A 46038-nucleotide genomic window follows, 5' to 3' on the forward strand; every position below is an offset into this window, starting at 1 on the left:
ATGTATTTGCGGAAATGAATGAAATGTTGGATGAGATTGCCCGGCATTACCCGATCGTCCAAGGCGCTCACAAGCATGAGCTTGCCAGGAAGTGGCGTCTTCTGCGGCAAATGAGCGACAGCATGATTGAAGAGTGGCTTAATTTTGAGGAGAAGATGGGGGTCTTGCGCCAGAGCGGTATTAATTTGGAAGAGAAATACGAGTTGGACTATCCGGAAATGAGCGTCGAGGCCTTTGTAAAAGGACAGGGTTATTACAAGCTGCTGATGTTCCCCCAGTCCCTGAAGCAATTTCAGGCTGTGCTGGAGGAGTATCCGGAAAGTTTGATCGGCCGCACTTATTTGGCGATGTGCCATCTACATTTGGAACAAAGCGATGAGGCAGTGGATTATTTTGAAGAAGTTCTCAAGGCTGCGGCTAATAAGCGGCTGCGCTCCATTATATACAATGCGCTCGGTTGCATCGAGGCGAAACGGGGAGTCCGCAGCAAAGCAAGGGAGTATTTCACCCTGGCTTATCATAGCGATCCCACCTTGCCGGAGCCGTTAGCAAATTGGGAAGCCTGTCTACACAGCACAGGAAAGCTTCAATATGGCACCCAGCTTACATCGCTGCTGTAGGCTGGAGCCGACTTTCAGAAGCGATGCGGGATTCCGTTATTTTGCGGCGCATCGCTTCTTTTGTATTTATCTGTATTAATTTTCAAAACGTCCATCTTCTGTTATGCTGTTAAGAGAAATAGAGACTGGAACGAAAGGGACCATGGAACAAAAAATGAAATATGCTGTACTTGACTTTGAGACAACAGGCAATCAGTCCTCAGATGAGATCATTCAAGTTGGACTTGCCATTATAGATCATAATTTGGCCGTATCCCAGGTATATCATTCATTTATCAAGCCGACGATACCGATTCCTCCATTTATTACGGGGTTAACGGGGATTACCAAGGATGACGTCAAAGATGCACCGGACCTGGATGAAGTCATGATGGAAATGGTCCCCCTTCTGAACGATGTTGTGCTCGTGGGGCACAACGTGGCTTTCGATTTTAACTTTTTGCAAAGCGCATTGGACAAGACGGGATATCTTCCATTTACGGGACGCATTCTGGACACGATGGATTTCTTGAAAATATTCTATCCTTCGCTCAGCTCTTATCAGTTAGGCCTCGTTGCCGCCGAGTTCGGCGTTGAACATGATCGGCCCCATCAAGCTGACAGCGATGCGCTGGCCACGGCTTATGTGTTCTTGAAATGCTTGGAAGAAATGGCCGGTCTGCCGCTGCTGACCATACAGCGGTTGGCTGACTTGTTCGCGGGAGAGGACAATGATTTGGGCTGGTTCTTTGATGCGGCATTGCAGGAAAGAGAGCTTCAGGGCGAGCAGGACACGGACGGATTTGCTTACTACCGTCAATATGCGCTGCAAATCGAGGATTGGATGGATATCGTTCCGGCCAGAGATCATATGGTTGACAACCCGCTAGAAAACATCAGCTTCGAGCAGTTTATGGAGCAGGTGAGAGAACGGCTGCGCGCTAATCTGCCTCAGTATGAGGAGCGTGAAGCGCAGAATATGATGCTTGAGGAAGTGATGCGGGCATTCGATGAAGATAAGCACCTCCTTGTGGAAGCGGGTACGGGTACGGGAAAATCGCTCGGCTACTTATTGCCAGCTATATATCATGGTGTTAAGCATAATGAGAAGGTTATGGTAAGCACGCACACGATCAACCTGCAGGAGCAGCTTCGAGAACGCGATGTCCCGCTGCTGACGGAGGCCGTGCCTTTTCCTTTTCGCGCTGCGGTGTTTAAGGGAAGGAATCATTATTTGTGTCTGCGCAAATTTGAACATAAAATAAGTAGAAAAGACTTTGCATCTCCCAAAGAAGAAGTGATGATCGCGGCGCAAATGGTCGTATGGCTTACGCAAACCGAGACAGGGGATGATGAGGAGCTTAATCTTGGCAATCGCGGCGGAGATTTCTGGGAGACCGTGGCCAGCGATTCCGATTCATGCCTCGGCCGCTCCTGCCCTTGGTTTAGGAAATGCTACTACCACAGAGCCAAACATGAAGCAGGCGTAGCCGATGTCGTGATTACGAACCATTCGAAGCTGTTTACGGACATCCAGGCGGGGCATCAGCTCCTGCCGGGCTATGAGCGGCTCGTCATCGATGAAGCGCATCATTTGGAAGATGTCGCAGGCAAGCATCTTGGCCTTCACATGAAATACTTCACGGTTGTGCATACACTGACCCGTTTGTTCAAGGATAGTAAGACTGGGCAATTGCCTAATCTGAGAATTTTGCTGCAGAATGCGCCAAGTGAAAAATCGACGGACTGGTGCGGCGTCATCGATGGCATTTATCCGGCGCTTGTAGACGTGAGAGAGAGCTGGGATAAGCTCAGCGAGATGTTATTCTCCTTGATGCCTGAACGCAGCGACGCGGCTCCGGGCGATCCCGGACAGTTCGTCCTCCGTCTGCTCCCGCATAAGAAGCCGAAGGATTGGGATACGCTCTGCACGCTTGAGAATCATATTTACGTCTTGCTTGGCGATGTTGTCCGCAAGGGTGAACGGCTGATGAACGATATCCGGGAAGAGCAGGAGGATTATGGGGCGGACAGCTTGCTGACCGATATTAGCGGTCTGTTCAAGGATTTGGCGACGGAGCGGGAGGCGATTCGCTCGTTCATGAAGCTGGATGACGAGGAAACCGTGTATTGGATCGAGGGGAATGGAAATTATCGCAGCCGCTCCCTGCAGATTTATGCGGTACCGATCGATGTCAGTGAACAGCTCCAAAATTACTTCTTCGACAAAAAGAAGAGCGTGGTCATGACCTCGGCTACTTTGTCCGTTGATAAGTCGTTCCAGTATATGATTGATCAACTGGGGCTCCGGGAGGCCGCCGATACGGATCGGCTGCTTACGTCGATGCTTCCTTCCCCGTTCAATTACCGGAATCAGGCTCTGCTTGTAATTCCGCGGGATTTTCCGAGCGTAAAGGGAAGTGTGGGTGACGAGCATTTTGTAAGCATGCTGGTGCAGTCGCTGGCAGACACGGCAGTGGCCACGCGCGGACGCATGCTGGTGCTGTTTACGTCTTACCGGATGCTGCGGCAGGTCTATGATCCCCTTAAGGAGCAATTATCCTCTGAGGGAATTACGGTCATTGGCCAAGGCATGGACAGCGGCAGCCGCACGAAGCTGACTCGCAGATTCCAGGGCCAGGAAGCCTCCGTATTGCTCGGTACGAGCAGCTTCTGGGAAGGTGTCGACATTCCCGGGGAGGCGCTGACAAGCCTGGCGATCGTCCGCTTGCCCTTCCAGCCGCCGAATCATCCGCTCGTCGAGGCGAAGAGCGAACGGCTGCAGAAGGAGAAGAAGAATCCGTTTATGAAGCTGTCCGTACCGCAGGCCGTTATCCGCTTCAAACAGGGATTTGGACGTTTAGTGCGCTCTTCACGGGATCGCGGCATAGTTGTTGTGTACGATACACGCATCTTGGAATCCTACTACGGAAAGTATTTCTTATATTCACTGCCTGGGCCAAAAATGGAACATATGCCGACCGAGCAAATGGTACCGAGAATTTCCGAGTGGCTTGACGTTGACGAGGTCCAGGACGTAAAGGAGCAATAACTGTTATTCATATCGCGCCATTATAAGGGGAGAAAAGCTATGAAATCAGAAAAAATTTCCGATGCGGTAGTACGCAGATTACCCGTATATTTGCGTTTCCTTAATGAGCTGAGCCTTCGTGAAGTACCGACGGTGTCCTCTCAGGAATTAGGCCAGAAACTTGACCTAAATCCTGCGCAAATTCGTAAAGACCTTGCTTATTTTGGGGATTTTGGCCGCAAAGGCATCGGGTACGATGTATCTTATCTCATTGAGAAAATAAGACAAATTCTAAATCTGGATCAACAAATCAACGTAGCTCTCGTCGGAGCTGGTAATTTAGGGCAAGCATTATCGAACTATAATGCATATTTGAAGGATAATATGAAAATCGTGGCGGTATTCGATGCAGCGCCGTCCAAAATCGGCAGCAAAATCAACAACATTGTTGTACAGCCGATTGATGAGCTCGTTGAAACGGTAAGGGCTTTGGGCATTCGAATTGGGATTATTACCGTTCCTCACTTTGAAGCTCAACGGGTTGCCGATCAGCTCGTTGCCGCTGGCATCGGGGCAATTCTTAACTTTGCGCCCACCATTTTGAAGGTTCCGCCAGAGGTGAGAATTCATGCGGCTGACTTCACGACGGATTTGCTAAGTCTAGCTTATTATTTGCATGACGGAAAGGAACTAACTTCTAATGAGTCGTAAATTGTTAATTAAGAACGGCACGTTTGCCGTTTTGGAGCAGGATCAGTCCGTCGTTAGCGGCTTTATGCTCGTCGAGGATGATTTAATTACCTATATCGGGCCTGAACGTCCGGATCACTGTGAAGATGCCGAAGTGCTGGACGGCAAAGGACTCCTGTTTCTACCGGGTTTAATCAATACCCATGGCCATGCGGCTATGTCGCTGCTTCGCGGCTACGGGGATGACATGGTGCTGCAAAAATGGCTGCAGGAGAAAATGTGGCCGATGGAAGCGAAATTTACCGGTAGCGATGTATACTGGGGGACGGCGCTGTCCGTACTGGAAATGATCAAGGGGGGGACAACGACCTTCTTGGATATGTATGACCATATGGATCAGGTTGCACAGGTAACGGAGCAATCGGGTATTCGCGGAGTGCTTATGCGTGGAGCGATCGGCCTATGTCCGCCAGACGTTCAGAAGCAGAAACTGGATGAAGCTGTTGCCTTTGCTCGGAACTGGCACGGAAAGGCCAACGGCCGGATAACGACGATGTTATCGCCGCACGCGCCTTATACTTGCCCGCCGGATTATATCGAGCAGTTCGTGCAAGCAGCGCATGAGCTCGATTTGCCTATGCATACCCATATGTCGGAGACACAGGCTGAGGTAGAGCAAAATGTAGCCGATTACGGGGCAAGGCCGGTAGAGCACTTGCTTAAGTTGGGGATGTTCTCCCGTCCGACCTTGCTTGCGCACGGCGTTCATTTAACGGATGAAGAAATTGAAGTGCTAGCCGCCCACAAAGTAGCCATTTCCCATAACCCGGGAAGCAACTTGAAGTTAGCCAGCGGCGTGGCTCGAGTTCCCGAACTGCTAAAGGCGGGAGTTACGGTTTCCTTGGGGACTGACGGTGCAGCGAGCAATAACAACCTGGATATGTTGGAGGAAATTCGCCTTGCCGCACTGATTCACAAAGGGGTGTCAGGCGACCCAACGGCCGTGCCGGCGCTGGAAGCATTGCGCATGGGCACGGAATATGGCGCGCAATCTTTGTTCCTGAATAATACGGGCAGGCTTGCCGCGGGAATGAAGGCGGATTTTATCGCTCTCAATACTGAGCAGGCGCATTTTATACCTAGAACCGATTATGTGTCTCATGTCGTATATTCTGCCGGACCGAAAGACGTTGAGCACGTATGGGTCGATGGGAAGCAAATCGTGAAGCATCGTGCTTGTCTCACATTGGATGAAGAGCGGATTCGCCACGAAGCTCAAATAGCATTTGAAGGCTTGCTATCTAGATAATCGAAGCAAGCAATCAGCGATTTAAGCTTTATATAGGAAAGGAAGAGAAGGTTGAAGAAGAGAACCAAATGGATCCTGCTCTCTATTCTCATTCTGCTGCTCGTGCTCTTCGGCCTTCATCGTTTCTATGTTTATATTCAGCAGGATACTTGGAGTGAAGAGAAGTCGGCGATTCAGTCGGCTAAACAGCAAACGGGTATCATATCGGTCGACAAGACTTGGAAATCGGTTTGGGACGAGGTTTGCTGGGTCATCCAAGGGAAAAACGAGAATGGCGAGGAGCTGATGGTCTGGCTGCCGGCGAGCGGAGAGGCTCATGAAGAGCTTCTATCCAGCGGAAAGTCGGAGCAGCAAATCAGAAGTATCATCAACGAATCGCTGCCTGGGATCAGAATCGTCAGACTCATGCCTGGCATCTATGAGAACGAATATGTATGGCAACTGTTTTACAAGGAGAAGGAGCATCATTATTACCAATTTTTCCGGTTCAGCGATGGTTCGGCTCTGCCTGATAAATTCACGTTGCCTAATCGCTGATAAGGAAGAGTTTAGAATGACTGTCATGCCAAACTATCCTGTACTTAAGTAGAGGAAAAATAAGAACCTCGCTCGTAAGAGCAGGTTCTTATTTTTTTCTAAAAATTTTAAATATATTCATACTTTGGCTTCGATATTGAATGCACTATATGTTATACTCTTATTTGTAACTTGTGATAGATCGGAGTATATCAATTCATGCAAGTATTTATATATATTAGATAGGAGGAGACCGCGAATGAAATTACGTATTGGACAAACTGTCGCGATCGCAGCAGTCTCTGCCGTATTGTTGTTTGGAGGATGGTTTGGCTATAGTCAATGGGCGATCGAGGCCCCATTCCAGAAGCTGGTCAAGCAATATGAGGGCGTAAATCATGTTCAATTCAATATTACCCCTAAAGAGGTGGGTTTGAAACTTGATCTCGAAGCTGGAACAGATATAGGCGGACTCGTGCGTCATATTGAGAAGGACGGCAGGAAACTGCTGGGCAAACGTTCTTTGAAGCTGGAAGTGACGGATCATTCGACACCGGATTTGGATCAAATTTGGAGCGAAGCACTGTTCTCTGTTGCTCAGGCGATGGAGAATAAACAATATACGGAAATACAGGACACATTGGATCAAATGGAGCGACAGTATGGTGCGCTGCAGGCAACAGCGGCTATGGACGATGACAACGTCTATGTGACTCTAACCGATGGAACTGCGAGCAAATACGTTATTTTACCACGCGTTCCACAAAAATTGGGGGTGTGGCCGAATGCGTAAATGGATGTGGGAAGCCATTGTAGGGTTTGTTCCTGTACTGTTGATTTTTATGGCCTTTATGGGTCTTAATGTAGTTCCGCTTATATTCGGTCTGTTGATGGCAGGCGCTGTATTTGCTGCGCTTAAAATGCGCGGAGGTATCGCGATCGGTGCTGCACAGGAACGAAAGCGGAAGAAGGCGGGCCCTGCGAAGCTTACGTTTGAAGAAATCGGAGGCCAGGAGAGCGCGAAACAAGAGCTGCAGGAAGCGCTGGATTTCATGGTTCGTCATGAGGAAATTAAACAATTTGGGATCAGACCGATCAAAGGGATTCTGCTCACCGGCCCTCCGGGAACAGGTAAGACACTGATGGCTAAAGCAGCTGCCCATTATACGAACTCCGTCTTTGTTGCGGCTTCCGGCAGCGAGTTCGTGGAAATGTACGTCGGGGTCGGGGCAGGACGGATACGCGAATTGTTCAAGGAGGCGCGGACGCGTGCCGCTAAAGAGAACAAGGAGAATGCGATTATTTTTATTGATGAGATCGATGTAATTGGCGGCAAAAGAGAAGGCGGTCAGCAACGCGAATACGACCAAACGCTCAATCAATTGCTAACGGAGATGGATGGCATCTATTCGGCGGAAACGCCGCGCATTCTGCTGATGGCGGCAACGAACCGCAAGGAGATGCTGGATGCAGCATTGCTGCGCCCAGGACGGTTTGACCGCCATATCCAGGTTGATTTGCCGGATAAGAAAGGCCGCATGCATATATTGGAGCTGCATGCCAAGAATAAACCGCTGCAGGAGAGTGTTAGCCTTGAGAAGGTCGCGGAGGAGTCCTTCGGATTCTCGGGGGCGCAGCTGGAAAGCATCATGAATGAGGCGGCGATTTATGCGATGAGAGAGGATAAGCAGGAAATCGAGCAGCGGCATCTATCGATGGCGATCGATAAGGTGATGCTGGGTGAACGGACAGACCGGGAATCCACAGAGGAAGAAAAGCGTCGCGTGGCGATTCATGAGCTCGGTCATGCGATAGCTGCTGAGGTGGTAGCTCCGGGCAGCGTTAATCAGGTTGCGCTTAGTCCGCGCGGAAGAGCGCTTGGCTACGTAAGACATAACCCGCAGGAAGATAAATATTTATATACAAAGGCCTATTTAGAAGGCCAAATTATTATTGCTCTGGCTGGAGCAGCCGCCGAGGAGATCTATTACGGCGAGCGCAGCACCGGTTCCAGCAACGACTTCGAGCAGGCGATCAACATCGTGCATACGATGATGACCTCCGGGCTAACTTCCCTAGGCATCGTCAACATGGAGATGATGACCAAAGAAGTGCTCATGAAGGAGAATTCCGCGATATTGGATGAGCTCGCGGCCAGATCGAAACAGATACTGATCGATCATTCCGCAGTGTTCGACAAGTCGTTGGAAATTCTTTTGCGGGAGGAACGCCTCTCTGGAGAGCAATTTAGATGTCAATTTGGTGACAGTGTCCTTTTACCGGCATAAATCTTGTGCCGGTTATTTTTTTTACTTTTTGTCCGTGCTAAGATATTATTATATGTTGGGTATAAAAAATTGTATTATTCGACATGAAGGGTACAATATTATGTGTAGACGATGAAAGGATGGAGCGAGAGAACCATGAACTTCAAAAGAATAGGTGTCATTGGCGGCGGCACGATGGGTCAGGGCATCAGTGAAATGCTGGCAGCCAAAGGACTCGATGTGCTTCTCGTAGAGGAAACGCCTGAGAAATTAGACCACGCTTATAATATGATAGAAACGAGCTTGGATAAGCAGCTTGAGAAATGGGCCATTACCAAGGCCGAGAAGAAGCTGATTTTGTCCAAAGTCCATAAAGTAACTCATCTTGCCGAACTCGGTACCTGCGATATGGTTATCGAGACCATTTCGGAGGATTTGGATGCCAAAAAAGAGGTGTTTAAGCAACTGGATCATGTCTGCCCGAGCAACATCATTCTAGCTAGCAACACTTCGACGCTCAGCCTGACAGAAATTGCCGGTTCGACAATGTATCCAGAGCGCGTTATTGGCATGCATTTTATTTATCCCGTTTCCAAAATCAACCTTGTGGAGATTATCCGCGGACTTAAAACATCGGATACAACATTTGAAGAAACCAAGCACTTCGTGGAGGAGGTTGTCGATAAACGCGGCATCATGGTGTATGAGTCGCCAGGATTCGTCACTTCCCGCATTATTTGCGTTATGATTAATGAAGCACTGCACGTGCTTGGTGAAGGCGTTGCAACTGCCGAAGATATCGACGATGCCATGCGTGTAGGATATCAGTTCCAATACGGGCCTCTCGAAATGGCCGATCGTTTTGGTTTGGACTCTGTATTGGCCGCATTGGAGCGCATGTTCCGTGAATTCGGCGATCTGAAATATCGCCCTTCCTTCGTATTGAAAAAGATGGTCCGCGCTGGCAGCTTAGGTGTGAAGACGGGCGAAGGATTTTTCAAATACGACAAGGATGGTGACCGGTTATGAAAGTTCTTGTAATTAACGCGGGAAGCTCTTCCCTAAAATACCAACTGTATGACATGACGGATGAATCCGTATTGGCTAAAGGTCTAGTTGAGCGGATTGGCATGGATTCCTCGATTCTTACTCATAAGCCGACAGGCAAAGAAGAGGTAACCGAAGTTAGCGAAATTCTAGAGCATACGACAGCGATTCGTAAGGTGCTGGAGAAGCTGACCGATAAGGAGCACGGCGTGTTGGAATCGGTGGAGGAAATTCAAGCCGTAGGACACCGCGTCGTTCATGGAGGAGAATTCTTTAAGGGCTCTGCTCTCGTCACCGGAGAAGTTAAATCGGAAATTCGCCGCTTGTTTGATCTGGCGCCGCTCCACAATCCGCCTGCGATCATGGGGATTAACGCTGCTGAGAAGAACATGCCGGGCGTTCCTCAGGTCGTAGCTTTCGATACGGCGTTTCATCAAACGATGGAGGAGAAGGTGTATTTATACCCGATCCCTAAAGTATTATATAAGAAGCATCGCGTACGCCGCTACGGAGCCCATGGCACATCCCACGACTACGTGAGCAAGGCTGCAGCTTCCTTCCTGGAGCGTCCGATCGAAGATCTGAAGATCATTACATGCCATATCGGTAACGGTGCCAGCTTGACGGCCGTTCAAGACGGTGTATCGGTCGATACCTCGATGGGGCTAACCCCGCTTGAAGGTCTTATGATGGGGACGCGCAGCGGCGACCTGGATCCTGCAGTCGTCACGTTCGTGATGAACAAGGAGGAACTGTCCCTCAGCGAAGTGAATTCCATGCTTAACAAGCACAGTGGACTATTAGCGATTTCCGGCAGCAGCAGCGACATGCGGGATATTACCGATGGGCTGGAAGCCGGCGAGCCGAACGAGACGCTTGCCTTCGAAATGTATGAGTATCGTTTGCGCAAATACATTGGCTCTTATGCTGCAGCAATGAACGGTGTTGATGTGATTGTATTTACAGCAGGAGTGGGCGAGAACTCGGCGATTGTACGCGAGAAGGTATGCGAGAACCTGACTTATCTGGGCGTTGAAATTGACCCTGAGCTGAACAAGATCCGTTCCGGAGATCCGCGTCGTATTTCCACGCCGAACTCCAAGATAGAGGTGCTTGTCATTCCTACGAACGAGGAACTCGTCATTGCTCGGGATACGCATCGTATCGTTAAAGAAGGGCAATAAAACGCATAAATCAGCACAGATAGAGGAGATGTTCATGCATGGCGAACAAAACGGTGATTCGTCAGGTTAACGAGCATGTCGGTGAAACGGTTGTCATCGGCAGCTGGTTAAACAATAAACGCTCAAGCGGTAAAATTCAATTTCTGCAGCTGCGCGACGGCACGGGCTATATCCAAGCTGTCGTCGTTAAGAGCGAAGTATCCGAAGAGACATGGAATGCGGCCAAAAGCTTGACGCAGGAATCATCACTTTACGTGACAGGCGTCATTCGGGAGGAGCCGCGCAGCCAATCTGGCTACGAAATGACGGTTACGGAACTTGAAATCATTCACTTGACAGAAAATTATCCGATTACACCAAAAGAGCATGGCGTCGATTTTCTGATGGATCATCGCCATTTGTGGCTGCGATCCCAGAAGCAGCGGGCGATCATGGTCATCCGTGCGGAAATTATCAGAGCGATTCAAGAGTTTTTCGATCAGAACAACTTTACGCTCGTAGACCCGCCGATTCTGACCCCTACCTCAGCGGAAGGAACAACGAACCTGTTCCATACGAAATATTTCGATGAGGATGCTTATCTGACTCAAAGCGGTCAGCTCTACATGGAGGCTGCAGCGATGGCGCTGGGCAAGGTGTATTCCTTCGGCCCAACGTTCCGGGCGGAGAAATCCAAGACACGCCGTCACTTGATCGAATTCTGGATGATTGAGCCGGAAATGGCTTTTACCGATCATGAGGAGAGCCTTGTCGTTCAGGAGCAGTTCGTTACGCATGTTGTCCAGTCCGTATTGAAAAATTGTCGAGCCGAGCTAGAGGCGGTAGGCCGCGATATTTCCAAGCTGGAAAGCATCCAGGCTCCATTCCCGCGGATTACTTATGATGAAGCTATCGAGTTTCTGCATAGCAAGGACTTCGATATTCCTTGGGGAGAAGACTTCGGTGCGCCTCATGAGACGGCGATTGCCGAGCAATATGATAAACCAGTGTTTATAACGCATTATCCCGCTGGAATTAAGGCCTTCTATATGAAGCCTGATCCTAATCGTCCAGAGGTCGTGCTTTGCGCGGACATGATCGCTCCTGAAGGCTACGGAGAGATCATTGGCGGTTCGCAGCGGATTGACGATCCGGAGTTGATGGAAGCCCGCTTTAAAGAGCACGAGCTATCGCCGGAAACGTACCAATGGTACCTTGATCTGCGCAAGTATGGTTCAGTCCCGCATTCCGGCTTTGGACTCGGGCTGGAACGGACTGTAGCTTGGATTTGCGGACTCGATCACGTTCGCGAGACGATTCCGTTCCCACGGATGTTGTACCGTCTTTATCCGTAAAAGGACTCTAGCCCGGAAGTCATTCATCGTTATACAATATTAGTACGGGTTGGCAAGAGGATAGGAAAGGTGAGGACGTATGGCATTAACCGAAGGCTGGAAGGTGTGGGCCAAAGGAGTCGCTTATAGTATGGAAACCGGCGTTGTTCATGTGCCGGTTTCTCTGCTGACCCATTACCGGAAACTCGGTTTAAGTGATTCAGAAGTTATGCTTCTTCTGCAATTGGTCGCCTATAAGCAGATGGAGCATAATGATTTTCCTTCGATAGATCAGCTTGAGGAGCGGATGGGAGGAGCGCCTGGAGAGGTCTCCTCCGTCATCCAGCGTCTGATGAAGGATCACTTCATCAGCATTGATGTTGAGCTTGATGAGCGAACTGGCATCCAATTTGAAAGCTATAACCTGACGGGGATGTATGAACGTCTTGCCCATTGCATTGCTGAAGAACGCGCAGCAATGCGGCAGCGCACAAGTCAACGGGAGCGTGAGAATGCTGCTGCTCAGCAGGAGGTAAACGAGCGGAATTTATTCGTCATTTTTGAGAAGGAATTCGCGAGACCCCTGTCACCGATGGAATGCGAGACGATTTCCGGCTGGGTAGATCAGGACGGATATCCAGAGGAGCTTATTTTGCTCGCATTAAAAGAAGCCGTCTTTGCTGGTAAGGTGCATTTTCGCTATATCGATCGAATTTTGCTAGAATGGAGCCGCAACCGTGTACAGACGGTTGAGGATGCGAAGGCATATGCTCAGAAATTCCGGAGCATGGGGCGCTAGGCTCCTTATGCTGTCTAATATGTTTCAAGCAAAGAACCTCTTCTTAAGAGAGTGGCAACGAGTTGTTTTCAGAGCTGCCAAATCTCTCCAAGGAGAGGTTTTTCTTTCTCACTCACTATGAAATATGTTATGTTTTAATTGCTTCACTAGGACATATAGACCATATTAATTCAGTGTATGTATTTAGAAGATCGGGAGGAAAATGTCATGAAAGGCTGGATCATATACAAGAATGCATCCAATGAAGTGAAGCCCGAAACATTTGAACTGATGCGTCTGCTGCAAGAGGCAGGGAAGCACAATATGGAAGTGCGTGTTTTTTCTCCGGAGCAGTTCGAGCTCGTCGTAACCCGTGATGACCGCAAGAGCGTGATGGTCGACGGTGAAGTGCTGCAATTACCGGATTTTGTGCTGCCGCGCATGGGGGCTGGAACGAATTATTTCGGTCTCGCGTTGATCCGGCATCTGGAAAGATTGGGTGTAAAAACATTTAATTCTTCGCAGAGCATCGAGACTGTAAAAGATAAAATGTACACTCTGCAAATCTTAGCGGAACACAATCTACCGGTTCCAAAGACAATGCTTATTCGTTCAAAGGTCGATGTGGAGCTTGTGGACAAGCATTTAGGATTTCCTGTAGTCGTGAAGACCATTTCCGGCTCTCAGGGCTGCGGGGTGTTCTTAGCTGAGACCAAGAATAAGTTTATCGATTTGCTCGAAATGATCAGTGCATATAAAGAGGACGCTACGATGATTCTGCAGGAGTTCGTCGAGACGAGCAGGGGGAAAGATCTGCGGGTGCTTACGATCGGAGGACGAGCAGTAGCCGCGATGAAACGTCATTCCGGCAGCGACAGCTTTAAGGCGAATTTTTCGCGAGGCGGGCTAGTGGAGCCCTATGAAATTACGCCGGAAATCGAGTGGCTGGCGTTGGAAACGTCACGGATACTGAATTTGGATATCGCTGGGATTGATCTTCTATTCGACGGCGACCACTATAAAATATGCGAAGCCAATTCTTCACCAGGTTTTGAAGGATTGGAATCCTGCTGTAATGTGAATATCGCCGAGGAAATCTATAATTTTCTCAGAGTGCGTATTCATCGCTATAACTAGCTTTAAATGGTTAAACGGTTGCTACGCTGCAAGGGCGGGCAAGACCGAATACGAAGTTGATGCAGCAGTGGCATGATAACAATAACATAGCAATACCGAGCGGTTGCATTGCAAGGGGATAAAGACGCTAGCGATTACCGAAATCGTCAGCGTCTTTTTTGCGAATAAGAAGTTTCAAATCTTTTTTTATAAAATATGCAGGGGCTGTGCAAGGCGGCTTCGTCTATATATATGGGAAGGAGGGGAGAGTCATTGAGGAAAAAGCGCTTATTCTAAAAATACAGCAGGGCGATCGCGGAGCATTTCGCGATTTGGTGAAGGAATACGGCACGTATATATACCGGATTGCTTATTCTGTTCTTCATGATGCGAAGGAAGCCGAGGACGCTTCTCAGGAAATATTTTTGCAAATTTACAAATCTCTCCCCGGATATCGCTATGAAGGCTTTAAAACCTGGTTGACGCGCATTGCAATTCATAAATCGATCGATTTGAAGCGGAAGCGGGATCGCCGCAAAGAGGAGCAATGGGATCCTGCGGAAGTATTACATATTGCGCCAGTTCAAGAGGACGTTACTTTACAGAAATTATTGGATGAGGAGCGTAAGGTTCGGCTTCGAATCCGGATCAGGGAGCTGCCTCCAGGGCATCGTGACATTATTACAGCATTTTATTTAGAAGGAAAAAGCTATGACGATATTGCTGCAGAACAGTCTATTGCTGTGAAATCAGTAGAATCGAGGCTGTACCGGGCGAGGTCTTGGATTCGAGAGCATTGGAAGGAGGAGGAATGGCGATGAATGAAAGAGAGCTGCACAAAGATAAAGACAGAGTTGAAGATAAAGATAGAGATGGAGATAGATACGGCGGTAAAGCTGATCGCATTATGGATCAACAATGTATCTGGGACAAATACATCCTTGGTGAGCTGGATGAGCAGCAGACAAAGCACGCCGAGTCATTACTTGTACATGATCTCTGTGCACTCGAAGCATACATGACTGCGCTATCCAGCCTCGAAGAGACGCTACCGGAGCTGCAGGAGGAGGATGCATTCATCGAAGCGTTGATGCTTAAGCTGCCTGCTCCAAGTGAAGTGCAGCAAGCGAAGGGAGAGGTTGAACGGCAAGCTAGCAAACGCCGCATTCGGGAGCACCCGCTGTTCAATTATGTTATTGCAGCATCGATTACATTGTTCCTGTTATCGTTCGGGGTATTCGACAGCATGACCCCAGGCACGCATCATGTCGTACCTCCTTCCTCGGAGCCGCCCTTAAGCAAGCGGATCATGGATAAAACCTCAGACTGGATCGATCAGTTGAAACCATAAAAGTATCTTTGAAAGGATGGGATTATTTTGCCAAATTACCGCAACCGCATGCTAGCGTTCATGTTAAATTTTATTCCCGGCTTGGGCCATTTATATTGGGGACGAAGAGTAAGGGGAGTCCTCTACCCGCTATTCTTCTTTGGAGGATTGCTGCTCGGCTTCCTGCTCGCCGTTGCGAGCAATGAGGGAGAATTTATGCTGGCTGCTGCTATTTGTGCTTTTGCGCTCTGGTGCGTCAGCATGTTGGATTTGACGATTATCCTGCTCCGGGCTCCTGCTGCGGATATGTCAAGCTACCCGTACGAGCCAACGCGTAAAGGCGCAGCGGATGCTGAGCGATTCTATACGATTTTATTATCGTTTGTGCCTGGTCTAGGCCACTTTCAACTTGGTTTGATGCAGCGCGGATTATCTTTTCTGATCAGCTTCTTCGGCTTGATCACGATGATGTTCGTCATCACCGGCTTGACCAATGAGACCGTATTTCTGCTATTTCTCGGCCTGCTGCCGATTATATGGCTGTACTGCATGTTCGATGCCGTCCAACTGGTGCATCGCAAACAGGCTGGAGAGTTGCTGGTTGACCGCACGCTGTTCGACGAATGGGAATCAGGGCGAGGCGAAGGCAAACGCAGCAAAGTGCTGGCCACGCTGCTATCCGCTTTTCCCGGAGCAGGGCAGATGTATTTGGGAATGCAGAAACGCGGACTCCAGCTTATGGTATTGTTTCTAGGCAGCTTCTATATTATCGATGTGTTGCGGCTGTCGCTGTTTCTATTTATCGTACCAGTTATTTGGTTCTACAGCTTTTTTGACGGGCTGCAAGCGACTAGCCGGTATGATCATCTTCCTATGGAGGATCGCCCGCTGTTTGACTGGAAGGGGGATAATCAGAACTGGATTGGTTTGATTTTGCTGCTGCTGGGCATTTATTACGTTACGATGAGCTTAATCGTTCCCGTATTCGATCGTTTCCTTCCGGAATTCCGAATCGAGTATTTCATTAGCACGTATTTGCGCCCGGTTATTGTATCCTTGTTGCTCATAGGGGGCGGAATCAAGCTGCTATCGAGAAGCAGGAACAAAGGCAGCCGCTATGAGGATTATTAATTTGATCGAAGGTATCGGGGGCTCTGCATTTATGGCAGAGCTTCTTTTTCGCATCAAGGGGCTCTTTTTTGCTAAGATAGAGAAGGGTTAACAAGCAACGGATGATTTCCGTTTAGAATAAAGGAGAACGATCATGTTCAAAGTTTTCATCGTAGAGGATGATCAGGGACTGGTCAAATTGCTGGAAGCATATTTGCATAAGTTCGATTATGACACCTTAGCAGTAACCGATTTCGATAGCATTAAAACGCAGTTTCAGCAGTTTGCGCCTCATTTAGTGCTGCTGGACGTAAATTTACCGAAATACGACGGGTATTACTGGTGCCGTCAAATTCGTAATCTGTCGACCTGCCCGATCCTATTCCTGTCTGCCCGGGATGGCAAGATGGATCAGGTGATGGCGCTGGAAAACGGGGCAGATGATTATATAACAAAACCTTTTGATTATGATATTGTTTTGGCTAAAATAAATAGCCAGCTTCGCCGAGCCTATGGGACATATGCAGCAGTGCCTGCTGATCGTCCTGTGGATATCCATGGTCTCCGCCTGGATCGGGAACGACTCTGCTTACTGCTGGATGAAGCCAAGATCGAGCTTAGTCATACGGAGATGAAAATCATGGACGAGTTGATGATGAAGGCGGAACAGGTAGTCAGCCGGGATCGCCTGCTGGAGAAAATATGGGATGATCAGGTCTTCGTAGATGATAATACGTTGAACGTGTACGTTACCCGAGTGCGGAAGAAACTGTCTGTATTAGGCGTCGAGGATGCGCTGCAGACGGTGCGCGGGCAGGGCTATCGGCTTGTTCCTAGTTGGGGAGAGCGGCGATGAAACTGTTTTTAAGGGAACAGCGGCCTGTCATCATAATCTATTTCGTGCAATTGATTGTAGTGACCTTTGTATATTGGCTGGACGGTTATCGAAATGCCGCGGTCAGCTTGTATGCCATGCTGCTGAGCAGCTGTCTGCTGGCGGGATATCTCGCATTCCGCTACTTAACCCATCGCAGCTTCTATCGGAGGATGGAGCAGCCTGCTGCATCGATTGGCGATTTTACCGATATAAAACCTGTATCCCCTTTGGCAGAAGGATTGCATCGTCTATTGAAATCGCAATATCGCCATTATTTGTCTGAACTGAATGAGCAGACAGAGAAAGTCGAGAGTCATATTCATTTTATCAACCAGTGGGTACACCAAATGAAGACGCCGATTTCTGTCATTCATTTGATGATCCAGCAGGAGAGCGATCCGCGCTCAATGGCGATAGCTGATGAATTGGACAGACTTAGAAAAGGACTGGATATGGTGTTGTACACCGCTCGCCTTGATCTTTTCGAGCATGATATTTACGTCGAGACGCTTGAGCTTGAGACGGTGATACGCAGGGTGGCATCCGCGCAGAAACGCCTGTTCATTCGCGGTAAGGTCTTCCCCGTCATTCGCATGGAGCGGCAGTTGTCCGTTGTCTCTGATGAGAAATGGTTGGACTTTGTATTGACCCAGCTGATCACGAATGCCGTCCGTTATACGACGAAGGAGAACGGCAAGCTGTTTTTTCGAGCTGATCAAGACGCTGGACGAATCTACCTAGAAATAGAGGATGAAGGTATAGGCATTCCCGACAGTGATCTGCCGCGCGTATTCGATGCTTATTTTACGGGAGAGAACGGCAGGAAATTTCAAGAATCCACGGGGATGGGCATGTACCTCGTCAAAGAAATATGTCATAAGCTTGGACATGAAATAGAACTTGAATCGACCGAGGGAAAAGGAACGGTCGTACGGATTTTATTCTAGTTTCATGTGCCATAAACAGCAAGCTTACAGAGTTGTAAGGGAAGTGTAAGGTAACGATGTGGCTTTCAAATGCTAAAGAATCGTATACTGTTAGCATCCCTACACCCCTATCAGACAGGAGATATGGACATATGCCGGTGCTAGAGGTAAGTGCATTATCCAAAATTTATGAAGGAAAAATATCGACCAGAGCGCTCCAGGGCGTCTCCTTTCAGATGGAACGCGGGGAGTTCGTCGGTGTAATGGGACCATCCGGCAGCGGCAAGACGACATTGCTGAATGTGATTGCCACGATTGATGAACCGACCTCGGGAAAAGTGATGATCGAGGGACGGGAACCCCATCGGATGAGCGATGATGAAGCTGCATTGTTCCGCCGCCGGGAGCTGGGCTTTATTTTTCAACAATACAATCTGCTGGATACTCTGACGATCGAGGAGAACATCGTGCTCCCCTTAACGTTGGACGGCACGCCTGTGCGAGAAATGGAGAGCAGAGCCGCTGCGATCGCGCAGAGGTTAGAGATCAGCGAATTGCTGGATAAGTATACGTACGAGGTATCGGGCGGAGAGATGCAGAAGACAGCCATTGCCCGCGCGATGATTCATCGGCCATCGTTAATCCTTGCTGATGAGCCGACAGGGAATTTGGACTCCAAATCTTCCCGAGAAGTGATGAAGGCTTTCTCCTCCATGAACCAAGAGGAGCAGGCGACGATTTTTATGGTTACGCACGATGCTGTAGCGGCCAGCTACTGCCATCGGGTCATTTTCATTAAGGATGGAAAATTTTATAACGAGATTTATCGGGGCAGCAATCGGCAGATTTTTTTTCAGAAAATCATTGACATGCTATCGCTGCTCGGAGGGGATACACATGACCTTTCGACAATTCGCCTTTAACCATGTGCTGCGCAACAAACGAACTTATGCCGCTTACTATTTGAGCAGTTCGTTTTCTGTAATGATATTTTTCCTGTGCGCCTTGTTTTTATTTCATCCCGGCATTCAGGAGAACATGATTTACGATCAGGCGGTTGAGGCGCTGCAGGTCGCGGAAGGCACGGTTTATTTTTTTTCGTTTTTTTTCGTGATCTACTCAGTGGGCTCGTTTTTGCAATCACGGAAGAGAGAGCTGGGGATTTTACGGCTTCACGGCATGACTAGAAAGCAGCTTAATCGGATGCTGTTCCTGGAGAATATGGCTATTGGCGGTGCGTCCATGGTAACCGGGCTCGTTGCCGGATTAATCACGGCTAAATTGTTCCTAATGGCTGGGGCGAATATGCTGGGTATTGATCACCTGAAATTCCATATTTCATGGATTGCCGTGCTGTTGACGCTGGCCGCGTTTGCTGTGTTGTTTCTGCTCATCTCGATCTGTACTTCAGGATTGATTGGTAATAATAAGCTCATTGAACTATTCCAGTCCGGCCAACGATCAGCCAAACTACCAAGGAAGTCGCTGGTGTTGTCGAGCTTGGCCATCGGCCTTTTGCTGCTCAGCTATTACTTGGCAGCAACCTCGACTGCGGCAACCGTTGTTATGCGCATGGTGCCTGTTACTTTAATGACGGTCATTGGGACATACCTTTTGTATACGTATTTCAGCGTTTATCTCGTGGAGACCGTGAGGAGCCGGCGCAAGCTGTTTTGGCGGAGGACGAATATCGTAACGGTGTCCGCGCTGGCTCATCGGATGAAGAAGAATGCGCAGATGCTGTTTCTCGTCACGATTATTTCAACCGTTACGTTTTGTGCGATTGGGGTATTCGCTTCGATTCATCGATTGTCTTACGAGTTCAAGCAGGATTATCTTGCGGCGGTCGGCTATGTATCGAAGGCAAACAATTCGGCCGAGAGAGTTCATTTGCAAGAGATTACAGCCGAGCTGACAGCTCGCGGATTATCATATGAACAGGTCAGTCTGCCGATAAAAATCGTTGATGTATTAGAAGGGGCGAACGGAAAGAGGAAGCTCCAGCGCATGCCGCTGATCGCTTATTCGGATTACGAGCGTTTGATCACTGCAGCGGGGATTCCAATCGAAGATAAGCCGTTGTCAGGTCAGAGGGCGCTTATTATGCTGGGATCGCAGCGCGAAAGACCTTTGCTGAAGGAACGGCAGCTTGCCTCTTATACAATACCGGGTACAGAGCTTGGCCTCGCGGAAACAGGAATTACGAGTCATGTGCCGATCCCGGAATATTTAATCCTGGAGCTTGGTGGCAGCATGGGGGGGAAATTCAGCGGTCTCGTCGTTAGCGATGAATGGATGAAACAGCTCCCGGCTGACGTGCAAGAGGATCGATATTATGGGTATTATTTGGATAGTCTTGAGCAGAGTGAAGGAATCGGCAGCGCTTTGACCCAAAATGGCAAGGTGACCTATGAAGCGGAAGAGCCTTATGCGATGACGGTAAGCGGAACGTTGTTTGCCGTTCAGACCAGCATTTACAGCACGATGCTGTTTATTGCGCTGCTGGTTGGTACCGTGTTTTTCATCGCGGCGGGAAGCTTCTTATATTTCAGGCTGTACGCGGATTTGGAGTATGACCGCAGGCAGTATGCGACCATGTCCAAGATTGGCGTGACGCGGAAGGAAATCAATACGATGGTTACCCGGCAGATCAGCCTGCTCTTCTTTGTGCCCATCGGATTGGCGATGATTCACAGCCTATTTGCCTTTGTCGCTCTGCAAAGCTATTTTAATTTCTCCATTGCGGTGGAGGCTGGTTTTATTCTTGTCAGCTTTTTTATTGTGCAGGTCGTGTACTTTTCTTTCATTCGCAGAAGGTATTTGCGGAACGTAAGAAAAGCTATTTTATGAAAACCACGTGGAGGTATATATGGAGAACTGGATTGCAGAGTTTATGGAGCAGTTCGGGTACATAGGCATATTTCTGCTCATCGCGCTAGAAAATGTGTTTCCGCCTATTCCTTCAGAGGTCATCCTGACGTTCGGCGGCTTTATGACGACTTATACGAATATGACGGTAGTCGGCGTCATTATTGCCGCAACACTAGGCTCAGTGCTGGGTGCCGTTATATTGTACGGGGCAGGCTACATTCTCAATGTGGATCGCTTGGAAGCGATCATTGACAAGTGGGGCAAATATCTTCGGCTCAAGAAGGAGGATATTCGCAAAGCGGATGCTTGGTTTGATAAATACGGCTATTGGACCGTTCTGTTCTGCCGCATGATTCCGCTGATTCGCAGCCTGATCTCGATTCCCGCCGGCATGGCCAAGATGAAATTCGGTCTGTTCCTGCTCTTTACTACGATCGGTACGCTGATATGGAATATTATTTTGGTTTCTGTAGGTGCGGCAGTGGGTGGCTCCTGGGAGAAGATCGTTGAGTTCATGGATGTGTATTCGAATATAGCTTATGCTGTTATCGGAGCAGGCATTGTCATTTTCCTGATATGGTTCATCCGCAGGTGGAAGAAGGCTTCTTGAAAATTGGGGCAAAACCATCTATTCTATTAGAAGAGTTTTTTATGCTGGCTTGCTAATATTAGTTTGATGAATGCGCACGCATTTGGCATTCCTCCAGCACATCGGAGAAGAGGGGAAGTAGAAGCATGCTATTTTTGGATATTATTAAAGCGATTATTCTAGGTTTAGTAGAAGGGGTTACCGAATTTGCGCCCGTTTCCTCGACAGGACATATGATTATCGTTGACGATATGTGGCTTAACACCGAGCAGATCTTGTCCTCCAAATATGCGGCGAATACTTTCAAGGTCGTAATCCAGCTCGGTTCTATACTGGCCGTTTTGGTTGTATTCAAGGATCGGATCCTTAATTTGCTTGGGCTGTCGCGGTTCAGCAAGCAAGTAGTCAGCGCAGGGGAGCCGCGACTGAAGCTTGGGCAGGTCATCGTAGGCTTGATTCCGGCCGGGATTCTCGGCGTGCTGTTCGAGGACTATATCGATGAATATTTATTCTCGACATCTACAGTGCTGATCGGCCTTGTACTGGGGGCGATACTGATGATCGCTGCTGATAAATTCGGACCTAAGCAGCCGAAGATTCAATCAGTGGATCAAATGACCTACGGACATGCCCTGGTAGTAGGCTTGATCCAATGTTTATCGATTTGGCCGGGATTCTCTCGTTCAGGGTCCACGATTTCCGGAGGGGTGCTCGCCGGTATGAGCCACCGTGCAGCGGCGGACTTCACGTTCATCATGGCGGTGCCGATCATGTGCGGAGCCAGTGCAATCTCGCTCTACAAAAACTGGGAATACATGACGCTGGATGCTCTTCCGTTCTTCATCGCCGGATTTATTAGTGCCTTCGTATTCGCTTTGCTGTCGATCCGTTTTTTCTTGAAGCTGATCAACCGCATCAAGCTGATGCCATTTGCGATTTACCGCATCTTGTTAGCAATTGTAATTTGGGTTGTGTTCTTCTAATTGGTGGATTGTATTTTTCTAAATGGAAGATTAGGAGGGGGAGCTATGGAGCTGTCCCTCTTTTTTTGCTTTTTTTGTGCTACTAAATTAAATTGTTCTCGGCTGAATGATGGATTTATTGCTATCTGCACACTAACTGTGTTTGTTGTACTTAAAAATCCACTCTATCGCCGGTAGTAAAATTAACTGGATTCTATGTAACTAGAATGAGGATTAAGGGGATATATCGGCGGGAAGCTATGTTTAGATACACAAAATCCATTTGTTTCGTGAAATCCACTTAATAAATGAGAAGTAGATGCAATAAATCCATTTAGATCTGTCTGAAATAGTAACTCTATTAAGGGGGAATGCCAGGCGAAGTATGTTCATGTTCCAGAGTAGCAGCCCCAATTGAGTCATTGGCTTGCTGCTTCAGCGCTTTGCTGTCGTGTGCCGCGAACATTAAAAAGCAATCCCACGCACAGCAACGAAAGCTGCGCATGGGAATATGGAATTGCTTGTTTGCTATGATCATTCTATCAGGAATGCAAGTAGTTGGAATGACAAGTCTTCCCTATGATGACAAAATTTATTTTAATGCCAACCTGCGATATTCCACTTCAAAAATAAATTCAAACGCCTCTAAATGCCGCTTAGCTTCGAAAGCATTTTTGCCCCATACGTAGATGCCATGATTGCGCAGCAATATGCCTGGAATTTCCGAGTTCAAAGCGCCAGGTACAAGCTTGACGATCGAAGGGATGTCAGCATAATTCGGCAGCACCGGAATTTCAATCGCTGCGTTTTCCTCCCAGATGCCAAGTCCTTTGATCAGCTCGATGCCCTGTACCGGAACAAGCCCCTGATCGCCGTATAGCTCGCTCAGCACATTATTGAATACGGTGTGTACGTGAAAAATGGCACCACAGCCGGTCATGCGATATATTTTGGCATGGATCAGCGTCTCGGCACTCGGCTTAAGCTTTGTCGTTTCACAAGGCTCGCCGGCTGCATCCACGAATAGGAAATCCTCCGGTGTATGGATGGATTTATCTTTGCCGCTGGACGTGACCGCGAAATGGAATGCATCGGGTGAGTAATCTCCAACGCGGATGGAGAGATTGCCGCTTGTTCCGGGGAACCAGCCCCGTGCGGCAAATTGCTCTTTGACCTTCCGCAGCTCGTCCAGCGCGGATTGCTTCTCTTCTAAAGAAATGGCTGTAAAACTCATCTTTTTTATTATTCTCCTTCACGTTGGATAAGATCGTCTCGGATATCATAAAACGTTTCGAACGGCGTATGATTTACCCCGAGCTCCTGACATTTCTCGGTCAAGCGTGCCCGGGAGTAGACACGATCCGCCAGCTTGGCGCCTTCAAAGTCCGTCAGGCTGTCCCCGATCAGGATGCGTTCATAGCGGCTTGTTGGGAATTGTCTCATGACAGTCGTTTTGCACATGCCGCAGTCATTGCTGCAATGCTCATCACAGGGAGTAGGCCATGTAATTGTTATTCCGTCGGTGCTAAAGTCTGCACCGTTACAGTAGATATGCTCCCTTGGTATATTGAATGGCGACAGCAGCGGATGCACAAAGAAGTCAATGCCGCCGCTAGTGACGTAAAACGGGATGTCCCGGTCACGCAAATAGCCTAGAAAGTCTTCGAATCCGGCCCGAATTCCGGCTTGTCCAAGCACAAAATCCGTAACCTCCTGCTTCATGGAGGAGGGGAGCAGGGAGAACATCTGCCCGACTCCCTCACGGATGGAGATGCCATGGGACAATATCTGCTCCATGATCGGTTCATAGCCTTCAGGCTTAAAATGCTTCATAATCGCTACAATATTATCACTCAATGTAATCGTCCCGTCGAAATCGCAGAAGATGACGGGCTGCTTGCGGCTGTTCATTTTCGTCCTCCCCAAATTCCGAGTGCGGCCTTCAATTCCGTTAGGCTCTCCGCAGCCTGCTCCAGCGGCACGCCGTTCAATGAAGCGTCGATTGCTTGCAGGAAGGCCCGGCCGCCGCTGCTGGCTCCCTCTGGATGACCGTGGATGCCGCCCCCGGCATTTACGACGACGTCGGTGCCGAAATCGCTGATGATTTGCGGAACGAGTCCGGGATGGATGCCTGCGGAAGGAACCGGGAAGCTGCTGCGGATCGCAAGCTCTGAAGTTACCAGTTCACGCTGGATGGCCAGATTCTCTTCCCGCGGCATGACGACCGAGCCATAAGGAGACGGGAAGAGCACGAGGTCAGCCCCGGCGACGCGCATGAGCTTTCCAAGCAGCAGCGACGCGCTAATGCCGTAATGCGGAGAAGGGTACAGCGCTCCGGCAAGAGACGGATGCGCGGCAATCGGCACAGAAATATCCGGATCGCTGCTTAGCTCCTGCAGGACGTCAAACCCGTACGGCAGCACGTTGAACAGAAGGGCGGACGCGCCGGCATCGACGGCCCGTAGCGCCTGCTCCTTCAGAGAAGATGTGCGTCCGGTCAGGTTGACCGCATAGAGTAGTTCCTTGCCTGTAATTTGTTTGGCTTCTTCTGCGGCTTCGCGGCAGACGCGTACGCGCTGCTCGATCGGAGTGAGCGGATTTTCGAACAGAATCTCATCGTCCTTGATGAGATCGACGCCGCCCAAGGCCTGAGCCATGAACTGCTCGCGCAGTCCGTCCAGATCGTAACCGATGACGGACTTGAAAATGCTCATCAGCAGCGGGCGATGTGGTACGCCAAGCAGTTCGCGAACTCCTTGGATACCGAATTTCGGCCCGAAATAGGCGCTCATAAAGGTATCGGACAACTGTAGATCGAGCAGCTTGACTTTGCCGTCCATGGAGATCTTGCCGAAAACAGTAATAAGCAGGGCAGGGATGTCGGAAGTGAAGTTGATGTCCGGGTAGGAAATAGATACATCCGCATAACGCTCGCCCGGGGCACCGTTTTGAGAGTCATGCACTTCGATATTCTCGACGCGTCCCAAGTGCGCACGCATCTCGTCCTGCTTGATCTGCGGCAGCTCCGTCCAGGTGCCGACGGTCATGCCGACCGCGATGGATTTGGCTTTTTTGTGGAAATCTGTTTTATCGTCGTAAATACGGTATGTGGCCGTACAGTAGCTCATAACAAGGCCTCCTTTACTGCTTCACCCATTTCTTTGGAGCGTTCGGCGGCACGATGCACAGCCGCCTTAACGGTCGCGTTAAAGCTGCCCGCGTCCAGTGTCTCCAGCGCCGCCTGCGTAGATCCGTTCGGGGAAGTAATATCCGCGCGGAGTTTGGCGGGGTCTTCCCCCGTCTCTTTCATCATGACAGCAGCACCGAGTACAGTTTGTACGGTAAGCTCCCGCGCCTGTTCCGGGGCAAGCCCTCCCTCGATGCCAGCCGCAATCATCGCTTCCATCATGTAGTAGATGTATGCCGGTCCGCTTCCCGATACGCCCGTCAAAATTTCCATCCGCTCCTCAGGAATGATCTGAATCGTGCCCACTGCTTCGAACATCGCCAAGACCTGCTTCGTTTGCTCCTCAGTCACTTCAGCGGAGAAGGAGATGCCGGTCGCTCCAAGCCCAATCGAGCTTGAAGTGTTGGGCATCGTACGGGCAATCGGCGCTTCATATCCAAGCAGCGCTTGAATCGTAGAGATGGATAGGCCCGCAATGACGGATACGATAAGCTGATCCTTGCTCAGCATCGATCCTAGCGCCTTTAGCGCGTGACCGGCATCTTTAGGCTTCATCGCCAGCACGATGACTGATGCGGAGGTAAGATAGGCCTCTTTCTCCGCATCGTTACGTCCTGTCTTGATGTCGTAGGTGTCTTCCAAATAGGCCAGCCGCTCCTGATTGCTACGGTTCAGCATGGAGATGGCTTCCGGCGGGGCTACTTTACGGTGAATTAACCCGCGTACAATAGCTTCGGCCATAGAGCCCGCGCCATAAAAGCAGATCGAAGGATCGTTGTTCATGATGTTCCTCGTCATCCTATAGCCTCCTTAGTTCCGAATCTGTCCGCTGCCTTGAATGATATATTTGCTCGAAGTCAGCGCTGGCAATCCCATCGGGCCTCTGGCATGCAGCTTCTGCGTGCTGATCCCGATTTCGGCTCCGAAGCCGAACTCAAATCCGTCTGTGAAGCGAGTGGACGCATTATGATAAACGGCTGCCGCATCAACGTCCTGCTGGAAGCGTTCCGCATGAGAACCATCCTCGGTCACAATGCATTCAGAATGTTTCGTTCCGAAGCGATTAATGTGCTGAAGAGCTTCATCCAGGTTGTCGACAATTTTAATATTAAGAATATAATCATTGTACTCTGTAGCATAATCCTCTTCAGTCACAGGCTGAGCCCAATCGATTAGGCGACGCGTTTCCTCGCAGCCGCGCAGCTCTACATTAGATTCACGGAGCTTGTCAGCAATATTCCTTAAATGAGGCTGAGCGAAGTTCTTATGAACAAGCAGAGTTTCCATCGCATTACAGACAGAAGGGCGCTGTACCTTGGCGTTGATTGTAATTTCTGCAGCCATGTCCGGATTCGCTGTCGCATCCAAGAATGTGTGGCAAATACCAGCGCCGGTCTCGATGACGGGTACCGTAGAATTGTGGACTACATTTTGAATTAACGAGCTGCCGCCACGCGGAATAATCACATCCAGCAGTCCGTTCAGCTTAAGCATCTCGTCTACGGAGGAGCGATTAGGATCTTCGATGAGTTGAACCGCCTTGCTTGGAATCGCGCTGCCTGACAGCGACTCATGAATGATCTCCACAATTTTTCGGTTGGAGGACAGGGCAGAAGAGCCACCGCGCAGCACGACTGCGTTGCCGGTCTTCAGGCATAATCCGATAGCATCGACAGTTACGTTCGGACGAGCCTCATAAATGATGCCGATCACTCCAAGGGGAACGCGCTTCTTGACGATATGGAGGCCGTTCGGGCGATCGATCGTTTCAATCGTTTCCCCGATCGGATCCGGCAGCTCCACGATTTGACGAAGACCTTCCGCAATACCGGCAATACGCTCCTCGGTCAATGCAAGCCGATCAAGCAAGGAGACGGAAGTTCCGTTCTCCCGGCCGCGTTGCAAATCTTCCTTGTTCGCCTCGATAATGGCTTCGGTATGATCGATTAAAGCCTGGGCGCAGTCCAGCAATGCCTGATTCTTCTGTTCCGTGGTCAGACTATTCAATACATTCGTCGCTTTACCGGCAAGCTCTGCCTTTTGTCTTACTTCGCTCATTCGAATACCTCCTCAAAATAATAAAATTAAATGATTGATTGATCTATAATTTTAGTGAAATCCACTCATCCCGATGAATGACCTCAAGACGATGGATGCCTTCCAACTTCTTAATGACTTCTGTGCTCGCTAATCCCATTATGTCTTCTAATTGCTCGGAATCATAGTTGACAATTCCACGCCCAAGGGTTTCATTGTCCCGGTTCACGACCTCAACGACGTCACCGGCATGAAAATATCCTTGCGCATGCCTTACACCGACGGGCAGAAGGCTGCGTCCTCCGTGGATGAGCGCTTCTTCCGCGCCATCATCAACCGTGAGCGTGCCAAGCGGCGTAGATAGGAATCCAAGCCACTGTTTCTTTCGGGGGAGGGTAGAGGAACGTGTCTCGAAATAGGTTCCGTGGCCCTGGCCCTTTACAATGTCGCGTAACTGACCGGGCAAATTGATTTTTCCGACGAAGACGGGCACGCCGCCGCGGGTAGCGATTTTAGCAGCATCGATCTTAGAGCGCATCCCGCCCGTTCCAACGGAGGAACCAGCACCGCCCGCAATGGCGTATATTTCATCGGTGATTTCGTCGACCCGCTCAATGCGCTTGGCAGCGGGGTTAATGCGCGGATCCTCCGTATATAACCCATCCATATCCGTTAAAATGATCAAATGATCCGCTCGGATCAAATTTGCGACAAGCGCGGATAAGGTGTCATTATCGCCGAATTTCAGCTCATCGACCGAAACGGTGTCATTCTCGTTAATGATCGGCAGTACGTTTCGTCTGAGCAGCTCTTCAACGGCCATACTGGCATTGCCCGTTCGCTTGCGGTTCTGGAAATCCGAGCGGGTCAGCAATATTTGGGCCGAGGCGACATTGTGGACAGACAAGGCTTCGCGATAGTTTTGCATAAGCAGCGCTTGGCCTACAGCGGCTGCAGCCTGCTTCTCATGAAGCAGCTTTGGCCGCTCCGGATAGCCGATTTCTCGGAATCCAGCAGCCACAGCGCCGGAGGTGACGAGCAGAACCTGGCAGCCAAGTGATTGAAGCCCGGCTAATTCAGCTGCGAAGTAGGCGATAGCTTCCCGATTCAATCCTCCTTCTGGCGAGGTCAGCGAACTGCTCCCTATTTTGACAACGATGCGGCGTAGCATGGAGATCACTCCCACAGTTATGATTATAAAAATAAAAAAACTCTCGCCTCTGCAAGCGCAAAGGACGAAAGTTATACTTCCGCGGTACCACCTTTATTGATGATCAAATCTCATCCGACTCAAAGCCCGATAACAGGGGCGCTGTCCGGCTTCTCGGCCGGCCGCTCGGGGATAGGATTCCGCAAGGGCGTTACGGTAAATTCTCGCAGCCAAAGGAATTTACTCTCTGAACGACGCTGGTCTAACGTACTGGTCCCGTCTTCACGTTTAGTCTCATCATAAGAATCAAAAGGAATTACTGATAGAATACCATGCGTGTCAAGGCATTGCAAAGCAAAAGAGTTAGAACAGACCAAGCTTGCCAATACGCTGTACCGCCTCGCGCAGCCGATCCTCGCTGCTGAGCAGCCCGGCTCGGACATAACCTTCACCATGCGGGCCGAAGCCGATGCCCGGCGCAACAGCTACCTTGGCATCGGTTAGCAGCTTTTGGGCGAAGGAAGCAGAGTCCCATCCTTTCGGCACGGGCAGCCATGCAAAGAAGGAGCCGCTTGGCCTTTGCGCCGCCCAGCCGATCTTGTCCAGCTCATCGAACAAGGCATTGCGGCGGGATTCATAAACGGCAACGAGTTCGGCGACGTTGTCCTGAGGGGCAGTCAGAGCTACCTTAGCTGCTTCCTGAATGCCGCCGAACAAGCTGACGTAAATGTGATCCTGCAGCAAATTGATCAGCGAAATGATTTTTTCATTTCCGAGAGCAAAGGCGACGCGCCAGCCTGCCATGTTATAGGTCTTAGACAAGGTGTAATATTCGACGCCTACTTCCTTGGCGCCTTCGGCCTGCAAAAAGCTGACGGGCTTCTTGCCGTCAAAGCCGATAGCTCCGTAAGCGAAATCGCTCGCAACAACGATCTCATTCTCGGCCGCGAATTTGACGGTATCCTCATAGAAGGATAGAGGCGCGGTAGCCGAAGTAGGATTGTTCGGATAATTCAGGAACATCAGCTTTGCTCGCTTGCGGTCGAGGGGAAATATCGCCCCATAATCAGGCAAGTAGGCATTGTCCTCACGCAGCGGCATGAAGGACATTTCGGCTCCGGCAAGGGCCGCCCCCGACCAGTAGTCGGGATATCCAGGATCGGGCACCAGGCATAAATCGCCGGGATTCAGCAGAATCTGGACAATTTGCACAAGACCTGTCTTGCCGCCGAACAAGATGGCAACCTCCCTTTCTGGATCAAGCGACACCCCGTAGTCATCCCGGTAACGCTGACAAACCGCTTCTTTGAGGAAGCTGTAGCCCTGGAACGGGGAATACTTATGATACTGTGGGTTGGCCACCGCCTGCTGAGCGGCGCGTACGATATGATCAGGCGTAGGGCGATCCGGGTTGCCCTGCCCTAGATTGATTACGTCATGGCCTTGCGAAATTTCCCGATTCACGCTTTGGACAAGGGAAGCAAAAAACTGTTTCGGCAGTTTATCCATCACATCCGCGGCATGTATTGGAAAAAGGGAGCTGCCCTGTGATTGATTTTGTCGGCTCATATTCCACACTCCGGTCTATAAAATAACAATATTCATAATTTAACATGATTTATCCAATATGTATAGAATGGATTAAAACCCTGATTCATGCATGGCAGGCCAAAACGGTACTTGCATGGTTAAGGACAGCCGCTTATGATGATACTCAAGTAACTTTAACGGATGAAAGGAGAGTCGGCATGACTCATCAACGAACGTCATGGAATATTGCCATGATCCAGTGTGATATTCATATGGGAAGGCCCGCTGCTAACCGACAAATCGTGGAGCGCTGGATGGAGCAGGCGCTGAAGGCTGATGTTAAGCCGGATTTGCTCGTATTGCCCGAAATGTGGAATACAGGTTATGCGCTGAAGCAAATTCATGAGCTGGCGGATGTGGAGGGGCGGGAGAGCAGGGAGTGGATCTCCGAGTTTGCACGACGTAACGGGGTGCATGTTATTGCCGGTTCGATCGCGGAGAAGCGCGGAGATGAAGTGTACAACACGATGAGGATTTATGCAGATTCCGGTGAAGAGATAGCCGATTATTCCAAAATGCATCTGTTCCGGCTCATGCAGGAGGAGAAGCATTTATCGGCTGGAGAGTCCGTGGTCACCTTCGAATTGGATGGACAAACCTCGGGGGCTTCCATCTGCTATGATATTCGCTTTCCAGAGCTTACCCGCACACTAGCGCTAATGGGCGCGAAGGTATTATTCGTCCCAGCTGCCTGGCCCCACCCGCGCCTGCATCACTGGCGCACATTGCTTACGGCTAGGGCAATCGAGAACCAAATGTATGTCGTAGCCTGTAATCGCACCGGGCTGAGCGGGAAGGACGATTTCTTCGGCCATTCGATGATTATTGATCCATGGGGGGAAGTGCTCGCGGAGGGCGGAGAGGAAGAGGGCATCATTACGGGGCGAATTGATCTGGCTCTTGTCGATGAGGTGCGCTCTAGAATTCCTGTATTCGAGGATCGGCGCACAAGCTTGTATCAATTATAATTCATTATCTCAGCTGCATTAATTGTAAAGAAGGCTGTCTCCCGGGCTTTGTCTAGCCTGGGGACAGCCTTCTTGTTGGCGTTATGCCTCTTCCTTCATGCGCTGCTCTATCGTCTTGCGGAACGTTTCGATAAATGCCTCGGCCGCCTTGGACAAGTACCGCCCTTTGCGGTAGGCAATAACGAGCGTGCGGCTTGGAACCGGCTCTGCCAGCGGGACGTAAACGGGGATCAGCTCGCTGCGCTTGGCCCGGGCGATAAAGCGCGGAACCAGGGTAATACCCATTCCGGCTGCGACAAGCGACTGCACGGTCTCGATATTGTTGCTCTCGAACACGATGTCCGGTTCAAAGCCAGCAGCCCGGCATAAATCGATCATAATTTTGCGGAAGCCCTGCCCCTTTTTTAGGACGATAAAGGATTCGTCTTTCAGTTGATCCAGGGTTACCCCTCCATTAGGGCGATTGCTTGGGTCGGCAAGATAATGGTTCGGAGGAATCGCGAGATCGATTTTCTCTTCGCCAATCGGTTCGTAGGTTAGAGAAGGCTCCTGCAGCGGCAGAGAGAGCAGGCTAAGATCCGTACCTCCACCGGCCGTAAGCTTCTCCAGGTTCAAGGATGTATCCTCAAGCAGGTTAACCTGAATATCCGGGTACGATTCTTTGAATGCCGGAAGAACATAAGGCAGCAGGTGAGAGCCGGTTATCGGCATGCTGCCAATGACGACGCGCCCGGCGCGAAGCTGGGAAATGTCGTCCATCTCCTGACGGAGCTGCTCGACCGCATCCATAATTTTGCGGGCATGCTTAATGAAGCTGGCACCTGCGTGTGTAAGCTCAACAGTACTTGTATTGCGCTGGAACAATTTCACGCCGAGCTCCTTTTCAAGCTTGGACAATTGCTGGCTAAGCGATGGCTGCGCGATGTGGAGCTTGTCAGCCGCTCTGGAAAAGTTGCGTTCCTCAGCAATTTTTAAAGTGTATAGGAGCTGCCTTAATTCCATGAGATCACCTTTTTCTTGAATTGGGTGCTGCGATGCGATTCATGTCTTGACTTCTATAAGTATAGCCTATCATTTTCAAATAAAATATAGGACTTATTGATGCTTACAGTAGGCATACTGCTCTAAAATTTTATTATTATGTAAGATGGTTGTATAATTATTATAAATGGGAAAATGGGAATTGGAGGTTGCCGTTCTATGAAAATATGGAAAGAGGTTCAGGGCTGGGGGCTATCTATTATTATCGGCTTTGTAATCAGCATGTTCATTGGCATTTTTATTATACAACCATATAAGGTGAACGGTCATTCTATGGAGCCTACACTCGATGATAAGCAGCGGATATACGCCTGGAAAATATCGCAAACACTGGAGAAGCTGCCAAGCTATAAAGATATCGTCATTATCGATAGCCGTGTTGATCGCAGCCGCTCATTCTGGGATAGTGTCAATGAGCATCCGTTGATCCGCATTATATCCGGTAACAAGAAGGAAGATTTCTTCTATGTCAAACGGGTTATCGGCCTTCCGGGCGATATCATTGAAATCAAAGACGGCCAAGTTTACAGAAATGGCGTTAAACTGGAGGAGCCCTACATTAAAGAACAGATGTACACGGAGCAAAGCCAAGTTTGGGAAATTCCAGCCGATCATATTTTTGTAATGGGAGATAACCGGAATAACAGCAAAGACAGCCGAATGATCGGGCCGGTGCCCATGGATCATATCATGGGTGTTGAGGGCTTCAATAAATAGTACTACTGCAGCATCTAGCAAGAAACCGAATAAAGAGACCTTCACGATGCGGAGGTCTCTTTAATTCTTGAATATGAATTCATTATAGTTAATTCCTATAACTATTATAGAAATTATATCTTGGAACAATGACTAGAGAGATGATATAGTAATGACAACATACGAAGCGTGGATTAAGGCGCGTCATGCGCATTTCCGCTTTGTTACATGTTCGAATCCTTCAGTGGGGTGAATACGATGAGTAATACTAAAAAGACAATGTATGAGAAAATTTGGGACAATCACGTGATTTATGCGGAAGAAGGCAAGCCGAGCATTATTTACATCGATTTGCATTTGGTGCATGAGGTAACCTCTCCGCAAGCATTTGAGGGACTGCGCCTCAGCGGACGCAAGGTGCGTCGTCCGGAGCTGACTTTTGCGACGATGGATCATAACGTTCCTACGAAAGATCGCTTTAACATTAAAGACCCGATTTCCAAGCAGCAGATCGACACGCTAACTAAGAACTGCCGCGATTTCGGCGTAACGCTCTACGATCTGGATACGATTGATCAGGGTGTTGTACACGTCATGGGACCGGAGCTTGGTTTGACTCATCCGGGCAAAACGATCGTCTGCGGCGACAGCCATACGTCTACTCATGGCGCATTCGGCGCGCTCGCATTCGGGATCGGCACGAGCGAGGTAGAGCACGTCATGGCTACTCAGTGCTTGCAGCAAGCCAAGGCGAAGACTTTAGAAGTACGATTTGTCGGCAAACGCAAACCCGGAGTAACTGCTAAAGATATGATCCTTGGCGTCATCGCCCAGTATGGCACGGATTTCGCGACGGGATATGTTATCGAATATACCGGTGAAGCGATTCGCGAGCTGACGATGGAAGAAAGAATGACCGTATGTAATATGTCTATTGAAGCCGGAGCCAGAGCGGGATTGATTGCTCCTGATGAGACGACATTTGAATACCTGCGCGGCCGTGAGCACGTTCCGCAAGGTGAAGCTTATGATCGCGCTGTAGCAGAATGGAAGAATCTCACTACAGATGAAGGCGCCGAATATGACCGTGTCGTGGAATTCGACGTCGATGCGTTGATTCCGCAAGTGACGTGGGGAACGAGCCCAGGTATGGGTACAAATATCAATGCAGCGGTTCCAAATCCGAATGACTTTGATTCCGATAATGAGCGGAAGGCTGCAGAGAAGGCGCTTGAGTATATGGGGCTTACTCCTGGTACGCCGATGACCGATATCGAGATCGATTATGTGTTTATCGGCTCGTGTACGAATGGACGTATCGAGGATCTTCGTGCGGCAGCACAAATCGCGCAAGGCTACAAAGTATCTGACAAAGTAACGGCGATTGTCGTTCCTGGTTCAGGTCGCGTGAAGCTGCAGGCCGAGAAAGAAGGCCTGGACAAAGTATTTACTGAAGCTGGCTTTGAATGGCGCGACGCAGGCTGCAGTATGTGCCTTGCCATGAACCCCGATGTTCTGGAGCCGGGTCAACGCTGCGCTTCCACCTCTAACCGGAACTTCGAAGGACGCCAAGGCCGCGGCGGCAGAACGCACCTCGTTTCGCCGGCAATGGCAGCGGCGGCGGCAATCAAAGGCCGTTTCGTCGATGTCCGTGAATGGAATGTAAAGAGCGAAGTCGTTAGCTAAGAAGGCGAAAGAGGGGAGAACTTATCATGGAAGCATTTATCAAACATACAGGCATCGTCGGTCCCGTGGATCGCGTAAACGTAGATACGGACGCTATTATCCCAAAGCAATTTCTTAAACGGATCGAGCGTACCGGATTTGGACAATTTTTGTTCTTTGAATGGCGTTTTGATACGGAAGGGAAGGTAAACCCGGAATTCGAGCTTAATAAACCGCGCTATGAAGGTGCTTCAATTATGATTTCCCGTGTCAATTTCGGCTGCGGCTCCTCCCGGGAGCATGCGCCTTGGGCGATTCTGGACTACGGCTTCCGCTGCGTCATCGCACCGTCCTTTGCGGATATTTTCTACAACAACTGCTTTAAGAACGGCATCCTGCCAATCAAGCTGTCCGAAGAGCAGGTAGAGGATTTGTTCCAGCGTACTGCTAAGCATGTGGGCTATCAATTAACGGTTGATCTGGAGAATAAAACGATTAAGGATGAACATGGCTTGAATATTTCGTTCGACCTGGATGAGCACCGTCGGCAATTCCTGCTTCAAGGCTTGGACGATATCGGGCTTACATTGCAGCATGAGGATCTTATCTCTGCTTATGAAGCGAAGCGGGAAAGCCGCTCCCTTGCATAATGTCTGCCTAACTTAAAAGACAGCTCCGAAGTCTATCCCATTAGACATTGGAGCTGTCTTTTTTTGTCTATTAGTATAAGCAGGGATTTACAAATCTATGCACGAATAAATAGATTAAAGTCTATGATCTCGGCGAATTATCTGTTAGTATGGGATTAATTAGAAGACGAGAGGGAATTGTGTATTTGCATGTCGTGTCATATTGTCGATAGAACGGTAAACCATCACAGCCAGATGGCGGAAAAAAAGAGATTGGTAGGGGATACGATGAAGAAGTTGGGTTTTCTGTTATTGCTGGTTGTTTTTATGTGGGCTTTGCCGGGTACGGGGCAGGCCTCCGCTGCCAGCAACTCGATCTTTCTAGACGGTCAGGAACTGGAGCAGCCTAGCGGCGCTCAAGCCGGGCTCGTAAACGGCAGCGTCATGGTTCCTATTCGTGTCATATCGGAAGGACTCGGTTATGAAGTCGGATGGGAGAAACAGACCGGAACTGTGGCGATAAAACAAGGCGACAGATCGCTGCAGCTTTTCATTGATAACGGTAAAGCAATCGTTGACGGCAATGATGTTGCATTGTCTGCCGCTCCTTTGCTCAAGGGAGATACGACTCTGGTGCCTTTGCGTTTCGTAGGAGAGCAGATGGGACTGCAGGTCAGCTGGGATAATGACACGAAGTCTGCGCATTTGTACAGTTCTAGCTCTGGCTCGGACAGCGGTGTTGTAAACGGTGGAGCCAGCACGCCGCCGGCAAATGAGGGAGAGGCAGAAGTTGTTCCGGAGCAGCCTGTAGAGCAGCCGGATGCGAATGTAAGCAGCGGTTCTGGAACAACGATAACGAATAATCCAAGTACGAATCTTGCGACGATCAGCGGACTTAGCTTCAGCGATAATCGTCTCATGATTTCTACCGACCGCGCGGTTGAGCCGAATGTATTCAAGATGAGCGGCCCGGAGCGTGTAGTAATCGACGTGCCGAATGCCAGATTTGCTGATCAATTCGAGGACGCATTGCCTTTGGATGCGACGAATCAGGGACAGCTTACGGTCGAGGGTTATCCGGAAGTGGCGCAAATTCGCTATTCCTTGTTCAGCAACGATCCATCTACGATAAGAATCGTCATCGATTTGAATGAGAGCAGAGAGTTCGTGGTTACGAATGAGAACAGCTTTACCTTTATCGATTTGACCTTGGAGCCAACGGTTCCATTTATACCGGCAAGACCTGACGGCAAGAGCCTGATTGTTATTGACGCTGGCCATGGCGGCAAGGATCCGGGCGCAACGAGCATATCCGGTGTCTTGGAGAAGGATTTCAATTTGGCGATTGCTTTGAGAGTGGATGAGCTGCTTAAGCAGGAGCAAGATATCATCACTGTGATGACGCGAAGCGACGATACATACCCGACGTTGGATGAGCGGGTAAAGATAGCGAATGAACTTCAGGCCGACATATTTATTTCCATTCATGCCAACAGTGGTTCTGCAACAGCTTCTGGAACTGAAACCCTCTATACCCGAGACGCCAGCATAACTCTTGCAGACACAGTGCATAGGCATGTGATCGAAGCTGCGGGATTGAAAGATCGCAAAGCGAAGCATCAGAACTTGAAGGTGACACGTGAGACGACGATGCCTGCTGTACTTCTAGAGGCTGGATTCCTGAGCAATCCGCAAGATGATGCTGTGTTGAAAGATCCTGCCGTGCAGGATAGAATTGCAGCAGGCATCGTAGCAGGGATCAAAGAATATCTAGGCCTGCAATAGAAATTGTGGTAGATGGGTATACAATATATAAGAGAGGGGGGATCGATTTGAAAAAATTAAGTATAATCGGAGCGGTACTGCTGCTTGCTGCTGCATTGGCCGGATGCGGTCAGAAGCCACAGGCGGCTCCAGAAGTAATGCCGGAATCGCCTCCTGCTGCAGCTGAAGGTTCGAATGTCTCCCAAGGGGCGGGACAGAATGATACTGAGGTGACTGAACCTGAAATGCAAACTGCCCAAATTAAGCTCTATTATACCGACGATAATTTGATGGAGCTTACGGAGGTGCAGCGTGAGATTGAATTCCAGGAGGAACAGGATAAATACGCTGAAGCTTTCAAGCAATTGCAAATAGCAGAGAGCGGATTTTTCTCGCTATGGGAGAAGGTCATTTTGAACAAGGCGTCCTTGGCAGATGGTGTACTCCACATCGATATTCAACTGCCTGACGAAGCACGCCTGGGATCGGGGGCAGAAGTGCTGGCGATTGACTCGCTGAAAGCGACGGTATTTCAGTTTGTGGAAGTGCAGAAGCTTGAGCTTACCGTCGATGGAGAACAAGTAGAAAGCTTGATGGGACATGTGGAACTAGAATATCCCATGACTCGTTAAAATGCGGCAAAATGGATTAACAAAAGACTGTTCTTACAGCTATGTGCTGTGGGAACGGTCTTTTTTTGCACGGCAGCCGGCAGGGACCATTGTCGGAAAAAAGGAAAGATTACGCAACTTTTAAGGTTGCAGGGCGTCTAATATGTCGTCTGGTGATGTCGAGAAAAGAAACTCAATCATCGGTCATCACGAGGCAAAATTTAAGGATGGTAGGGGTGACGGATGAAGAAAATTGGGTTTTTGGTGTTTTTGCTTGTTTTTATTTTTGCTTTTCCAACGATAGGACAAGCTGCCGGAAGCGGCACAAGTATTTATCTGAATGGAGAAGCGCTGAACTTGCCGAAGAATGGGCAGGTTCAGAACGTGAAAGGTAATGTGATGATTCCGATTCGTGTCGTCATGGAGGAGCTGGGTTTTGACGTCGACTGGGAGAAAGGGACGCGCACGGTAACTATAAAGCAAGCCGATACAACGATCAAACTGATCGTCAATCAAACAAGTGCAACTGTAAATGGTAAGAAAGTGGCTCTGGGCATCGCTCCGATGCTGAAACAGGATACGACGCTCGTGCCGCTAAGATTCGTTAGCGAACAGATGGGTCTTACCGTAGGCTGGGATAATGCGACGAAGACGGTATATTTAATTACCCCGGATCAAGGCGGCGGAAACGAAGGGGGCAGCAATACCGATTCAGACAGCGGCAACTCGGATAATGGCTCAACCAGCCCGAATCCAGTCCCTCCGCAAAATCTGGCTTCGGTCAAAGGAATCAGCTTTGATGCCAACCGCCTGATTATAGCGGTAGACAAAAATGTAAAGCCCAACGTTTTCAAGCTGAGCGATCCAGATCGGATCGTCATCGATATTCCGGATACAAGGTTCGATGATACATTCTCAAGCAATCATTCGCTGGATGCCTATCAGACTGGCTTCATGGACATTAATGAATATCCGGATGTAACCAAAATTCGTTATTCGCAGTTTAATGATAATCCGTCTACGATTCGCGTCGTTATGGATTTAGCGCGTGCTAGAAATTATTCCTTGCTGAACGCGAACGACGGCTATATCATTATCGATTTAAACGTGGATCAGAGCTATCCATCCCACAGTAATGGAAAACCGCTGGTCGTCATTGATGCTGGGCATGGTGGAACGGATCCGGGCGCTATCAGCGTGACGAAGAAGAGAGAGAAGGATTTCAACCTAGCGATTGCCAAAAAGGTTGAAAATTTATTGAAGAAGGAAACGCAGTTGGATTATGTGCTTACCCGCAGTACAGACGTCTTTGTAACGCTGCAGGATCGGGCCAAGCTTGCAAATAATATGAATGCAGATTTATTCGTCTCATTGCATGCGAATAGTGGTTCAGCTACAGCTAGCGGCGTAGAGACTTATTATACGCGGGGGGAAAGCCTTCCCTTTGCTAAAATCATGCATAAGTATCTCGTCGAATCTTCCGGATTGCCGGATCGAAAAGTACGTGCAAAGAGCTTGCATGTAACTCGGGAAACGACAATGCCGGCGGTATTATTGGAATTCGGTTATTTAAGCAATGCCGGCGATGAGGCTGTGCTGTTTACGGAGAAGTTTCAGAATAGCGTCGCCCAAGGTGTTGTCGATGGAATTATGGATTATCTTGGCTTTAAATAACCAGCGGTTCAAAATATGAGTGTTCAGGAAGTCGAATTGGACGGCTTCTTGAACTATCTCTATAGGAGGAGGAAGTAACCGTGAACAAAAAGATATGGCTATCCGGGATTTTGGTGCTTCTGCTCGCAGTGACCGCTGGATGCGGTCAAAAGCCAGAAGCCAAGCTTGGAGAGGGAGATGGCAGTGGTTCTAACCATGCTGGCAACAGTGAAATCGGCCAGACGATACAAGAGCCGCCGAATAATCCTGTTGCTCATGGTGCAGGCAATTCAGATGATGTCTCCCCAGTGCAAGAGCAGGTGAAGAAGACGGTTATCCAAACTTACTTCACAGATGACCAAATGAATGATTTAATTGCGAAGGAAAAGGAAATTTCGTACAGCGATGATGAGCAGAAATATATGAAAACTATGAAGGCTCTGCAGCATAGTGAAGCTTCTGAACTGCTGTCGCTTTGGGGGAAAGTGAACTTCAAAGAGGCGAAGCTGGATGGCGGAAAATTGACAGTCGATTTGTCGCTGCCGGATGAGGCGAGGCTTGGTGCAGGTGGCGAATCGCTCGCTGTAGAATCATTAACGAAGGCGTTATTTCAATTCGACGAAGTGAAATCTATTGAAGTGCTGATAGACGGCCAGCAAGCGGAAACGCTGATGGGGCATGTCGAATTAGAGCACCCTTTTCTAAGAAAATAGCAACTTTTTGGAGGAAAATACACCTCGCCGTCGAACATGGTTAAGAGATCATTTTTTTGAAGGGGAGAATTTAATGTCATCATTTAAACGCAGCTATAGACGAAATTCCAAAAAAGCGGTTTCAGCCATGCTTGCAGCCACGATCTGCTTAAGCGGCGGCGGTGCCGCTTTTGCAGACGAGCCGGCAGGATCATCTGCGGATGCGAGGACTAATAATAGCAACACTGTGAATACGGCATTTACTTTGTTTAGCGATGTGCAGAACGGCTTTTGGGCGGAGAAATATATTTATAAGCTGGCTGCACAGGGCATTATCGTCGGGGATGCAGGAAAATTCCGGCCAAGCGACAGTGTCACGCAGCAGGAAGCCATTACGATGGCGATTCGCTTCATGAATCTGAGCGGGGAACTCGGCAGTGGGGACACCGCGCCAGCGGATCTGCAAATCAGCGGATACGCCAAGCCTTATATCGAGCTGGCAATTAAGAAGAACCTGATCGATAAGGATGAAGAACTCGCAGCGATAAAAGCCAATGAGTCTTGGGGGCAGAAGAAAGCGTCCCGCGAGTGGGTAGCTAAAGTATTGATCCGTGCTTTGGATAAAGATGAGGAGGCTAAAGCGCTTGGAGCAGAGGCTACGGGCTTCGCGGATCACGATAAAATTTCCGCTAATGTACGGGGCTACGTCAAATTAGCGGCTCAACTCGACATTACCAAAGGGATTGAAGGCAATAAATTCGATCCGCAGGGCAATGTAACCCGAGCGCAGATCGCAACCTTCTTTGGCAAAGGAGGAGAGCATTTAAACGCTAATTATTCGAATGTGTACGAAGGGATCGTAACCGAATTAACGGATAGCAAGTTGACCTTATACGTCGATAATCAACTGAAGAGCTTCATTCTAGACAACCGCAGCGTATACTATAATAAGGACTCGCAACTCAAGATTTCAAAGGGTGATCTGAAGCCTTATACGAAAGTGATGGCCATCGACAAAGTTGGGTCGGCGGCGTATGTCGAAGTGATCGATGCAAAGCAGCAGTTGGAGACTACAGAAGGTACTTTACTTCGTATTTTGAATGGCAACCGGATTTTGATGCTCGTTAACAATGACTCCGTGGAGTACACTTTTGATGACACGACAACTTTCCTGGATCAGAACGGAAATAAGGTGGCTGCCAGCACTCTGACGCCAGAAAGTACGATTATTGTACAACGCGAGACTTATTCGTCCGCCAAGAAGCCTGTACTTGTTCAGGTGAAGTCGGCTTTGGTTAGCAAATCAGGCACAGGTACAATTGATGCCGTTGATGTAACAGGCAAGAAGATATCGATTCGCGACGCTTCGGGTACGGTCGAGACGTTTGCAGTAGATGATAAGACGATACTCTTATATCAGAGCCAGAAGTTGAATAACCTTAGTGAATTGCGCGAAAACTCCTCTATTAAATATACAGTGAACAACAGTGTGCTGGATTCCTTGGAGGTCACTCAGAGCGTAGAACGCACGGTATCCGGAACCCTTCTAGGACTCGATCAAAATGGACGGCTCATTACGTTCAGCAATGCTAGCGGTTATCCTGAAGTGAAACTGTTGGTGGAGAAGCCGGAAATTATCGTTGGCGGGATCAATGACGCGACATTTGACGATCTGATCGCGGATTTAAATGGCGGCGATAAGGTGGAACTGACGCTGGACGCTGAAGAGCGGGTGACGAAGATCGTCGTGCAGGGACGCCAGTCCGAGCAAATGAATGCAGCGACCGTCGTTAACTATGACAGCAAGTCGAAGACGCTGACCGTTTTGGATGGGAATGCGAAGCCGCATGTGTTCGTTCTGGACGATAAGACTAAAGTAGAGTATAACTCAACACAGCCTACCCTCGAAGGCATGGAATCCGTGCTGAATAAGGATCGGAAAATAAATGTGACATATATCGGCAGCCGAGCGCTAAGCGTGCAAATGATCTATAAATATGAAGGAACCTTCGTCTCCGTCAATACTTCGGAGAAGAAGATTACGCTGCTGACGTCCGATAACAAAACAGTAACACTCCCTTATCAGGGAACAGCTCCTACGATCGAATTGTACGGAAAGAGCGCCACGCTAAGCGATGTAAAAGTAGGCGATGCTGTAGTTGTCATGCTAAGTGTGAACCAGGATGCGGTACAGACGCTGGCTGTGAAATCCTCCGCTCAATTCGTGGTCAGCTCCGTGGATACGTCTTATAACCGTATTAGAGCGGTCAATAGCAATAATGGGCTGACAGAAAGCTTCTATGTCGATCAAGCCGTCTTGACGGACGAGAATGGGAATCCGATCAAGGTATCCCATATTCAAAACGGCCAGACGATCAATGTTGCATTCAATGGCCACAAGGCGGTATCCTTGCAAGTGGTAAGATTGACGCTGGGCAGTGTACAGAATATCGACGCTTCGAACTTGACCGTCAAAACATTCACCGGCGCGATCGAGTCATTCCCGCTGACGAGCAGTGTAAAAGTGGTGCGCGGAACGTCCGTCACTACGGGCACAGGCGGGTTAACGACGGCGGATCATGTGGAAGTACGCAAAGACAGTGACGGCAACCTTGTCGTTAAGGTTCTGACTTCGCTGGAGCGGAAGTTCTCCCGCTATGATGCCAATTCAAGAGAGCTTGTCGTCAAAAGAGCAAGCATTGCCGATGACAAATATCGCTTTTTCGTAAATGCAGATACGTATATTCACCAAGGTGACACGACTATTTCCGTGCAATCTCTGAAAGATGATGATAAAATTGTTTTATATTTCAATGGTGAGAGACTCGTTGAAATCGAAAAACAATAATTATCTTCGTGAGAATAACCGTCTTGTTGCGGGATCATTCCCGGGCAGGACGGTTTTCTTCGTGAAGATTCGTGAAGAAAGGTTAGGTGGAGACATGAATGCCGCGGGTGTCCGTCATATTCTGGACTGTATCGGCACGATGTTTCCGGATGCGCACTGTGAGCTCCGCCACAGCAATGCGTTTGAATTGACGATTGCCGTGCTGCTGTCGGCACAGTGTACCGACGCAACCGTAAACAAGGTGACGGATGATTTATTTCAGAAATATAAGATGCCGGAAGATTATCTTTCCGTTCCGCTTGAAGAGCTGGAGCAGGATATTCGGCGAATCGGATTATTTCGGAGTAAAGCCAAGCATATTCAGAATTTATGTCGGATTCTCATCGAACAGTATGACGGAGAGGTTCCTCGCGAATACGCCGAGCTGGTGAAGCTTCCCGGTGTGGGCCGCAAGACGGCCAATGTGGTGGTTTCGAACGCTTTCGGAGTACCAGCGATCGCCGTTGATACGCATGTAGAACGGGTCAGCAAGCGTCTTGGGCTGGCGGGCTGGAACGACTCTGTGCTTGAAGTCGAGAAGAAGCTGATGAAGAGAGTTCCTAAGGAAGAATGGACGATTACCCATCATCGGCTCATCTTTTTCGGAAGATATCATTGCAAGGCGCAAAATCCGCAGTGTGAGGTATGCCCGCTGCTGGATGTATGCCGGGAAGGCAAAAAACGTATGAAAAAGTCACCAGTCAGAAAAGATAGAGAAAAGTGACTTACAAACCTAGTTTAGAAGAGGATGAGACTCCATGAAATGTATTTCCGTATACACCGACAGTTTTGAACGATTCTCGGATATGTTCGAGCAAGTAATTGAGATTGATTTGCAGGAAAACGACGAACGGGAGCTCGAAGGCATTACCGTCAGCGACTCCGGCGAGGTGCCGAGCCATTATTTGGAGCGCATGGCTGTGAAACCCGAAGTGGTTGTGATGAAGGATAAGGAGAAGGGGATTACGATTCTCCAGCATGGCAAAGTATTTGAAATATTAATTCCATCTGAGGCCGATTTGCTTGAAGCGCCTTCGATGTAATTGCCGCGACTATCGTCACGCGCATCAGCAAGATTGCCGCCAACAGCGAGGGGAAACCTCGCGGGCGGTTTTTTTGTCCTTGCTACAGAAATAATACGAGGTATGATAGGGAGAAGCAGGAGAATATATAGAACGTGCTTGGGAGAGGATGAAATCTTTATTTTTTAATCAAAAACGGAGATAATCGCAACCTGGCACCGAAGAATGTGCTCTGTGCCATGTTTTTCTTTAAATAAGCGGGAAGTTCTTTAATTTTTACTTGAAAATCACTAATTATGAGACTTCCCTGTCAGATGCCACTCATGTAAAATGAATGTATTTCCTAAGACATGGAAGCCACCTTAAATAAGGAGAGTACATATTTATGGAAACGTTGACAATTGGTCGAGACCAGCGGCTTCATGACCGTCTTGACCAGTTTTTGGATTTATACGCGTCAGAGAATGATGTGAAATCGTACCGGGACATTCAGGATTTAAAGAAGAAGCTGGAAGCTTATGAATTAACGGTATCGTTCTGCGGTCATTTCTCGGCGGGGAAGTCTAGCTTGATCAATAGGTTGTGCGGCAAGCAGGTGCTGCCATCCGGCCCTATCCCGACGACGGCTAACGTTGCTGCTATACGCCATGGTGAGCCGCGAGCTGTTCTTACCCGAGCGGAACAAGAGGAATCGCCTGATGGAGCTATATTAGAGCCGGAAGCTTTGCGGGCTGAGCAAATTGAGCTTGATCTCGACCAATTGGACGATTATTGCCGCGATGGAAATACATATTCGATGATCTCTCTTTGGGACGATGTTCCTATATTGGGCCGACATGGCGTGCTGCTTGATACGCCTGGCGTTGACTCCAATGATGCTGGCCATGCGCTGGCCACCAATTCAGCGCTGCATCTGGCCGACGTCGTCTTCTATGTCATGGATTACAATCATGTATTGTCGGAAAGCAATCTATCGTTTGCCAAACGGTTGGCTGATTGGGGCAAGCCCCTTTATCTTGTCGTGAATCAAATCGATAAGCACCGGAGCAATGAGCTTTCGTTCGAGAAGTACCGCAGTGCCGTCGAGGATGCTTTTGAGTTGTGGGGCATCGTGCCGGCAGGCGTGTTCTATATTTCCTTGAAGGAGCTGTCCCATCCGTTAAACATGTTAACCGAGCTTGAAGAGACGATTGCCTCTCTTTTTGATATTCGGCAAAGCTTGCTGGAGTTCAGTGTCGGCTGCTCGCTTTTTCACGGGGCTGAGCAATATATGAAGCGGCTCGATGAGGCCGATGAGGAAGAGCTAGAGAAGCTGCTTGAGAAGATCGGCGGCGAGGAGGCACTCCAAAGCTTGCAGAATGAATTGTCCTCGTTGGAGCAGGAGCTGCTAGAGAAGGAGGACACGATTGATCGATTGCGCGCTGGCTTTGTGAAGGAGTTGGATGGTCTCCTTGCTAATGCGCATGTGATGACGCCTCCGCTTCGGGACGCTGCCGCATCGTATTTGGAAAGCCGGAAGCCGGGCTTCAAAACTGGGCTTCTGTTTCATGGAGCTAAAACCGAGCGCGAGAAGGAGCGCAGAAGGGATGAGTTTCTAGGGAAGCTGAAGGAGCAAACGCTGGCTCAGGTTGACTGGCATGTACGCGATTTGCTGCGTCGTCTTGGGCAGGGCGAGGCGCTTTGGGGCGAAGAATGGGAGAGCCGGCTGGAGGCCGAGCTTCCGCAGGCGGAGGAGGAGTGGATTGCCGGGCCTGCGCGCGAAGGCGCGCTGCTCTCCGGCGAGTATACGCTGCGCTACGCCGCCGATGTGGCGGCCGGAATTACCGGCCGCTACCGCCGCGCAGCCCTCGCCTTGGCGGAAGGGCTGCTTGCGGAGCTGTCGCCGCGTCAAACGGCGGCGCGGCAAGAGCTGGCCGCGCAGCGCGAGGCGC

41 protein-coding genes (1 of these 41 only partly in view) are annotated in these 46038 nt (G+C 49.3%); 33 read left to right on the top strand and 8 right to left on the bottom strand.

Annotation, left to right across the window (positions count from 1 at the left end):
- The 21 genes from CZ379_RS15975 to CZ379_RS16075 all read left to right on the top strand — a co-directional run.
- Window positions 1-620, top strand: partial view of a tetratricopeptide repeat protein gene (locus tag CZ379_RS15975; RefSeq protein ID WP_199925631.1) — the 3' portion only. It extends 13 nt beyond the left edge of the window; only the last 620 of its 633 coding nucleotides appear in the window; the start codon falls outside the window, past its left edge; its stop codon occupies window positions 618-620.
- A 154-nt stretch (window positions 621-774) separates the two neighbouring features.
- On the top strand, window positions 775-3651 hold the full coding sequence (gene dinG, locus CZ379_RS15980; RefSeq protein WP_110934412.1) for an ATP-dependent DNA helicase DinG: 2877 nt from the start codon (window positions 775-777) through the stop codon (window positions 3649-3651).
- 39 nt (window positions 3652-3690) lie between these two features.
- Window positions 3691-4341, top strand: coding sequence for a redox-sensing transcriptional repressor Rex (locus tag CZ379_RS15985; protein ID WP_110932528.1), 651 nt, complete (start codon window positions 3691-3693; stop codon window positions 4339-4341).
- Window positions 4331-5629 (top strand): amidohydrolase, encoded by a 1299-nt coding sequence (locus CZ379_RS15990; protein ID WP_110932529.1) that lies wholly within the window; start codon window positions 4331-4333, stop codon window positions 5627-5629. The genes CZ379_RS15985 and CZ379_RS15990 overlap by 11 nt, the downstream gene beginning before the upstream one ends.
- A 51-nt stretch (window positions 5630-5680) precedes the next feature.
- Window positions 5681-6166: a cell wall elongation regulator TseB-like domain-containing protein gene (locus CZ379_RS15995; protein ID WP_110932530.1), complete on the top strand. Its 486-nt coding sequence runs from the start codon at window positions 5681-5683 to the stop codon at window positions 6164-6166.
- A 238-nt stretch (window positions 6167-6404) separates the two neighbouring features.
- Window positions 6405-6938: a hypothetical protein gene (locus CZ379_RS16000; RefSeq protein ID WP_110932531.1), complete on the top strand. Its 534-nt coding sequence runs from the start codon at window positions 6405-6407 to the stop codon at window positions 6936-6938.
- Entirely contained in the window at window positions 6931-8433 is a 1503-nt protein-coding gene (locus CZ379_RS16005; protein WP_110932532.1) for an AAA family ATPase, read from the top strand. Before CZ379_RS16000 ends, CZ379_RS16005 begins: the two co-directional genes overlap by 8 nt.
- A 135-nt stretch (window positions 8434-8568) precedes the next feature.
- Complete coding sequence (locus CZ379_RS16010; RefSeq protein WP_110932533.1) at window positions 8569-9441, top strand: 3-hydroxyacyl-CoA dehydrogenase family protein; 873 nt, start codon at window positions 8569-8571, stop codon at window positions 9439-9441.
- The gene (locus tag CZ379_RS16015) at window positions 9438-10643 is read left to right on the top strand and encodes an acetate/propionate family kinase (protein WP_110932534.1); all 1206 of its coding nucleotides are present in this window, start codon (window positions 9438-9440) and stop codon (window positions 10641-10643) included. Before CZ379_RS16010 ends, CZ379_RS16015 begins: the two co-directional genes overlap by 4 nt.
- A 38-nt stretch (window positions 10644-10681) precedes the next feature.
- A complete protein-coding gene (asnS, locus tag CZ379_RS16020; RefSeq protein ID WP_110932535.1) occupies window positions 10682-11977 on the top strand; it encodes an asparagine--tRNA ligase in 1296 nt (431 codons plus the stop codon).
- 79 nt (window positions 11978-12056) lie between these two features.
- Complete coding sequence (locus tag CZ379_RS16025; protein ID WP_110932536.1) at window positions 12057-12755, top strand: DnaD domain-containing protein; 699 nt, start codon at window positions 12057-12059, stop codon at window positions 12753-12755.
- A gap of 207 nt (window positions 12756-12962) precedes the next feature.
- Window positions 12963-13871 carry an ATP-grasp domain-containing protein gene (locus CZ379_RS16030; RefSeq protein WP_110932537.1) on the top strand — a complete coding sequence of 303 codons (909 nt, stop codon included), beginning with the start codon at window positions 12963-12965 and terminating at the stop codon, window positions 13869-13871.
- Window positions 13872-14077: 206 nt separating this feature from the next.
- Window positions 14078-14671, top strand: coding sequence for an RNA polymerase sigma factor (locus tag CZ379_RS16035; RefSeq protein WP_234404925.1), 594 nt, complete (start codon window positions 14078-14080; stop codon window positions 14669-14671).
- The gene (locus CZ379_RS16040; protein ID WP_110932538.1) at window positions 14668-15201 is read left to right on the top strand and encodes a hypothetical protein; all 534 of its coding nucleotides are present in this window, start codon (window positions 14668-14670) and stop codon (window positions 15199-15201) included. Before CZ379_RS16035 ends, CZ379_RS16040 begins: the two co-directional genes overlap by 4 nt.
- A gap of 27 nt (window positions 15202-15228) precedes the next feature.
- Complete coding sequence (locus CZ379_RS16045; protein WP_110932539.1) at window positions 15229-16311, top strand: hypothetical protein; 1083 nt, start codon at window positions 15229-15231, stop codon at window positions 16309-16311.
- A 133-nt stretch (window positions 16312-16444) separates the two neighbouring features.
- Entirely contained in the window at window positions 16445-17146 is a 702-nt protein-coding gene (locus CZ379_RS16050) for a response regulator transcription factor (protein ID WP_110932540.1), read from the top strand.
- On the top strand, window positions 17143-18114 hold the full coding sequence (locus CZ379_RS16055; protein WP_110932541.1) for a HAMP domain-containing histidine kinase: 972 nt from the start codon (window positions 17143-17145) through the stop codon (window positions 18112-18114). The genes CZ379_RS16050 and CZ379_RS16055 overlap by 4 nt, the downstream gene beginning before the upstream one ends.
- A 131-nt stretch (window positions 18115-18245) precedes the next feature.
- The gene (locus tag CZ379_RS16060) at window positions 18246-19016 is read left to right on the top strand and encodes an ABC transporter ATP-binding protein (RefSeq protein ID WP_110932542.1); all 771 of its coding nucleotides are present in this window, start codon (window positions 18246-18248) and stop codon (window positions 19014-19016) included.
- On the top strand, window positions 18991-20943 hold the full coding sequence (locus CZ379_RS16065) for an FtsX-like permease family protein (protein WP_110932543.1): 1953 nt from the start codon (window positions 18991-18993) through the stop codon (window positions 20941-20943). The genes CZ379_RS16060 and CZ379_RS16065 overlap by 26 nt, the downstream gene beginning before the upstream one ends.
- A gap of 19 nt (window positions 20944-20962) precedes the next feature.
- Complete coding sequence (locus CZ379_RS16070) at window positions 20963-21574, top strand: DedA family protein (protein WP_110932544.1); 612 nt, start codon at window positions 20963-20965, stop codon at window positions 21572-21574.
- 125 nt (window positions 21575-21699) lie between these two features.
- Window positions 21700-22536, top strand: a complete 837-nt coding sequence (locus CZ379_RS16075) for an undecaprenyl-diphosphate phosphatase (RefSeq protein WP_110932545.1) — start codon at window positions 21700-21702, stop codon at window positions 22534-22536.
- 571 nt (window positions 22537-23107) lie between these two features.
- On the opposite strand, the gene mtnB is transcribed toward CZ379_RS16075, so the two are convergent.
- From mtnB to CZ379_RS16110, 7 genes are all read right to left on the bottom strand, one after another.
- On the bottom strand, window positions 23108-23749 hold the full coding sequence (gene mtnB, locus CZ379_RS16080; protein ID WP_110932546.1) for a methylthioribulose 1-phosphate dehydratase: 642 nt from the start codon (window positions 23747-23749) through the stop codon (window positions 23108-23110).
- An 8-nt stretch (window positions 23750-23757) separates the two neighbouring features.
- A complete protein-coding gene (locus CZ379_RS16085) occupies window positions 23758-24426 on the bottom strand; it encodes a 2-hydroxy-3-keto-5-methylthiopentenyl-1-phosphate phosphatase (protein WP_110932547.1) in 669 nt (222 codons plus the stop codon).
- Entirely contained in the window at window positions 24423-25643 is a 1221-nt protein-coding gene (locus tag CZ379_RS16090; protein WP_110932548.1) for a 2,3-diketo-5-methylthiopentyl-1-phosphate enolase, read from the bottom strand. Before CZ379_RS16090 ends, CZ379_RS16085 begins: the two co-directional genes overlap by 4 nt.
- The gene (gene proC, locus CZ379_RS16095; protein ID WP_110932549.1) at window positions 25640-26500 is read right to left on the bottom strand and encodes a pyrroline-5-carboxylate reductase; all 861 of its coding nucleotides are present in this window, start codon (window positions 26498-26500) and stop codon (window positions 25640-25642) included. Before proC ends, CZ379_RS16090 begins: the two co-directional genes overlap by 4 nt.
- 12 nt (window positions 26501-26512) lie before the next feature.
- Entirely contained in the window at window positions 26513-27760 is a 1248-nt protein-coding gene (locus tag CZ379_RS16100) for a glutamate-5-semialdehyde dehydrogenase (protein ID WP_110932550.1), read from the bottom strand.
- A 43-nt stretch (window positions 27761-27803) separates the two neighbouring features.
- Complete coding sequence (gene proB / locus CZ379_RS16105; RefSeq protein WP_110932551.1) at window positions 27804-28910, bottom strand: glutamate 5-kinase; 1107 nt, start codon at window positions 28908-28910, stop codon at window positions 27804-27806.
- A 342-nt stretch (window positions 28911-29252) separates the two neighbouring features.
- Window positions 29253-30458, bottom strand: a complete 1206-nt coding sequence (locus tag CZ379_RS16110) for a pyridoxal phosphate-dependent aminotransferase (protein WP_110932552.1) — start codon at window positions 30456-30458, stop codon at window positions 29253-29255.
- Window positions 30459-30637: 179 nt separating this feature from the next.
- On the opposite strand from CZ379_RS16110, the gene CZ379_RS16115 reads away from it, so the two are divergent.
- On the top strand, window positions 30638-31447 hold the full coding sequence (locus CZ379_RS16115) for a carbon-nitrogen family hydrolase (protein WP_110932553.1): 810 nt from the start codon (window positions 30638-30640) through the stop codon (window positions 31445-31447).
- 81 nt (window positions 31448-31528) lie between these two features.
- On the opposite strand, the gene CZ379_RS16120 is transcribed toward CZ379_RS16115, so the two are convergent.
- On the bottom strand, window positions 31529-32449 hold the full coding sequence (locus CZ379_RS16120) for a LysR family transcriptional regulator (RefSeq protein WP_110932554.1): 921 nt from the start codon (window positions 32447-32449) through the stop codon (window positions 31529-31531).
- Between the two features lie 198 nt (window positions 32450-32647).
- Here CZ379_RS16120 and lepB point away from each other — a divergent pair, with 198 nt between their 5' ends.
- The 11 genes from lepB to CZ379_RS16175 all read left to right on the top strand — a co-directional run.
- Entirely contained in the window at window positions 32648-33205 is a 558-nt protein-coding gene (gene lepB / locus CZ379_RS16125; RefSeq protein ID WP_110932555.1) for a signal peptidase I, read from the top strand.
- 237 nt (window positions 33206-33442) lie between these two features.
- Window positions 33443-34870 (top strand): 3-isopropylmalate dehydratase large subunit, encoded by a 1428-nt coding sequence (gene leuC / locus CZ379_RS16130; protein WP_199925632.1) that lies wholly within the window; start codon window positions 33443-33445, stop codon window positions 34868-34870.
- Window positions 34871-34896: 26 nt separating this feature from the next.
- Window positions 34897-35499, top strand: a complete 603-nt coding sequence (leuD, locus tag CZ379_RS16135) for a 3-isopropylmalate dehydratase small subunit (protein WP_110932557.1) — start codon at window positions 34897-34899, stop codon at window positions 35497-35499.
- Window positions 35500-35766: 267 nt separating this feature from the next.
- Window positions 35767-37263: an N-acetylmuramoyl-L-alanine amidase family protein gene (locus CZ379_RS16140; protein ID WP_110932558.1), complete on the top strand. Its 1497-nt coding sequence runs from the start codon at window positions 35767-35769 to the stop codon at window positions 37261-37263.
- Window positions 37264-37310: 47 nt separating this feature from the next.
- Window positions 37311-37874, top strand: a complete 564-nt coding sequence (locus CZ379_RS16145; protein ID WP_110932559.1) for a GerMN domain-containing protein — start codon at window positions 37311-37313, stop codon at window positions 37872-37874.
- Window positions 37875-38096: 222 nt separating this feature from the next.
- Entirely contained in the window at window positions 38097-39527 is a 1431-nt protein-coding gene (locus tag CZ379_RS16150) for an N-acetylmuramoyl-L-alanine amidase family protein (RefSeq protein WP_110932560.1), read from the top strand.
- Between the two features lie 80 nt (window positions 39528-39607).
- Window positions 39608-40219, top strand: a complete 612-nt coding sequence (locus CZ379_RS16155; RefSeq protein WP_110932561.1) for a GerMN domain-containing protein — start codon at window positions 39608-39610, stop codon at window positions 40217-40219.
- 73 nt (window positions 40220-40292) lie between these two features.
- Entirely contained in the window at window positions 40293-43046 is a 2754-nt protein-coding gene (locus tag CZ379_RS16160; RefSeq protein ID WP_110932562.1) for an S-layer homology domain-containing protein, read from the top strand.
- Window positions 43047-43140: 94 nt separating this feature from the next.
- A complete protein-coding gene (gene nth, locus CZ379_RS16165) occupies window positions 43141-43809 on the top strand; it encodes an endonuclease III (protein WP_110934414.1) in 669 nt (222 codons plus the stop codon).
- Window positions 43810-43843: 34 nt separating this feature from the next.
- Window positions 43844-44128 (top strand): NAD/NADP transhydrogenase alpha subunit, encoded by a 285-nt coding sequence (locus CZ379_RS16170; protein ID WP_110932563.1) that lies wholly within the window; start codon window positions 43844-43846, stop codon window positions 44126-44128.
- A gap of 364 nt (window positions 44129-44492) precedes the next feature.
- A partial coding sequence (locus CZ379_RS16175) for a dynamin family protein (RefSeq protein WP_199925633.1) occupies window positions 44493-46038 on the top strand: 1546 nt, incomplete at its 3' end.

Origin of the sequence: Paenibacillus bouchesdurhonensis, from assembly GCF_900155685.1 — a bacterium.
Lineage (GTDB): Bacteria > Bacillota > Bacilli > Paenibacillales > Paenibacillaceae > Fontibacillus > Fontibacillus bouchesdurhonensis.

Excerpts from the sequence above, each read along its gene's own strand:
- nth (WP_110934414.1), top strand. The coding sequence starts at position 43,141 with ATGAATGCCGCGGGTGTCCGTCATATTCTGGACTGTATCGGCACGATG.
- CZ379_RS16050 (WP_110932540.1), top strand. The coding sequence starts at position 16,445 with ATGTTCAAAGTTTTCATCGTAGAGGATGATCAGGGACTGGTCAAATTG.
- CZ379_RS16170 (WP_110932563.1), top strand. The coding sequence starts at position 43,844 with ATGAAATGTATTTCCGTATACACCGACAGTTTTGAACGATTCTCGGAT.
- CZ379_RS16055 (WP_110932541.1), top strand. The coding sequence starts at position 17,143 with ATGAAACTGTTTTTAAGGGAACAGCGGCCTGTCATCATAATCTATTTC.
- CZ379_RS16060 (WP_110932542.1), top strand. The coding sequence starts at position 18,246 with ATGCCGGTGCTAGAGGTAAGTGCATTATCCAAAATTTATGAAGGAAAA.
- CZ379_RS16110 (WP_110932552.1), bottom strand. The coding sequence starts at position 30,458 with ATGAGCCGACAAAATCAATCACAGGGCAGCTCCCTTTTTCCAATACAT.
- leuC (WP_199925632.1), top strand. The coding sequence starts at position 33,443 with ATGAGTAATACTAAAAAGACAATGTATGAGAAAATTTGGGACAATCAC.
- leuD (WP_110932557.1), top strand. The coding sequence starts at position 34,897 with ATGGAAGCATTTATCAAACATACAGGCATCGTCGGTCCCGTGGATCGC.
- CZ379_RS16005 (WP_110932532.1), top strand. The coding sequence starts at position 6,931 with ATGCGTAAATGGATGTGGGAAGCCATTGTAGGGTTTGTTCCTGTACTG.
- CZ379_RS16040 (WP_110932538.1), top strand. The coding sequence starts at position 14,668 with ATGAATGAAAGAGAGCTGCACAAAGATAAAGACAGAGTTGAAGATAAA.
- CZ379_RS16010 (WP_110932533.1), top strand. The coding sequence starts at position 8,569 with ATGAACTTCAAAAGAATAGGTGTCATTGGCGGCGGCACGATGGGTCAG.
- CZ379_RS16120 (WP_110932554.1), bottom strand. The coding sequence starts at position 32,449 with ATGGAATTAAGGCAGCTCCTATACACTTTAAAAATTGCTGAGGAACGC.
- CZ379_RS16065 (WP_110932543.1), top strand. The coding sequence starts at position 18,991 with ATGACCTTTCGACAATTCGCCTTTAACCATGTGCTGCGCAACAAACGA.
- CZ379_RS16070 (WP_110932544.1), top strand. The coding sequence starts at position 20,963 with ATGGAGAACTGGATTGCAGAGTTTATGGAGCAGTTCGGGTACATAGGC.
- CZ379_RS16030 (WP_110932537.1), top strand. The coding sequence starts at position 12,963 with ATGAAAGGCTGGATCATATACAAGAATGCATCCAATGAAGTGAAGCCC.
- proC (WP_110932549.1), bottom strand. The coding sequence starts at position 26,500 with ATGACGAGGAACATCATGAACAACGATCCTTCGATCTGCTTTTATGGC.
- CZ379_RS16150 (WP_110932560.1), top strand. The coding sequence starts at position 38,097 with ATGAAGAAAATTGGGTTTTTGGTGTTTTTGCTTGTTTTTATTTTTGCT.
- proB (WP_110932551.1), bottom strand. The coding sequence starts at position 28,910 with ATGCTACGCCGCATCGTTGTCAAAATAGGGAGCAGTTCGCTGACCTCG.
- CZ379_RS16115 (WP_110932553.1), top strand. The coding sequence starts at position 30,638 with ATGACTCATCAACGAACGTCATGGAATATTGCCATGATCCAGTGTGAT.
- mtnB (WP_110932546.1), bottom strand. The coding sequence starts at position 23,749 with ATGAGTTTTACAGCCATTTCTTTAGAAGAGAAGCAATCCGCGCTGGAC.
- CZ379_RS15990 (WP_110932529.1), top strand. The coding sequence starts at position 4,331 with ATGAGTCGTAAATTGTTAATTAAGAACGGCACGTTTGCCGTTTTGGAG.
- CZ379_RS16160 (WP_110932562.1), top strand. The coding sequence starts at position 40,293 with ATGTCATCATTTAAACGCAGCTATAGACGAAATTCCAAAAAAGCGGTT.
- CZ379_RS16085 (WP_110932547.1), bottom strand. The coding sequence starts at position 24,426 with ATGAACAGCCGCAAGCAGCCCGTCATCTTCTGCGATTTCGACGGGACG.
- CZ379_RS16100 (WP_110932550.1), bottom strand. The coding sequence starts at position 27,760 with ATGAGCGAAGTAAGACAAAAGGCAGAGCTTGCCGGTAAAGCGACGAAT.
- dinG (WP_110934412.1), top strand. The coding sequence starts at position 775 with ATGAAATATGCTGTACTTGACTTTGAGACAACAGGCAATCAGTCCTCA.
- lepB (WP_110932555.1), top strand. The coding sequence starts at position 32,648 with ATGAAAATATGGAAAGAGGTTCAGGGCTGGGGGCTATCTATTATTATC.
- CZ379_RS16000 (WP_110932531.1), top strand. The coding sequence starts at position 6,405 with ATGAAATTACGTATTGGACAAACTGTCGCGATCGCAGCAGTCTCTGCC.
- CZ379_RS16140 (WP_110932558.1), top strand. The coding sequence starts at position 35,767 with ATGAAGAAGTTGGGTTTTCTGTTATTGCTGGTTGTTTTTATGTGGGCT.
- CZ379_RS16025 (WP_110932536.1), top strand. The coding sequence starts at position 12,057 with ATGGCATTAACCGAAGGCTGGAAGGTGTGGGCCAAAGGAGTCGCTTAT.
- asnS (WP_110932535.1), top strand. The coding sequence starts at position 10,682 with ATGGCGAACAAAACGGTGATTCGTCAGGTTAACGAGCATGTCGGTGAA.
- CZ379_RS16015 (WP_110932534.1), top strand. The coding sequence starts at position 9,438 with ATGAAAGTTCTTGTAATTAACGCGGGAAGCTCTTCCCTAAAATACCAA.
- CZ379_RS16075 (WP_110932545.1), top strand. The coding sequence starts at position 21,700 with ATGCTATTTTTGGATATTATTAAAGCGATTATTCTAGGTTTAGTAGAA.
- CZ379_RS15985 (WP_110932528.1), top strand. The coding sequence starts at position 3,691 with ATGAAATCAGAAAAAATTTCCGATGCGGTAGTACGCAGATTACCCGTA.
- CZ379_RS16090 (WP_110932548.1), bottom strand. The coding sequence starts at position 25,643 with ATGAGCTACTGTACGGCCACATACCGTATTTACGACGATAAAACAGAT.